Here is a 57,671-nt window from a genome sequence, read left to right on the forward strand (position 1 = left end):
GACCCTTATGCGCCATCGATTGAGCGGTTATTGAAGGCTTTTCGGGAGGACCGGAAGGGAACGATTAAGAGGTTGAAGAAAGCGGGCGTCCGATGGGATCATGCTGAGGATGCGGCAGATTTAGTTCTTTCCCAGAAGGGGCGTTATTGGCGTTGTGCGGTTATTGTAGGGGGGTTGTTGGATAATATGGGGTATGAGTGGGGAGATATTACCCATCATGTAGATGCGATAAATAAGGGGTATTATACCATTGGGGGCTATCCTAATGGTGGTGGTGGTAGTGGTGTTGGTGATGGGGTTTGTGATGTGGATAATATGAATCATGATCCGCGGGAGGGATGGTAGAGCAGGGGGTTAGGTTGCTCCGTTGTGAGATGGTTTTTGGCCGAGATTGGTGCGGATGCAATCTATGGTTGTGTGCCATTTGCCTTCTTGCATTTCTGTTGAAACTTCATGTTGGATGGCGATGGGTAGCCACAGGCCATCCCAAGGGGCTTTGCTGATAAGCTGATGGCTTTGGTTGGTGAGGCTACTTGGCTTATTTTCTGGGGGAAGCCAGTTTGCAGGAGCGTATTTGCTCTCTAATATAAGAGGTTGCCAGAAGGCGATGTCTGGGCGAAGGAGTGGTTCTTTATGATACGGCCATGGTAAACTCAGCCCTAGCTTTATCTCGCAGGCGTCTGGCCTCTGCTAGCGTTATCTTTGGATATTATTGTTCGAACTTTATTGGCTGTAACTTAGGCCCGTTGGGCCAAACCAGTTTCTGTTACCTATCCCGCCTCAACGCTATGCCTGTCAGCATACCTTCTCAAAATCATGGGATACACCGGGGCGCGTCGGAACTAATCGGGACAGCCGATACCCTGAGAAAGGCCGTTACTCAAGGGGCAGGGGGCGCACTGGAAGAGAGCGAGATAACACTGTGGAGGTCTGGGCGGGAATCGAACCCACATACGCGGATTTGCAGTCCGATGCATAGCCATTCTGCCACCAGACCTCAGCTGCGCTCTCTCTATTAAAGATTATGTCGCTCCGGTCAATAGGGAAAAAACATTCAAGATTTTTTTTACTTATTTTTCACCCTGTTCTGCCTTATACTCACGCCAATGGTTTTTTGTAACTGCAGGCCCTGACAGATTATCGCTATGACATTCCCTCTCTTGGCATTTTTGAAAAATAGACGGTCTATTCAGCTTGGACTAGGGCTTATTACAAGCTTAGGGCTGGGGGCTGGTTATGCGTCCGCGCAGACGATTGAGGGGGCAGGTCGCTCCGAGTTTATCCCTCATACATTAAAAGAAGCCCTCTCTATGGCGTATCTAACCAATCCTCAGCTGCGTGAAGCAAGGGCGCAGTTGCGTGCTGTGGATGAGCAAATGTCCGCCGCTATGGCCGGTTGGCGTCCGACCATTACTGGCAGTGCGGGTTTAACCTATTATAAAGGGAGTAGCCGTTATAGTCAGTTAACTGAGTTGATGGGGCGCAACGTAAAAATCCCGAACGAGCAGCGTTATAGCAATGGCGGTTATAATGCTAGTGTCTCTGTTACGCAGCCAATTTATCAAGGTGGTAAGACGGTTGCGGGCATTCATATGGCTAAGAACCAGATTTTTGCTCAACGTGCCCGCCTCATCGCGACTGAGCAGCAAGTTTTATATAATGCGATGGAAGCTTTTGTGAAGGTTGTTGGTAATAAGCAACTCCTTCAGGTGAGTATTAATAACGAGCGGTCCTTACAGCAACAACTTGACGCTACGAATCGCCGTTTTCGTCTTGGGGAGCTAAGCCGTACTGATGTTGCGCAGGCGCAAGGGGCTTTGGCTACCGCCACGGCGGAACGTCAGCAGGCTGAGGGAACATTCCAAGCGGCACAAGCAAGTTATTTACAGACCATTGGTGTTCCGGCTCCGCCGGATCTCGTGCCACCTCAGCCTTTGGCCCTACCTGTACGGACAGAAAAGGAAGCTGTGGATGAAGCTGTGCGGAACAATCCGAATGTGATTGCCGCACTTTTTAACGAGGCGCAGCAGAAGGATAATATCTCCGTCCAAATGGCTGCTATTTTGCCGAAGATTACAGCAGGCTTAGGGTATCAACGCTCTAGGGACCAAGCATCAGATGATTCTTTGCAAGATAACAAGTTTGCGTCTCTGACGTTGCAAGTGCCTATTTATCAGGGGGGCAGTGAATATTCGGCGGTACGTCAGGCACGGCAAACAGCTATTGCAGCACGACATGAGGTAGATGTACAGCGGCGTTTGGCTCTGCAACAAACATCATCTAGCTGGCAATATTATATAGCAACGCAAGAAACGCTAAAAAGCAATAAAGTTGCTGTCTCCTCTAATTTGGCTGCCCTTGCTGGGGTGGAGCGGCAAGCTCTGATGGGGACAGCGACAACCTTATCTGTTCTTCAGCAGCAGCAATCTTTATTGCAAGCTCAGCGTCTTTTAATTCAAAATGCAGCAGCTTTGGTGACATCATCTTACGATATTGCGCGCGCCATGGGTCGTCTCACGGCGATTGATCTGAAATTGGATGTCCCACTTTATGATGAAAAAGCCTATTATAACGCTGTGAAGACCCGTCTATGGGGCGTTGGCGATTATAAAACGAATATTCCGGGACGATAAAAGGGGTTTTTCTAAGGGCGGCCTATCGGCAAGCCTCACGGTCGATGATATGAAGGTCTTATCAATGAAGACCATGTATTAAGATGTGAGCGCATGCCTAAACAGACCTCCCACACACCCTTAGCCGCCTCTGAGTTAGAGAAGGCCTTCACCCCGGCTGATTATGAAAATACGCTTTATAAGCAATGGGAAGAGTCTGGTATTTTTGAGGCTCACCCTGAGGATAAGGGCACAGCCTATTCCATCATGTTCCCGCCGCCGAATGTGACGGGGACACTCCATCTCGGCCATGCTCTGACCTTTACCTTGCAGGATATTCTTATTCGCTGGCAGCGGGGGAAAGGGGCGAATGTTTTATGGCAACCCGGCACAGACCATGCCGGTATCGCTACCCAAATGGTGGTTGAGCGTGCTTTGGACAAAGAGGGCATAAACCGTAAAGAGCTGGGCCGCCCGCGCTTCATTGAGCGCGTCTGGGAGTGGAAGAATGAATATGGCGGCACGATTATCAAGCAATTACGCAGGTTAGGGGCCTCTGCTGATTGGACGCGTGAACGCTTTACGATGGATGCAGGCCTCTCACGCGCGGTGCGTAAGGTCTTTGTTCAGCTCCATAAAGAGGGGCTTATTTATCGGGACCGCCGTTTGGTGAATTGGGACCCGGTATTTCGTTCTGCGATTTCCGATTTAGAGGTGGATAATAAAGAGACTAAAGGCTCTATGTGGTATATCCGCTACCCGTTAGAGAGCGGAGCGCATATCACCATCGCCACGACCCGGCCAGAAACTATGCTGGGTGATGTTGCCGTAGCGGTGAATCCAGAAGATGAGCGTTACCAAGCCTTCATCGGGCAGAAGGTTATATTGCCTCTAACGGGGCGTTCTATCCCCATTGTAGCGGATGAACATTCCGATCCAGAAAAGGGAACAGGGGCTGTTAAGATTACTCCTGCTCATGATTTTAATGATTTTGAGGTCGGTAAGCGGCATAATCTCCCTGCCCCAACTATTCTTGATGAAGGGGCCTGCATTTGGCTGGATGAGGTGCGTGGAGAGTTCATCCAGCATGATGGCATTAGCGATTTAGAGTTTGTCCATTCCCTAGAAGGGCTACATCGCGATGAAGCGCGTAAAAAGATTATCGCGCGGCTTGAGGCGATGGAATGGCTGGAGAAAATCGAGCCGCATACTCTACAGGTCCCGACTGCGGAGCGTGGGGGGGCTGTTGTAGAGCCACGTCTGACACTGCAATGGTATTGCGATGCACCCAAACTCGCTCAACCTGCTGTTGATGCGGTTAAAAACGGGGCTATGAGCTTTGAGCCACGCCAGTGGGAGAACACTTTCTTCGCGTGGATGCGAGAGCTTCAACCATGGTGTATTAGCCGTCAATTATGGTGGGGGCACCAAATCCCCGCATGGTATGGCTCCGATGGCAAAACTTATGTGGCAGAGAGCGCGGAAGAAGCCCAACAACAAGCGGGCCCTTCTGTATCCTTAACGCAGGATGAGGATGTACTTGATACATGGTTCAGCTCAGCCTTATGGCCGTTTACGACCTTGGGATGGCCGGATAAGACAGAGGCATTAGAGTTCTATTACCCAACCAGCACATTGGTCACAGGGTTTGATATTATCTTCTTCTGGGTATCGCGGATGATGATGATGGGCCTTCACTTTATGGGGAAGGTGCCCTTCCAGAAGATTCTTATTCATGGGCTGGTGCGGGATGAAAAAGGGCAAAAAATGTCCAAGTCCCGCGGCAATGGGATTGATCCGCTGGATTTGATTGCCGAATATGGGGCTGATGCGACACGTCTGGCTATTGCGGCCGGGGCCGGGTTGGGGCGTGATATTAAGCTTGGGCGTGGCAAGGTGGAGGAGCATCGTGCTTTCATCACCAAGTTGTGGAATGCCTCACGCTTTTTGCAGATGAATGGTGTGAAGCCCCACTTAGAGTTTAATCCAGCTAAGGTGCAATCAACATTAGCGCGTTGGATTGTGGAGGAAGCGCGCAAGGCTGTTGTGCAAGCTGATGCCGCGCTGGAAGCATCACGCTTTGATGATTATACGCGCTGCTGTTATCAGTTCGTCTGGAACATCTTTTGTGATTGGTTTGTCGAGTTTTCCAAACCTGTTTTCCGCAGCGGTGGGGCCGAGGCGGAGGAGTTAAAAGCAGCCGCTGCCTATGTTCTGGGTGTCATCTTACAGATGATGCACCCCGTTATTCCTTTTGTCACAGCAACCTTATGGCAGAAATTGGGGTATCATGGGGCCTCCATTGTGGGGCACTGGCCGACTATTCCAGAGAGGAAAGAGGCTCACGCTGCCGCGGATGAAGTGAATTGGGTGGTTCGTCTCATTAGTGAGGTGCGAACCGTGCGGGCAGAGATGAACGTGCCGCCTTCACAAAAGGCACCACTTCTCTTGCGTGATGCTTCGGCTCAGACAATTGAGCGTGCCCAGAGCTGGAAAGCGGCGATTGATCAAATGGCGCGTGCGTCTGAAGTGACAGTTCTTACCAATGAGCCGCCGAAAATGGCCGCGCAAATCATCTTAGATGAGGCAACCATTTTCATGCCGCTTGAAGGTGTGATCGACCTCGAAGCTGAAAAGACGCGCTTGAATAAGGAAATTGCCCGTCTTGAAAGCGAGATTGGGAAGGTTGAAAAGAAGCTCTCTAACGAGAACTTTGTCGCGCGTGCTAAAGCGGAAGTTGTGCAAGAGAACCGGGAGCGGTTGGAAACCTTCCTGCATGAGTTGAAGAAACAAAAAACCGCTTTAAGCCGGATTAGCTAGGCGTTGCATCATGCTGAATCAAAAAGCCTGCCCTTTTGGAGGCAGGCTTTTTTATGGGGAATCTTAACGCTTAGACGGAGCGTTTTTTGATAATAATCTGAGATAGGTCGCGCACAGCCCCATGTGCTGCGCTGGTCGTCATGGCGGCATAAGCTTTTAGAGCAGTGGACACAATACGCTCACGCTGTGGTTGCCAGCCTGCGGCCCCTTTGGCGTCCATAGCTGCACGCCGCGCTTCAATCTCCGTTGCGGGAACGTCCAAATGTAAGACGCGTTTGGGAATATCAATGACGATGGCATCGCCTTCCTCAACAAGGCCGATTAAGCCACCCTCTGCGGCTTCTGGTGACATATGTCCAACAGAGAGGCCAGAGCTCCCCCCAGAGAAGCGGCCATCAGTAATGAGGGCACAGGCTTCTCCCAACCCCATAGATTTCAAATAGCTGGTTGGATAAAGCATTTCCTGCATGCCCGGTCCACCTTTGGGGCCTTCATAACGGATGACAACAACATCGCCGGGGATAATCTGCTTACCCAAAATGGCTGTGACGGCGGCATCTTGGCTATCAAACACTCGAGCGCGCCCTTTGAATGTCAGGATATTCTCAGCAACGCCCGCTGTTTTTACGATGGCTCCATCCGTTGCTAAATTACCATAAAGGACAGCTAACCCACCATCTTGGGAGAAAGCATGATCCTTATCCCGCAATACACCAGCCTGACGGTCTGTATCCAATGTTTTATATTGGCTTTTTTGGGAAAAGGCCTCAACAGTTCTCACACCACCCGGTGCGGCTTTAAAGAAGGCTGTTGCTTTCTCCTTACCATGGGCAATATCCCATTCTGCAAGGGCTTCTTTTAAGCTGGGCGTATGAACAGTAGCCGCACTCGTATCAATCAAACCAGCACGGTCTAACTCCCCAAGGATGGCTGGAATCCCCCCAGCGCGGTGGACATCTTCCATATGAACATTCGGTACAGAAGGCGAAACTTTGCAGAGATGTGGCACTTTGCGGGAGAGAGCATCAATATCGCTCATCTTAAAATCAACGCCTGCCTCGTGTGCGGCGGCGAGGAGATGCAGCACGGTGTTGGTGGAGCCTCCCATGGCGATATCTAACGTCATAGCATTGGTAAAGGCTGCTTTTGTCGCAATCCCACGGGGGAGCGCGCGCTCATCTTCTTGCTCATACCAACGGCGGGCAAGCTCAACGCTCAAACGGCCAGCCTCAAGAAAGAGGTTTTTCCGCTCACTATGCGTTGCCAGAAGGGACCCATTGCCCGGTAGAGACAGCCCTAAAGCCTCTGTCAAGCAGTTCATAGAATTAGCGGTGAACATCCCAGAGCAAGACCCACATGTTGGGCAGGCTGACCGCTCTACTTGGGCGGAAACATCATCACTAATGCGCTCATCTGCTGCGGCTACCATGGAGGTTACAAGGTCCACTGCGCGCTCAATGCCGTTCATATCCGCTTTGCCAGCCTCCATAGGGCCACCAGAGACAAAAACGGTCGGGATATTCAGCCGAAGCGAGGCCATTAACATGCCCGGCGTAATCTTATCACAATTACTGATGCAGACTAACGCATCGGCACAATGGGCATTGACCATATATTCCACAGAATCAGCAATCAATTCCCGCGAGGGGAGGGAATAGAGCATCCCGCCATGACCCATCGCGATGCCATCATCCACGGCGATTGTATTAAACTCCTTAGCAACACCGCCGGCTTCTTCCACAGCGGATGCGACTAATGCCCCCATATTTTTGAGGTGAACATGACCGGGAACAAATTGGGTAAAGGAATTAGCGATGGCGATAATGGGTTTATTAAAATCATCATCCTTCATGCCGGTTGCACGCCATAGAGCGCGAGCCCCCGCCATATTGCGGCCGTGAGTACTAGTATGAGAACGATAGGCGGGCATGAAGAACCTCGTTTAAAAAGAAACGCTCAAAGGCATGTTGTGGTAAGAATAGGTAACATAAAATAAGAAAAATGAAAGATGTGAAAAGCATCTCTCTCATTTCCCTTTGCTCCCCTAGCTAAATGCATTTAGCTCCCCATATGATAGGGGACTGATTTATGAGACAAAGAGGCGTTATGGCAGAGGCATCATCAATTATCCTCGGAGGCGGTTGCTTCTGGTGTGTTGAGGCGATTTTTAAGGGATTGCGTGGTGTTATAACCGCTAAACCCGGTTATGCAGGCGGGCATACGGAGCATCCACAGTACAAAGAGGTATGCACAGGCCATACAGGCCATACGGAAGTTGTAGAGCTTCGTTTTGATCCGCGCGAGATTAGCCTTGAAGATATTCTACGTGTTTTCTTCACCACGCATGACCCAACACAGCTTAATCGACAAGGCGATGATGTGGGGACGCAATATCGGTCCGTTATTTTTGGAGATGAGGCCCAGCAAGCCATAGCGCGGACAATTCGTGATGAAATTGCTGCGCAAGGGATTTGGAGTGACCCCATCGTAACAGCGATTGAAGGTCCGGCTCATTTTTGGGAGGCCGAAGCAGACCACCATGATTACTTTGCGCGCAACCCCGAAACCGCTTATTGCGCCGCCGTAGTGGCCCCTAAGGTTGCTAAGGCACGCAAGCTTTATCGCGATCGTCTAAAGCCAGCAGACTAGGATAGTCTTTCCCCAACCCCTAAAAAGGTGGCGGGCTGTTATTCTTCACTTTCTAGTAAGATGCGGTCCGTCTCCTCATCATAATCGAACAGATTGGCATAACGTGCCCATGAGATGGCCGTGTTCAATGTCTGCCGAGCAAAGCTTATCGACATAGACTCTTCCAATCGCCGCCGAAAGACGTCTGCATCAATAGCGTGGCTGTTGCGTTCATCCAATGTGCCGCGAATCAATTTTAACAGTGGAACAGCATGGAGCAGAGCGGCACGCATAATATCGCGCCGTGCATCAGCATCGGCCTCCACAAAGGTACGTCCGGTTTGGGTTAAGATAATATCGCCATCCTCAAGGTCAGCGAAGTCCAATAATTGCAATGTTTCTCCTAATGGGAAAAGGTCATCCAAGGTCATTTGGAGATGTTGGGCTAATTCTGGGAGGTCAGCACGGCCAGAATGAGGCGCATGTTCCAACGCTTCCATAAGTCCGACCAACATCTCGATAGATAAATCAGGCAAGACAAGGAACAGCTCGCTTTCATCCTGTATCTCTGCCGATGGCATGGCTTCCGCCTCCGAGACACTAGGGGCGCGCAAGGTCATCAATGTATAAATCTGGTCCACAAAATGACGGAACTGCTCATCATGCCGGTTACGTGGGTGCGGGAAGGGGACACGGATTTCATGCGTGATGCGCCCCGGCCCCGATGAAAAGAGCAATATCCGGTCACACATTAAAACGGCTTCTTCAATCGCATGGGTTGCGAGAACCATAGCTTTAAGCGGGCCTAGGCGATGTTCCTGCCATAATTCAATCAAATCGGTTCGTAGATTTTCGGCACTCAGATGGTCAATATTTAAAAAAGGCTCATCTAGTAACAAAATCTCAGGTTGGCGAGCTAGGGCACGTGTCAGAGAGGTACGCTCTGCTAACGCATCGGATAATTCTCTCGGATAAGCCCCCTCATAGCCATCCATATCCAACACCTCGATAATCGCACTGGCTATTTTTTCCCGCTCTGCCTTGGGTTGGCGTTTAGCTTCTAGGGCAAGGAGAATATTCTCCCGTACGGTCAACCACGGGAAAAGAACATCATCTTGCAAAATGATGGATACCCCCTCCAAAGCTAGGGGAGTGGCTTTATCATCCTTCCAAAAAACAGTGCCCGTTTTAGGCTGCTCAAGCCCGGCCATGATTTTTAATAAGCTTGATTTACCAGAGCCAGAACGCCCCACAAGGCCTAGAATCTCACCCTCTTGCACCTCCATATTAATCTGCTCAACAATAGGAAGGTCTTGGTTACGGGCCTTTTGAGCAACTTGTGTGCAATCAACCAGGCGTAGAAGTGTATTCATGAGTTAAATCCCATAACGGCGCGTTACGCGCTCTTGTAATGGCATACACACTCCCCAGCGTACAGATAGGGCAAGTGCGGTCATTAAGGCGAGGAAGAGCATCTCTTGACCATAAGATTGACCATGCACCATCGCATAAAGTGTAGATGTTGGAGACGATAGTGCTCCATCATGGCCCAGAAAGCTCACTAGATACACATTATCCCAAAAGAAAGGGAGGGCGAGTGCAATGGACTCAAAAAGGATGGGATATAGTAAGGGCAATCTAACCTTCTGCCATAGAGGAAAACTGGGTAAATGTAATTGCTCGCCCATAAGGAATAGTCGTTTTATATTCTCCCTCTTCGATTTATAGGCGACATTCCATCCTACAATACCTAATGATGCTAGTGCTGGTAAAGATATAGCAGGAATGATGTTCTCTAAATAAGGGAACATCACATATATAGGAAAGAGGCTCACAACAAAGCCAACATAACTTATTAGCTTTTGGAAGGGTTTAGGTAAGCCTAAAATTAGGCCTCCTATATAGCCCCAGAAAAGCCCAATAATGCAGACAGCCGCTAAAACGTAACTCAGAGGCCCTAAAAAACGGAGACTATCAACCGGCCATGGCCACATCAGATAGGTTAAAAAACCAGCGGATAGAATGAGGATAACCATTTGTGAGACAACGCTATAATCACGCCATTTCATCATCAAGCGTGATTCAGGGGGTACTTTTTTGAAGTTGTCTAGGCTGCACACAGCATAGCGTTTACCATGCCCGAGCAAGGGGGCTATTAAGCCATGCTGAACAAGGGCCATCAAACCAAGGCTCATAATAATTACAAGCCATATTGCCGCTATATGATGTTGCACTAAAGCCGTATAGGCATAGCCTCCTAAACCCGGATGCCATTCTGGATGGCAGAAGGCGAGCAGATATTCCCCCCCAAAGAGGCAAAGCCAGAAATCTGGGAGATTTAACAAGACAGACTGCACAAGCTCCGGGAAGGCAAAAGGTACATGTAATCGCCAGAACATCTGCCCATAACCCAGCCGTAATGCGCGTGCTGTCTTTAAAAACTCTGTTGGGATGTCGTGCCCTGTCTTTAAAGTTGCATATAAGCTGCGTGCAATGAGGCTAAAAGCCGCCATACATGCGATGCTCCAAAAGGAGGGAAGCACGGCAGAGAATAAGCCAAGCAAACAAAGGGAGGGAATCCCTGCCAAAATTACTGTTACTGCAGAGAGGCCCCGCCTGATAAAAGCTGAATAAGCTGCAAGGGATAATAGGGCGAACTGGCCGATAGCTGCGCCTAACAAAGCAGCGGCGACTTCGCCTAGCGTCCAAAAGGCAGCGTTCCATAATGGGGGAAGAAAGGCAAATGCCTTCAGGCCAAAGCCGAGGGAAAGCCCATATAAGGCCCCAAGCATTAACGCACAACAGGATAAGCCACTGCCGCCATGTGCGACCAACCAACGCAGACAGCTGCCCTCAATGCGCGAGATAAGAGCAAAGGAGAGGAGATGCTTCCTCATGGGCAGAAAAACTCCCATTAATGGCCCGTACTGCCAAAGCCGTTATGGCCACGCTCTGTTGTATCAAGGCTTTCACATTCCTGCCACGCTATTTTAACAACAGGCGCAAGGACGGCCTGCGCAATCCTCATCCCACGATGTATCACAAAATCCTCAGCCCCAGCATTGATGAGAATAATGCGTATCTCCCCGCGATAATCTTCATCAATCGTGCCGGGACTATTGGGAACCATAATCCCGTATTTTAGCGCAAGGCCAGAGCGTGGGCGGATTTGTAATTCGTACCCTGCTGGTAAGGCGATAGACAAGCCGGTGGGAATTAAAGCACGTTCCCCAGCTTTAATGGTGAGGGGGGCCTCCACAGCGGCTTGCATATCCACCCCCGCTGCCCCGGCTGTCCCATAAGCGGGGAGGTCTAAATCGTGGCCGTGAGGCAGCCGTACAATACGAACCGTTATAGACGCTGACATAATTTAAGGAGCCTCTTTATGAAAAAATGAAGCAATTTTATCTGCTAGGTGCTGGGCAAGGTCCTGCTTGGACATTTCAGGCCATGGTTCCACCCCAGAGCCTGTCAGGAATAGAACTTGATTCTCTGCCCCGCCAAATTGATGCTTGCTGACATCATTCGCTAACAGCCAATCACATCCCTTCTTTTGCCGCTTTTGCTGCGCATAGTCTTGTAGGTGAGTCGTCTCAGCAGCGAACCCCACGACCAAAGTAGGCCGTTGCTCTGCATGTGAGAGGGTAGCGAGAATATCGGGGTTTTCCACTAAGGAGAGGGTAGGGGCGGCTTCATCCCCCTTTTTCTTGATTTTATGGGCTTGTATCGTATCAGCGCGCCAATCACTTACAGCGGCTACGCAAATGGCAGCATCAACGGGTAAGTGAGCCAAACAAGCTTCATACATCTCTTGTGCTGTTTGGACATTAATCCGCGTAACATGAGGGGGGGTTGGTAAGGATACAGGACCACTTATAAGATGCACCTCCGCCCCACGGGCAGCGAGGGCCTCTGCAATGGCATAGCCCTGCAAACCTGATGAGCGGTTTGATATAAACCGCACCGGGTCAATCGGTTCAACTGTAGGGCCGGCTGTGACCAAAATACGCCGCCCTTTTAAATCAGCCTGCTTATGAGAGATAATGTCTCGGATGGCAGTAAGAATGACCTCAGGATCGGCTAGACGACCACGTCCCGTTTCCCCACAGGCAACATCACCATGCGCAGGGCCGATTATCTTTGCGCCTCGTTGTTGCAATAGAGCTACATTGGCTTGTGTGGCAGGATTCTCCCACATATGCGGATTCATCGCAGGGGCGAGTAAGATGGGGGCATCCGTGGCGAGTAAAAGAGTTGTTGCGAGGTCATCAGCCATACCATGCGCCATGCGTGCCATGAGATTTGCTGTTGCAGGGCATACTACAATAGCATCAGCCGAGCGCGCTAAAGAAATATGCCCGATATCACTCTCACCTCCCGGTTGAAAAAGCTCTGTATGAACAGCCTGACCGCACAGCACTTCTACCGATAAAGGGGTAATGAAATGATGAGCGGCATGCGTCATGACGGGGACAACCTCCACCCCATCACGCTTGAGCTGCCGTGCAACATCCAACGCTTTATAAGCGGCAATACCACCGCTTATGATGAGTAGAATACGGGCCATCTCTCAAAGCCGCCAACCAGAATGAATAGCGACAATCCCACCTGAGAGATTTTGGTAAGAGACACGCTCCATCCCCGCTTGGCGCATCATTCCCGCTAATGTCTCTTGGTCTGGGAACATACGAATACTCTCGGCGAGATACTGGTAGCTTTCCGCATCCCCAGCAATCATCTGGCCCATGCGTGGGAGCACCTGGAAGGACCAGAGGTCATAAAGCGCGGAGAGGGCTGCAATATCTACTTTAGAGAACTCAAGGCATAAAAAACGACCACCGGGCTTTAGGACGCGGCGTACTTCGCGCAATACAGCCTCTTTATCCGTACAATTCCGCAATCCAAATGCCATGGAGACCCTATCCATTGAGGCATCAGGGAAGGGGAGTGATTCGGCATCAATGACGCACACATCCATCTTCCCGATCAAACCGGCATTGATAGCGCGTTGCCGTCCTACCTCTAACATGGCCTCGTTAATATCTGAGAGGACAGCGCGCCCTCCACCACGGCGTAGCCAACCAAAGGTAATGTCCCCCGTCCCACCGGCTAAATCCAACAGGTGATGGTTGGGTTGAGGCGAGAGCATAGTGACGAAAATGCGCTTCCAAACGCGATGAATCCCTAGGGACATCGCATCATTCATCACGTCATATTTTCCTGCAACACTTTCAAAAACCTGCCTGACAAGGGGTTTCTTCTCGTGGCGAGGAACATCACGATAGCCGAAATCAGCGCGCTCATTATCAAAATCGGCTGACGGCGAGGAGGGAATATGGGAAGAATGGGTCTCAGTCATAAAACCATCGTTATCTCATTATGAGGATTTATGCCAGAACTCCCAGAAGTAGAAACTATCCTTCAAAATATGAAGCCTTGCCTTATGGGGCGGAGTTTTGGGAAGATTGACGTAAATCGCCCTAATTTACGCACCCCTTTTCCCGCTGGGCTGGCAACGATTCCACTTCATCACCCCATTATAGCGTTGCGGCGGCGGGCTAAATACATCTTGATCGATTTTCAACATGGGTGGAGCCTACTGATTCATCTCGGCATGTCTGGCCGTCTTTTTATCGACCCGACTATCTTCGCGCCCGCTTCGCGCAAACATGAGCATCTCGTATTTTGGACGAATGATGACCAGCGTATTGCTTTTGTTGATGCGCGCCGTTTCGGTATGGTGGCTCTATTCCGCACAGATGAGGAGAGTCAGCAGCCTCAACTTGCTCATCTTGGGATAGAACCCCTATCGCCACATTTTACAGCAGATTACCTTTACGGGCTGTGCCGTACAATACGGATGCCGTTAAAGACGGCCTTGCTAGACCAAAGGAAAATCGTAGGGCTTGGCAATATCTATGTTTGTGAGGCCCTGTTCCGTGCGGGGTTGCATCCCCAAAGGGAGGCAAAAAGCTTAACCCAGCAAGATGCTGTTAGGCTGCATCACGCTATTATTGAGATTTTAGATGCTGCTATCAAAGCGGGAGGGTCAACCTTACGGGATTATGTGCATACAGACGGTACACCGGGGGCATTTCAAAATCTTCACCTTGTTTATGGGAGGGAAGGAGAGCCTTGCCCATCCTGCACGCAGGCTGCTCGGCAGAGGCTTATTGAACGTATAACCCAAAATGGGCGTTCAACCTTCTTTTGCCCTCATTGTCAGAAAAATAAAGAGAATGCTTGACGAGACTTAAACAGAAGGGTAGATGGCAAGCATCATTTTTAGCGAACTATCCGCAGGAAACTTGAAGCTCATGGCAAATAACGCATCCGCCCGTAAACGCATCCGTCAGAATGAACGCCGTCGTCTGCGCAATGCGTCTCGCCTGTCTCGTATGCGGACTTTCATTAAGTCTGTCGAAAAAGCGATTCTTTCTGGCGACAAGGCAGCAGCGGCCGAGGCTCTCCGTGCTGCTCAGCCTGAGATGCAACGCGCTGCTGGTAAGGGTGTGATTGCACGCAATACGGTTAGCCGTAAGCTTTCCCGCCTTTCTGCTCGCATTAAGGCTCTGTCTGCGGCCTGAGGTTAGGTTTGTAACCTACTGCTCCGCTAATATTATGGCGGAGCATTTTGGGGCGCGCCTATGGGCGCGTTCTTTTTTCCTGTCAACAGTGATATGCTGTCCGTTCCTCTTTATGGGAAAATGGCCTATATCCTGTTTGCATAGGCAAAAAAGCTTGATTGCGCCTTCCAGCGGGCATTACTCTGGCTGGTGACTTATAAATTATAATGGAGAATAGAAGTGGAAAAAGCTCAGGATGCTGCTATGGCCTCTGCTGATGCCGCTTCTCTCCACGCCGCATGGCTCCGTATTTGTGACCGTTTAAAAGCCGAGGTTGGAGACGTAGAGTACCAATCATGGATTCAGCGCATCACGCTTGGGCCGTTGGATGATGATGAGATTACGCTCTATCTCCCAGAACGTTTTTTGAGGGATTGGGTCCGTACGCAATATGGCCAGCGACTGCAAACTTTGTGGCGGGAGGAAACGCCGCATGTGCAGCATGTTGAGTTAAAGATTGATAAAAAAGCACAGCGCGCCCCTATGTCGAATGGGAGCCATGCGCCGTCTTCTAAGTCCTCCCATGACATAGCGGCTTTTGCTCGCGAAGATGCTGCGGCTTTGGATGCCGAAAAAGAGACCTCCCCGACTGCGGCTAGTCCCTCCGTGGATGTGCGTAATGACCTCGCTGTGCCGTTGGATCGCCGTTTTACCTTTGATAATTTTGTTGTCGGTAAGCCGAATGAATTCGCTTATGCGTGTGCAGGGCGGGTAGCAGACCAGCCAGCAAGCCCCGGCTTTAACCCTCTTTTCCTTTATGGTGGCGTTGGGCTTGGCAAAACCCATCTCATGCATGCTATCGGCCTAAAGCTTATGAGCCGGGGTAATATTTCGGTCGCTTATATGTCGGCCGAAAAGTTCATGTATCGTTTTATTGCGTCCATGCAGTCTAAATCTCAAATGGAGTTTAAGGAACAATTAAGGTCTGTTGATGTTTTGATGATTGATGACCTCCAGTTCCTCATCGGTAAGAATAGTACACAAGAAGAGTTCTTCCATACATTTAATGCGCTTGTTGATGCAGGGCGACAAATTATTGTCAGTGCAGATAAAAGCCCCTCAGACTTATCAGGGTTGGAAGACCGACTACGAACTCGCCTAGGTTGCGGGATGGTCGCGGATATTCATGCGACAACCTTTGAGTTGCGTATTTCCATCCTTGAGGCAAAAGCGAAGGCATCGGGCACTCCTGTTCCACCAAAGGTTTTGGAATATTTAGCGCATAAAATCACCACTAATGTGCGTGAGCTGGAAGGCGCGTTAAATCGCCTCATCGCTCATGCAGATTTGGTTGGCCGTCCTGTTACGCTGGAATCAACGCAGGATGTTCTCAAAGACATGCTCAAGGCGCATGAACGGCGCGTTACGATTGATGAGATTCAGCGGAAAGTTGTGGAGCACTTTAATATCCGCCTAACGGATATGTCCTCCGCGCGTAGGGCACGTGCTGTTGCACGGCCACGACAGATTGCTATGTATCTTGCCAAGCAACTCACAAGCCGGAGCCTGCCAGAAATTGGCCGTAAATTTGGTAATCGGGACCACACGACCGTTATGCACGCCGTCAACCGTGTAGCAGAGCTTATGGAGCAAGACCCCGGTTTGGCAGAAAGTGTGGAGCTGTTAAAGCACATGCTAGAAAGCTAAAATCGCTTTCAAAATATTCTTTTCCTTGCTAGAAGGCCATACTACACGCATTCGGTAAGATTTGGGGTTATCATGAAGTTTAAGGTTGATCGCGCGCCGCTTCTGCGTGCTTTGTCCCATGTTAATGGTGTTGCCGAAAAGCGAAATACCATCCCCATTCTTGCTAATGTTTTGCTAGAACATGATGGCGAGACTCTCCGCTTAACCGCTACGGATATGGAAATTGCTGTTGTGGAGGAGATTCCTTCCACAGCGACACGCGCAGGTGCGGTAACCATTCCCGCTGCTGTTCTTTTCGAGATTGTCCGTAAATTGCCCGATGGTGCAGAGATTGAGTTCAATCAGGAGAGCGCAGAAGAGCCACTTCACCTGCGGGCTGGGCGGTATGCTACGAGCTTGAATGTCCTGCCGGTGGATGATTTCCCTGCTATGGTTGCAGGGGACCTTCCTCATCATTTCACCATCCAGGCAGGGGAGTTGCGTACTCTCATTGACCGTACGCGCTTTGCTATGTCCAATGAGGAAACACGCTATTACCTCAATGGGATTTACCTCCATGTCGTGCTGGAGGGTAAGAAGAACTATCTTCGTGCCGTTGCGACAGATGGGCATCGTCTGGCCAAAGTGGATACAGAGGCCCCACTCGGTGTTAAGTCCATGCCCGGCATTATTGTTCCGCGCAAAACGGTTACAGAAGTGCGAAAGCTACTGGATAATGATGGCGCAGATGTTGAGGTGGCCCTTTCTGAAACGCGCATCCAGTTCCGTATTGGCTCCATCTTGCTGACCTCTAAACTTGTAGATGGGACTTTTCCTGAATATTCACGCGTTATCCCGCAGAATAACAGCCGTATCTTGCGCGTTAGCAAGCAGGATCTTGCCGCGGCCGTTGGGCGTGTGGCAGCGATTAGCCAAGAGCGTTCTCGCCCTATCAAGCTGACGGTAACAAAGAATCATCTTACGCTTTCAGCGATCAGCCCTGACCAAGGGATTGCCCAAGAAGAGTTGGATGAAAATAGCGTTAGTTACGATAGTGATGACGTGGAGATTGGCTTCCAAGCGCGCTATTTGACGGATATTACCGACCAAATTGATGCGGAGGCGGAGTTCGCTTTAGCGGATAGCTCCTCACCGACATTGATTCGCGATACGGAGCAGCCTGCTGTTCTTTACGTTCTTATGCCTATCCGGGTTTAAGTGCCGCCTTGCGGTTACACCGTCTTACCTTAACGGATTTCCGTAATTATCGCCGTCGTGTTTGGGAGCCCGCTGCCAGTATCTCTGTCCTCACCGGAGAAAATGGCAGCGGGAAGACTAATCTTTTAGAGGCCCTGTCTCTCCTTGCCCCGGGGCAGGGCTTGTTAAGCTCCCCAGCGTCTCTTTTGCCACGACATGGGACAACAGATTGGGGTGTCGCTGCACATTTGGAGAGGGGGGGACATGATTTTCAGCTCGCTACCGGGGTTGCAGCGGGGAAGGGTCGCCGTGTTTTTCTACTAGATGGGGAAAAACCACGCACCCACGCAGAGATTGCTCAGCTTTATTCTTGTGTGTGGCTTACCCCGCAAATGGATCGTTTGTTTTTAGACGGAGCCTCTGGGCGCAGGCGTTTCTTAGACCGTCTTACTGTAGCTCTTATCCCAGACCATACCCAGCAGCTTATCGCACATGAACGCTCCGTGACGAGCCGTAACCGTGTCTTACAAGAACATCCTCAAGAAACCGCTTGGCTTGATTCGCTCGAAACATCCATAAGTCGTCACGCTGTAGCGGCAACTGTCGCCCGGATGAATCTGATAGACACTCTTGGGGCAACTCCCTTTGGGAATAAGGCCTTTCCTCATACGATGATAGAGCTGCATTGCCCCATTGCAGAGGCTCTTAGAACAAAACCAGCTATAGAGGTTGAGGACTGGTTGCGTCAGGCTCTCCAGCAAGCACGCCAGCAAGACCAAGTCCGCAAAAGCACCTCCCTCGGCGCACATCGGGCCGATATGAGTTTAAAAGACCAAGCAACAGGGCGGGACGCTATACAATCTAGCAGTGGGCAGAAAAAAATCATGCTACTAAGCATTATTCTGTCCCATGCAGAAGCTATAACGCATCTTTTAGGATATGCTCCGCTCATTTTGCTTGATGAACCACTAGTTCATCTTGATGAAAAGCGGCGTATTAATTTGATGGAAAGTTTGCGTGCCTTAAAAACAACCATACTCTTAACCGGTACAGAAGCCGCATTATTTTCCCCCCTGCGAGGTCATGCAAATTTTATAACCATTCGTAACGGAACACTCCTGCCAGAAAGGGGGAGGGAATAGCTCTGGTCATAAGCGGGTTCTCGCAGTATATTCATGGAAAATCCGTCTCTTTCAAACCGGAGTAATGCGTAGGCATGTCAGAATCCCAAAACCAACCGGAGACTCCCTCTTCCAACCATGAGGAATATGACGCATCGTCTATCTCCGTCTTGCGTGGGCTGGATGCTGTCCGCAAACGTCCCGGCATGTATATCGGTGATACGGATGATGGCTCTGGCCTGCATCATATGGTGTTTGAAATTATTGATAATGCCGTGGATGAGGTGCAAGCAGGCTTTGCGTCCTACTGCATATTAACCCTAAATGGGGATGGCTCTGTCACGGTGCGTGATAATGGCCGTGGCATCCCAACAGATATGCATGAGGAAGAAGGAATCAGTGCAGCCGAGGTTGTGTTGACTAAGCTGCATGCAGGAGGGAAGTTTAACCAAAACTCCTATAAAGTCTCTGGCGGGTTGCACGGGGTGGGGGCTGCTGTTGTTAATGCTCTCTCAGAGACGATGGATGTACGCATTTGGCGACAAGGGAAAGAGCATCTTATCCGCTTCCGCCACGGGGAGCCTGTAGCACCGCTCGAAGTTGTCGGGGAGTCCTCTGAGGAAAGTGGCACAGAGGTCACGTTCAAACCAAGTGCTGAGACATTCTCCAAAACGGAGTTCGATTTTAGTATCTTAGAGCGGCGTGTGCGTGAGCTAGCGTTCCTTAATTCCGGTATGCGGATTATTTTGCGGGATGAACGCCATAGCGAACCACGCGAAGTTATCTTCCATTATGAGGGCGGGCTGACAGCCTTTGTTCAATGGCTCAATAGCTCCAAGACAGCCTTAATTGATCCTCCCATCACAGGAGAGTTGCAAGATGAGGCCTCCGGTATTCGTGTAGAGTTTGCGTTATGCTGGAATGATAGCTTCCACGAGACGATGTTGTGCTTTACCAACAACATTCCTCAACGTGATGGGGGCACGCATCTTGCGGGGTTCCGTCAAGCTTTGACGCGCGCCGTTGGGAAATACGCGACTCGATTAAGTAGTCGAAAAGAGACAAATAACCTTACAGGTGAGGATATGCGGGAGGGTCTCTCTGCTGTTCTCTCCGTTAAGGTGCCGGACCCAAAGTTCTCCTCCCAAACTAAAGATAAGTTAGTTTCCTCCGAGGTTCAGCCCGTTGTCCATACTATTGCTGCTGATATGATTAGCCATTGGTTTGAGACCCACCCGAAGGAAGGCCGCACCGTTATTGCGAAAATTGCCGATGCTGCTAATGCCCGTGAGGCCGCTCGCCGTGCTCGTGAGTTGACACGCCGTAAGGGTATTTTGGATGTGTCCTCCCTACCGGGAAAGCTGGCCGATTGTCAGGAGCGTAACCCAGAGGGCGCAGAATTATTTATCGTTGAGGGGGATTCCGCTGGGGGAACGGCCAAGCAAGGGCGGGATAGACGTTTCCAAGCGATTTTGCCGTTACGTGGTAAAATCCTCAATATCGAGCGCGCCCGCTTTGACCGCATGTTAAGCTCTGCGGAGATTGGTACACTTATTACAGCCCTTGGGACAGGGATTGGCCATGGCCCTGTAGAGCAGGGAGGCTTTAATATTGAGAAGCTTCGCTACCATAAGATAGTCATTATGACTGATGCGGATGTGGATGGCTCCCATATTCGGACTTTGTTATTGACCTTCTTTTTCCGTCAAATGCCGCAACTTATTGAGAATGGGCATCTTTATATCGCGCAACCACCGCTTTTCCGCGCTAAACGCGGGCAAGAGGAGCGGTATCTTAAAGATGAGCCGGCTCTTGATGCTTATCTGCTCGATAAAGCCCTCCATAACGCTGCTCTTACGCAGCATGATGGTCAATCCTTAACAGGAGAGGCGTTGCGTGTCGTTATTGACCGGTTGAGTAATATTGCTCAAGATTTGCGCGCGCTTTCTGCTCGGATTCCGCTGTGGATTATGGACCAAGCTGCTGTGAGTGGCATTATTGATGCTGAGGCTTCAGCGCGTGAACAAGCCCTTGATCGCTTTCGTACACGGCTTGAAGAAGTCTCGCCTGAGAATGAACGAGGCTGGCAGGTTCAATGTGAGGGCGATGCCATCATATGTCGCCGCTTCTTGCGTGGTGTGGGGGAGCGTTATGTGTTCGAGCCTACGCTTCTGCGTTCTAGTGAGGCACGGCGTCTCCGTATGCAGCAAGAATGGTTAGCGCAGATTTTTGCCCAGCCCGTCACATTGCAATTAGACCAGAAAGAACATCATTTCTCTGGTCCGGGGCTGTTGATGGAGCAAGTCCTCACACAAGGGCGGCGCGGGTTGGCTATCAACCGCTTTAAAGGCCTTGGTGAGATGAATGATGAGCAGCTTTGGCACACAACGCTCGACCCGGCTACTCGTACCCTTCTGCAAGTACAGGTTGGTGATAGTGAGGATGCTGACCAAGTATTTTCTACATTAATGGGGGATGTTGTGGAGCCTCGGCGTGAGTTTATCGTCGATAATGCTCTAAAGGTCGCTAATCTTGATGTATAATCGCCTTATAAAACGTCTTTATCGCATCGCATGGCTCTCCGCCCTTTTAATAGGGGGGAGCTGCTTTTGGGGGGCGGGGGTTGGGATGGCTCAGTCATCTCCCTTACCTCCTGCAATGGTGGCTAAAGAAAAACCTATAGGGCAGAATATTCATCTCCATTATAATATATATGTACGTGGCTATCATTTTGTAAATGTTGATGCTGATTATGTGCTTCACCCCTGGGGTTATGGCATACAGACGCATCTTTATAGCGTTGGCTTAGCGAGTTGGTTTTTTACAGTTAATTTACTCAGCACCGCGCAAGGTCATTTTAATGAAGCGGGCACACGGCCCTTGTCTTATGATAATCGCGGCTTCTCTCGCGGAGAAGAGCTGCATACACACATTGAGTTCGACCATGCAGGCCCTCATGTCACGGTGCTTCAACCGCCGGAAACAGGGCGAGAGGCTATGCCAGAAGTAGAGTTCCGGCAGTCTGTGGATATGCTCAGCTATCTCATTGGGTTAGTCCATCACATGGATGTCCATCAGAGCTGTACTACGGGGCAATCCGTTTTTGATGGGATTCGTCTTTCTTACATGGATATGCACGGCCCCTTTAAAACAACACTCCCTAAAGACCATCACCCTTTCTATACCGGGGATGCGATGCGATGCGACTTTACGGGAAAGCAGATTGGCGGTTTTTCCATTGGGTCTCCCTTTAAGGATGCAAAAGCAACACCTCATCCCGGGTCTGTATGGTTTGTTCGGGACCCAAAAGCGGGGCTAATCCCAGTACGATTGCAATTCTCGCACCCTAAGATAGGGATGCTCTTGGTCGTCTTACAAACGCCCCCTTATTTATCGGCTGTTCCTGCTCAAGCAGCTCCAAAATAATGTTACGAGGTCATTTATGAGTTCCATCACCACTGCCATTATTTTGGCCGCCGGGATGGGGTCGCGTATGAAGTCCCGCTACCCTAAAGCAATGCAACGCTTGGGAAACCGCCCTATGATTGGCCATTTACTAGAGACGGCCCAACATAGTGTTGACCAAATTATCGTTGTGGTCGGCCCGGGGATGGAGGAACTTACCCATTATGTTCAGCCGCATCAAACTATTATTCAAGCCGAGCGGTTAGGGACGGGACATGCAGCGAAAATAGGCGTCTCTTCGCTGACAGAGGGGAAAGCTGTTATCCTCTATGCAGATAATCCCCTTCTCACAGAAGATACAATGCAACGTCTGTTAGAGGCTCATACGCACGATAACAAATTATCCCTTTTAGGTATGCGTCCGCACAATCCGGGGTATTATGGACGTATTATTGTGGACCAAAAGGGCATGGTCGAACGTATTGTTGAGTATAAAGATGCCACCGAGGCAGAAAAACAGACGACCCTTTGTAATGCTGGGATGATGTGTGCCGATGTAAGTGACCTCAAGCGGTGGTTGGCGGAAATTACCCCTAATAATGCGCAAAATGAATATTATCTAACAGATATTGTCGCCCTTGCTGCGCGTGAAGGCCATGTGACATGCGTTGAAGGTGGGGAGGAGGAGCTTGCGGGTATTAATTCCCGCGCGGAATTAGCGCAAGCTGAAGCACGGCTCCAAGATAGATTGCGTTTTCGCGCTATGGAGCAGGGGGTTACGCTGATTGACCCTGCTAGTACTTTCCTCAGTATAGATACAAAGCTCGCCCCTGATGTCATCATTGAGCCACATGTTTTCATCGGCCCCGGCGTTACGCTGGAGGAAGGCTGTCTTATTCGTGCTTTTTCACATCTGGAGGGCTGTCACGTTAAAGCAAATGCAGTGATAGGGCCTTATGCACGCCTACGACCGGGGACGCTTTGCCATGAAGAAACGCATGTTGGTAATTTTGTAGAGCTTAAAAATACGACTCTTGGAGCAGGCAGTAAGGTTAACCATCTCAGCTATTTGGGGGATAGTGAGGTCGGCACGCACAGCAATATCGGGGCCGGAAGCATTAGCTGTAATTATGATGGCGTCTTTAAACATAAAACGATGATTGGTGATGATTGTTTTATAGGCTCCAACAGCGTTATGGTGGCTCCTGTAAAGATAGAAGATGAGGCCATGACAGCTGCAGGCAGTATCATCACTCATGATGTCCCAGCGGGGGCTCTTGCCTTTGGGCGCGCACGTCAGGCAAATAAGCTGGAGCAAGGACGTGCCCTTCAGGCAGCGTTGAGGAAAAAGAAGGAGCGGGGCTGATGTGTGGTATCTGTGGTGTTGTTGGGCATCGTCCCGCTACCCCTATTGTTTTTGAAGGGCTACGCCGGCTGGAATATCGTGGTTATGATTCGGCTGGTATCGCAACGGTGGAACATGGGAAGCTCTCGCGGTGTCGTGCAGCAGGGAAGCTAGATAATTTAAAGCATGCGTTGGAGAAAACACCGCTCTCTGGCACAACAGGGATTGGCCATACCCGTTGGGCAACGCATGGTGCCCCTACAACACAGAATGCTCACCCTCATCATGCTGGACAAGTCACTATTGTCCATAATGGCATCATTGAGAACTTTGCAGCCCTTAAACAACGCTTAGAAACTAAGGGACGGAGCTTTGAGACAGAGACGGACTCAGAGGCTGTAGCGCATCTCTTAGATGATTATATTCAACAAGGATTATCCCCTAAAGATGCCGCCTTTGCGACCATCAAGCAGTTGCAGGGGGCTTACGCTATTGCCATGATTTTTGAGGGGCATGATAATTTGCTCATCGGTGCGCGGCATGGTGCTCCTTTAGCCGTTGGGTATGGGGAAGGAGAGATGTTCCTCGGCTCAGATAGTCTGGCCTTAGCTCCTTTATCCAATCAAATCAGCTATCTTGAAGATGGTGATTGGTGCGTCCTAACGCGTGATCATGTTGAAATCTTTGATGCACATGGCGATGTAGTTCATCGCCCTATCCAAACCACCTCCCTTACAACAGGGCAGATTGGCAAAGACGGTTATCGTCATTTTATGGAGAAGGAGCTGCATGAGCATCCAGTAGCGATTGGCCAGACCCTTCAGAGAATTACGGATTCTGTAACGCGGCGCATTGCTCTGCCGCCTATGCCTTTTGATGTTGCCACTTTGCCACGAGTAACTATTACTGCGTGTGGGTCTGCTTTTTACGCCGGTATGGTAGGGCGTTATTGGCTAGAGGAATTGGCACGCCTTCCCATTGATATTGATGTCGCCTCAGAGCTTCGCTACCGCAATCCGCCACAACCTAATCATGGTCTTGCATTGCTTATCTCGCAATCTGGCGAAACGGCCGATACGCTTGGGGTCTTGCGGGAGTTAAAAGCAGCGGGGCAGCATGTTGTCTCGGTTTTAAATGTAGAACATTCTACAATGGGACGCGAGAGCGATTTGGTTCTTGGCATGGTCGCTGGGCCGGAGATTTCTGTGGCCTCTACAAAGGCCTTCACAGCACAACTTTCCGTTCTTGCTGCTTTAACCATCGATTTTGCTCGTCAACGAGGCCTTATTGATGAGGCAAAAGAGCGTGAACTCACCGATAGTCTTTTAGACCTTCCTTCCCATGCGATGGAGGTTTTGGGGCTTTTTGACCAAATCCGTGGTATGGCGCGTGTTATTGCACAAGCGCGCGATATTTTATATTTGGGGCGCGGTATTTGTATGCCTATCGCGCAAGAAGGGGCGTTAAAGCTTAAAGAAATCAGCTATATCCATGCGGAGGCCTATGCGGCAGGGGAGTTAAAGCATGGGCCTATCAGCTTGATAGACCCTAGCGTCCCTGTGGTTGCGATTGCCCCCTCAACAATATTGTTTGAGAAGACACTCTCCAACCTGCAAGAAGCCCGTGCCCGTGGGGGGCGCATCCTTGTCTTTACGGATGCCAAAGGAGCGGAGCAATTAAAGGATATTGCAGAGCATATTATTATCCTACCGGATGTTAATGCCTTTGTAGCTCCCATCCTTTATACAATCCCCGTGCAGATTTTGGCATATGAGGTTGCTTTATTGAAAGGGACGGATGTGGACCAACCGCGCAATCTAGCCAAATCTGTGACGGTGGAATAAAAGACACTCCCTTCTACCTTCTTTCATTAGAGAAGTGGGTAAGGGGAGGCGGGTTGCTTAATGATGATTTTCTGCGTAACCTTACCGGGGTATTACGCTAGAGGAAGTAAGAGGGGATAAGTTATGGAAGTGGGGCTTGCTGAGGTTCTGCTGACGCTTGCCTTCCTGTTGGGTCTAATTAGCTTCATCCCCCCTCTTGCTAAGAAGATCAACTTACCGGAAACCGTTATTATCGCCTTATTGGGGATTGTCCTTGGCGGTGTTTCATCCCTTATCAATAGCTCAATGGGGTTGGACCTTTTAGAAGGCCCTGCAAGTGCTCTCTTATCTTTTCCTATAGATAGTGAAGGTTTTCTCCTCATATTTCTTCCCTTATTGGTCTTTAAGGGAGCAATGGGGATTAATGTCCGTAGCTTAACACATGAGATCGCGACAGTGTTGCTGCTCGCGATTGTCGCTGTGATTGTGTCTACAGCAACAATCGGTTTTGCACTTTATCCTTTTGCACAACAAACATTAGTAGCCTGCCTATTATTAGGTGCCATTGTCGCCACGACCGACCCTTCTGCCGTGGCAAGTATTTTCCGCGAGATTGGGGCCGCTGCACGGTTAAGCCGTTTGGTGGAGGGAGAAGCCCTTTTAAATGATGCCGCAGCTATTGCCATCTTTACCATTCTTGCAGGGGCCATTACGGCGCACCATGAAATAAGCTTTCGTGAAGCCGTTACTGACTTTTTAACCAATTTTGCTGGGGCTGTAATTATTGGCGTGGCCGTTGCCCGCTTAGCTTTGCTTATCATCACCGCGATTAGTGGTTTCCCAGCAGCAGAAATTACCCTTTCGGTCGTACTGCCTTACGGTGTTTATATTCTATGCGATAATATTTTGGGATTTTCGGGCGTGGTGGCCACCGCATCTGCTGGGCTAACCGTATCTGCGCTAGGGCCGTCCACATTCCGCCCTTTGACATGGAACTTTCTTAAAGAATTATGGGAACAGCTAGAGTTTTGGGCAAGTACGCTTGTCTTTATGCTAGCGGCATTGCTCGTTCCCCGTATGATGATTGGTATCACACGCTGGGACCTTGTCCTCATCCTTATTGCAAGTCTAGCAGGGCTGTTAGCACGATCGGTTGTGATTTTCGGGATGCTTCCGATTTTGACAGTCACGCGTTTATCTCCGCCTGTTCCTACGCGCTTTAAGGTGACAATGGCATGGGGGGGACTACGCGGGGCCATTACGCTTGCCCTCGCGCTCGCTGTGAATGAAAACCCACATATCAATGATTCCATCACCCATTTTGTAGGGATTGTCGCTACGGGTTTCGTGCTTGTCACGCTGCTTGTAAATGGCACCACCCTGCGCTCTTTGGTGTTATTTCTCAAACTAGATCGTCTCTCACCGATTGATGAAGCTCTTAGAAATCAAATCATCGGGATTGGTCTTAGTCATGTTGCCCAACGGGTCTCTCATGTTTCTGATGAGCTAAGCTTTAGCTTCCGTACCCGCAGCGGGGTGATTAGCCGTCTGGAGCAACGTGCTGAAAAAGAAAAAGCCAGCAATAATTTTGAGACTGCTTTAAGTGATAGAGAGCGTGTGAATCTCGCCCTTTTGACTATTGCCAACCAAGAACGGTCCTTATTGTTGGATCTTTTTTGTGTCCAAGGCATGTCGAGCCGCCGTGTCATTGAGACGCTTTTGCGCGGGATAGAAGCCATTATCGATGCTACTCAATTAGAGGGACGATATGGGTATGTTAAAAGTCGGCGCAAAAGTCTCCAGCCTTCTTTACGCCTGCGCTTAGCACAGATGTTGCATAGGCGGTTTCATATTGACCGCCCTTTAACACTTTGCATGATGGAGCGTTTTGAGACGCTCATCATCTCGCATCTGGTTTCTACCTCTTTAATCCGCTTTGTGCGTGAGAGGATGGAGCCAACTTTGGGACGCCGTATTACGGAAATCGTCTCCGAAGTACTAGGCCGTCAACGTAAATTGCTGGAGGATGCGCTCGCAACCTTACGCCTGCATTATTCGGGTTATTCCGAAGCGTTGGAAAGCCGTCTATTACGGCAAATCGCCCTCCGTTTGGAGGATGAAGAATATGCAACACTTGCGAAAGATAATCTCATCTCAGAGGAGCTTCATCGTGAACTTCGCCGCTCGATTGAACGGCAAAGAACGCGCCTAGATACACCGTTGCGCTTTAACCTTCGCAGTGGGATTGAGCAGCGGTTAAGGATGTTCCAAGCTTTTAATGGCGTGCCAGATGGGGCTTTGCATGAGCTAGCTGCACGCGTCTTTATTTGCTTTCTATCCCCCGGTGAGGTGTTGATTCATAAAGGTGAGCGTATTCATACCATTTACGCACAAGTAGCAGGGCTTGTAGAATCAGCAACAAGTGTAGGAGATGCCCAAGAGGTCATGCTTGGGGCAGGAGACCTCATTGGGGCTAATAGCCATATCCAAGGGCTGCGGGCGCAAAATACTGTACGCTCCTTGCAATTCTCGCATTTACTGGCCATTCCTCAGGCTGATTTTGATAAGCTTTTACGCGCTTTCCCCATCGTGAAGCGGCAAATCATTAGGCGTCATGGGATGCGCCTAGACGGTACATTAGAGGCCAATGTCGTTATCACAAAAGAGGGGGAGACAATCTCCCCAGCGCATGAGGCGGGTTTCATCATTTCCCCTTCTGTAGAGAAGTCATAATCTCTGCGCTTTGGGGGAATCAGTAGGGAAGAGCCTTTGTGAAAGACGATTGGATGCTAATAGACCGAGTGTCGATAATAAGGCGGCACCGGAATGTAGCAGCCAGAAAAGGCTGTCAGGGATTTGATGCAACATAGCCGCCAATTTACCGACAAGCAGATTGCCTATGAAGATATGTAACGTAAAGCAGGAAATAAGCGTTGTATTATGTTGTGGGGGCGCGTACCGCGAGAAAAGGGCCATACCAATAGGAAAGGTCATCCCACAACCGATGTCATTAATGGTATGAAATGCCACACCCCACCAGAGGCTCACCTGATGCGCTCCCGGGTGGAGCCACTCTCCACAAATTAAAAAGAGAGGGCCTAATGTCGCGATAGCACTCCCGATGATAATCTTCATCATGTCGCGCACAATGCCATAGCGGTGGTCGTACCACTGCCAAAACCACAGAACAATAAACCCTGTTATCATGCTAATAACGCTATCTAAAGACACTAATGAGCTAACAGGGCATGTAACGCCCAATACTGTGAGCTGATAATGTTCTCCTCCCCATAGTAGATAGCCGTCCATGATCTCTTGGTTAGGAAGCACACCAAGAGCAAAAACCACTACAAGCCACATAAGGAAAAAGATGCGTTGTTTTTCTATTTTAGAGCAACGTGATTTTATAGGTATATGAGGAAAAGATACATTTTTTTGCTCATCTAAAGGCAGATAATGATGCCCCATAATATAGCATAGCAAGCCAATTATCATCGCACATGCTGTTGAAAGAAACGCCCAGTACCATGCAATCGTACCCAAAAAAGCACAGAGGAGGGGGGAGATTATCGCCATGATTTGGATACTTTGGCTATAGATTTGGTAAGCATCCGACCGGCGGCGGTCATCTAACTTATAGAGCGCGCCGACTTGGGCTTTCAAACTTCCTGAAAACCCAACCCCAATTAAAAACAGCCATAACGCGATGACAAAGAACGATTCTACTGCCATGAGGCAAAAGCTGAGGGTTAGTATAGTAATGCCAATCACCCCGGAGCGTGTACGGCCTAAGCCGCGATCGGCAATAAAACTTCCTAAAAAGGGAGCAGCAAAAATAACGGCCATGATAAGCCCGGAGAGGCTTCCTGCCGTAGCGTCTACACCGTTTGGGTTATAAAAAGCTTGGTTAATGACTAAAAGAGAGCGCAGCCCAACAACATACTGCGTGCGCTCTGGATGTTGGAGCAGGTCTTTAAGATATAAGACCAATATAGAGAGCATGCCATATTGGGCAAAGGATAACCAACCTTCTGTCCCAAATAAAACCCATAACCCTTTAGGATGCCCCCATATTTCTGTCGAGGCAGGAGTGTGAGCATGAGAAGGAGGCGTAGATGTAGGGTTAGTCGTCATCCAACGCTTATAACAAGACTTTACCCAAAACGCACCTGGAGGCATGATCGAGCGGATGGAGAAAAATCACATAATATATATTATGCCAACTTATCTATGTTTCAATCTCTTTCCCATAGTCATGCAGGCCTTCATAAAGCTGAAACTTTTCACGGCTCAAATATCATCATCGTCATCATGATAAAAACGAGCGAAACGATGCCCCAAAGATGTTAATATCTCATACCCAATTGTCCCAGACTGCGCGGCAACTGTGGCTATATCCTGTTCTGGGCCAATTATGCTCAGCCAGCTGCCTTCTGCCAACTGCTCCTCTGGCACGGCTGTAACATCCACAGTTAGGCTATCCATAGAGACCCGGCCAATAATTGGTAATCGTATCCCTTTATACCATAAATGGCCTCCTCCCTCCGAGAAAGCACGGAACACACCATCAGCATAACCAATCCCTACAGTAGCAAGACGCATAGAATGAGTGGCGTGATAACTTAGCCCGTAGCCAACACCGGCTCCTTTTGATATTTTTCTTAATTGTAAGATTTGTGCTTCTAACTCTAAAACAGGATGAAGTGATGTATCCATTTCATTCGGTGGTAAACCATACAAAGCAACACCCGGGCGAACCAAATCAAAATGATAATCTGTTCCTAAGAAAATCCCTGATGAAGCCGCTAGAGAGCGTGGCACATGCGGGAAAGCAGCACTCATTTTTATAAAACGCTTACGTTGCTCCTCATTTGCTGGATGATCAAGATGATCGGCACAGGCCAGGTGGCTCATCACCAATATGGGCTTAAAGCCTTTTAAGGCCTCATTCTGTATATCCTCTTCTGCGAGGCCAAAACGAGACATTCCGGTATCGAACTGTAAAGCGGCTGGGTAATCCCTTTCTTTTCGTGAGCAGAAAGCACGCCACCCCCTCACCTGCTCCAGACTATTGAGAACCGGAATGAGGTTATAATCCGCCATAAGACCCGGACCATCAGGCAGGAAGCCATGTAACACAAAGATGCGCTTATTCGGTAGAATCTTCCTAAGAAGGCACCCTTCCTCTGGCTGGGCTACAAAAAAGCTTTTCACCTGCCCTGCTAAGGCCGTTGCAATTTTGTCCATACCCAGCCCATAGGCATCCGCCTTCACAACAGCTGCACAATCTGCCCCCACTGCGTAGCGTGAGAGCCTTGCATAATTCTTCCTAATGGCAGAAAGATCCACCTTTAGCCGTGCGCTTTTATGTTCGCAGAGCCCCCTCACACGCGGCCTCCTCATTCCCCATAGTGATGCTGAGATGATGCACAATCTTACAGAAAATGAAGCTGTTAGATATTATTTTCTCAAAAAATCGCCTCCATCATCACCTAAAATGTGTCCTCTTTGCAATTTTGTCGCTGAAAATTGTGACAGAAGCTTGAGGAGAAGCCCCTTTTTGTATTAGAGAGCAGGGCACAGATGCTGTTTGGCTATTTCGCTAAACGGCTTTGCCCTGTTTTATGGGTAAGATTTTTTGATTTCGCAGGGGCCTAAGATAGTTCAATCTGAAGGTCCAAACGGAGCTAGTCTAGGTTTGACCGAGGCCAACCAAAACACCAATCCCGCGCTCTCCATCACGCCGAGCCGTTCAGGAATCGAACGCCGCTATGGAGACTTCCCCAGCTTCCCTGCTGCTCTGGACTATGCAGCCCAGGGTAAGAGTGGCTTTAACATTTATTCTGGTCGCGGCACCCTGCTGGAGGTTTTGCCTTACAGTAAGCTACGCCAGCAAGCCCATGCTACAGCACGACGCTTGCTTGGTGCAGGACTGAAAGCGGGTGATAGAGTCGCTATTGTGGCTGAGAGCGATGGGGATTTTGCCCGTATCTTCTTCGGTTGCCAATATGCGGGCCTTGTTCCAGCACCGTTGCCTTTACCGGTCGCCTTCGGCGGAAAGGAAGGCTATATTGAGACCCTGCGCGGGATGATTACTAGCGCAGATGCGCGCGCTGTTATTGTTCCTGATGTGATTGGAGGCTGGACAGCTGATATTATTGAGGGCTTCCCTCTTGTTTTTGGTGGTTCCCCTGCTGAATTAATGACCCTTGAGGAAAGAGACATCCCTCTGCCGGAAATATCAGGTGATGGGTTGTCTTATCTTCAATTTTCCTCAGGAAGTACGCGCTTCCCTATGGGGATAAGTGTGACCCAAAAAGCTGGTATGGCTAATGCTCATGCTATCGCAAAATATGGGTTACAAGTTTACCCAAGTGATGATGTGCGTGATGACCGTTGCGTCTCGTGGTTGCCTCTCTATCATGATATGGGGCTTGTTGGCTTCTTTCTCACCCCGATGACATGCCAACTTTCGGTCGATTTACTGCCTACTCGTGAGTTTGCACGCCGCCCGAATGTTTGGTTGGAGTTGATTGCCCGTAACAAGGGTACGATGTCCTATAGCCCGTCTTTCGGTTATGAATTATGCGCACGCCGTGGCGCACGTGAGGATATAGACCTCTCCTCATGGCGTGTTGCGGGGATTGGCGGCGATATGATTCGCCCGCACATCATCCATAGCTTTGCAGAGACGTTTGAGAAAAGTGGCTTCGATAAGCGTGCTTTTGTTGCGAGCTACGGTATGGCTGAGACAACTCTCGCCATTAGCTTTGCTCCGCTCAATACGGGTCTTCGTGTTGATACGATTGACCTTGCCGCTATGGAGCGTGAGGATTTTGCTCGCCCCGCTCATGAAAGAACAGACACGGCGCGGGATTTCGTCTTATGTGGCGTTTGCTTGCCTGAGCATCAAATTGAGGTGCGTGACCCTGCCGGTAAGCCGCTCAAAGAACGTGAGGTTGGGACTGTCTTCGTCCGTGGGCCAAGTCTAATGTCCGGTTATTTCAACCGTCCTGAAGAGACAGAGGCCGTGCTTTCCCCAGATGGTTGGCTCAATACCGGTGATATTGGCTACATGCTGGATAGGCAGATTGTTATTACCGGCCGGGCGAAAGACCTCATCATCATCAATGCACGCAATATCTGGCCCCAAGATTTGGAATGGGCGGCTGAGCATGAGGTGAACTCCCTCCGCTCGCGTGATGTCGCAGTTTTCTCCGTTGATTCTGGTGAAGGCGAACAAGTTGTTGCATTGGTGCAATGTCGTTTCACGGATGAGGAGCCACGCACAACGCTGCGCAATGAGCTGGTCGGCCTTTTCCGCCGTATGCATGGCATTGATGTTAATGTTGTTCTCGTACCGCCGCGGTCTCTCCCACAGACCTCCTCTGGGAAGTTGACACGGGCACGGGCGCGGGCAATGTACCTCAACAAAGAATTTGAATAACCCTGCAAGGGCTATCTCCTCGCGAAGGAAGCTTCTATAATCGTCTTATCCTTCGCAGGCTATAAAGGGACAAAACATGACCGACAATGTTGCTGATATTTCTCAGATGATTCTCCAAAAATTGCTGGAGAACCCTAAAGTCCCGCGCGATATCACCGGGGATAGTCGCATTGTGGAGGATTTAGCCTTTGATAGCCTTGCTGTAATGAACTTCGTGATGGAAATTGAAGACACGCTTGATGTTTCCGTCCCGCTTGATAAATTGGCCGATATCCGCACGATTAACGATCTTGCTGGCTGCTTGCAGGCCATTAAGGCAGAACAAGCATGAGTGCAGGGTTATTTGATAAATACGCGACCTTACGGGGGAATTATGAATCCCTTATGGCCGCTAGCCCACGCAACCCTTTTGGGGTTGTTATTGAGCGTCCCCTCTCAGCAACAGTTGGCATTATAGAGGGGCGTGAAACCCTTTTATTTGGCACAAATAACTATCTTGGTCTCAGCCAGTCTAACGCAGCACGGGATGCGGCTATCCATGCCGCTCAGACAATGGGGGTCGGAACGACTGGTTCCCGTATTGCCAATGGGACTTTCGGCCTGCATCAAAAGCTAGAGCATGCTCTTGCCAAAGTCTTCCAGAGAAAACATGCTATGATTTTCTCGACGGGCTATCAGGCAAATTTGGGCACGATTTCGGCTCTTGTAAATAAAGATGATACGCTTTTCCTAGATGCAGATAGCCATGCCTCCATTTATGATGGGGCGCGTCTCTCTGGGGCGCAAATTATCCGTTTCCGCCATAATGACCCTGCTGACCTTGAGAAGCGCATCGCTCGGACAAGCAATAGCACAGGGGCTCGCCTCATCATTGCTGAGGGCATTTACTCCATGACGGGGAATATCGCCCCTTTAAAGGAGTTTGTTGAGGTCAAAAAACGCCACAACGTCCCCCTCCTCGTAGATGAGGCTCACTCCTTTGGTGTGCTTGGTGCGCATGGCCGTGGTGTTGCAGAGATGCAAAATTGCGAAGCGGACATAGACTTCATCGTGGGGACCTTCTCCAAATCTTTGGGAACGGTAGGCGGTTATTGCGTTACAAATCATGATGAGATTGACCTCATCCGGCTTTGCTCGCGGCCTTATATGTTTACAGCCTCCCTCCCCCCGGAGATTATTGCTGCCACCCTCGCCGCTTTAGAGGAAATCGAAACAAAACCTGAGTTGCGTGAGAAGCTGCAAAAGAACGCTGCACGGTTGCATGAGGGCTTTAAGTCTGTTGGGTTGAATACCAGCAACTTCATCTCTCCTGTCATCGCTGTGACGTTGGAGGATATACCGCAAGCTCTAGCCTTCTGGAATGCGCTGCTGGCTGCGGGTGTTTATGTAAACCTCTCACTTCCCCCAGCAACGCCTGATAATCGTCCATTGTTGCGTTGCTCTGTCATGGCAGCACATTCTTTTGATGAAATTGACCGCGCTGTAGAGACATTTGGTACAATCGCTAAAGAACTACAGGTCGCTTAAAATATTCCCCCCTCTTTAATTAAGAGGGGGGATTTTTATACTTACTTTGTCGTTTTCCGAAAATGTCTAGCACGCCATAAGAAGAAAGGCAGAGTTAAGATAGGGTGCTTGCGCTCAAAAGTGGAAACATGCACCTGCTTACCGGTATGACGTTGTATCTTCCATAGTAGATAAGAAACGCCGTCCTTAAAGGTAAAAGCCGCTTTAATAAGGCGACTGAGATTAAGAGGGCGACCATAAGCAGCAATTTTTTGCCAGTTTTTGGCAGCTTTCTTCCGAGATGACGCTGTCAGATAAGGGCGCAGTGTTTCATTATTCGTTTGATAACTCAAACCTGCCTGTTGCCACGACGCCTTTAAAAGAGCTTCATATCGCTCCTCGCGCCCTTTAAGCAACTTATGACCACGCCCTTTTTTCTCTACTCGCAGCTCTGCGGCATAAGTATGAGCAAAGAGAGTACGCCAATAATCTATTGCTTCCCCTTCTTTTGGCCCAAGGAGAGCCGCCCAGCATGATGCGGTTATCAAGCATTGCCGCAATGCGTGCAAAATGCGATCAGCCGCACGGCCATTGCGTACCCAAACTAAACGCACAGGCTGACAAAAGCGCGCCCAAATGGTCGTATCAAGGCTAAAAAGCGTCCCTCTCCTTAAAAATTGCTCTTGAGAGAGAACAGCAACCTTAGCACGCAAGGTTGCGGCTTCTGTTTGATGCTCCATATAATAAACATTAGGCGGTAGAACTCGATTAGCGAACCGAGCGAAGGGATTGCCGCTTAAACTTGCTGGTTTCTCCGTAATAACATAAAAATCTAAAATCCCTGTCGGGTCCACTTCCCGCAGGAGAGAGCCGTAAAATAATATCCCTAAAGGAGGCTCCCCCATTTTATATGCGATGGCCTCAGCAAATTGTGCAATCTCGTGCGGGACAGGCGTTGTTAACTCTTGGATGAGGGTTTTATCAATAAAATCAGACATGTAAAAACCGGAAACTCGGCCCCTCTTCTAACATGATTTGCTTATTGGAGGACGCAGGAAATACCTCTCCATCTAAGACAAAATCACTATCTGTCTCCAAGATCATCTTCTGAGCAATCATGCTACTATAATCTTCATGCGACCATAACCAGTTAGGAACATGCCCTCTCAAAAGGTGAAAAAACGCCGCAGGAAGACGCTTGGGAAAGGCATGAACATCTAGAAAATGAAAGCCTTTCCGATTGGAACCAGTATTCCAAAACGGCCAAATACCATAGGATAACTTTTCTAAGGCGGTTGCCATATAAAGAAAACTATAACCTTCTCTTTGCTCCTTTAAATCATCCCCCTCGGCATGCCATGACAAAACATTCCCACTCAGCCATGACTGACGGCTACTCCGCCATAAAAGGCTCGCCACACTGCTAAATAATGTGAAAAATACGGCTAAATCATGAGGAGCAAATCTCAATACCGTTGGAGAATGGGCAATACGCACAGCGCGTGCATAACCAGTACAGCCACCAAACATCCCCAATACGGAGGGCATATCCTGCCCCGGCCAAGATAATTTTATGGGAGCGCGCACGCTACTTTTTAAGCTTTCAGGCTGTAAAATACGATCAACGGCCGCCTCACCACGCAGCCCAAAACCAACATCACCAGCAATGAGGTTCGTATTACCAGAGGGCAGCACTGCGACAGCCGGCAAAGGTGAGCCGCGATATGTGTTAGCGATGGCCGTAAGGGAGGCACTCACAGTGCCATCCCCACCATCAATAGCAATAAAATTAACGCCTTTCTTCTTCAACACTGCCAAATGGGCAGGGAGATGACTATCATTAAGTGTGGCAATGCAAAACTCTCCCATCTTCTGGCGCGCCATGCGCATAAAGCGACCGTTATCTTGTATATTTCTACGGCTATTGGGATTGTGAATGAGGGCAGCTTGTACGTTTTTCATGAATCTCTACATTTTATCCATCACATACCCGCCCAGAAACAAGAAGCCATGTTGTTTCCCAAGCTGGTCGAAATCCTTTAACATGGCTATGCTATAGGAACCAGAAGGGAGTTCCCCTGTAAAGACTGTTCTCTATCGCAATCTATGGTGCCGCCATGTTTTTCGACTCCTTAGCCTCTTTCCCCAACCGGCGCGCTCCCGCTATTCATCTGGCACATATGTCAGACCCGCATCTTCCACCTCCGCACATTCCTTGGACTTCTTTTTTTAATAAGCGATTGCTGAGCCGTGCGTTATGGCGCAGCAAAAGACGCCATATTTTGCGCCCTGATATTACGCATCAATTGGTTGAAGATATTGCCTCTCATAAAGAAATACGCGCTGTTCTTATCAGCGGAGACATTACCAATTTTGGCACGAAGGAGGAGTATAAACAGGCCGCAACATGGCTGAAAGGGCTGCCTGTTTCCCCCGTTATTGTGCCTGGTAATCATGATTTTATGGCACCGATTGCCTATAAGCACAGCCTCGCGCAATGGGAAGAATGGTCCGATAAAACATTTCCCTTTGTGCGTTTTTTCGGCAAGGTGGCTGTTATCGGTTTAAACTCCGCGCTCCCGACCTTACCTTTTACGGCCTATGGCCTCATTAACAAAAAACAACGTAATAATCTGGCCAGATTGCTTGCGGAATTAGGCAAAGAGGGATACTGCCGGGTTGTTATGCTTCATCACCCCCCGCGGAAGGGGCTTCTACCCTACAGGAAGTCCCTCATCAATACATCACGCTTGAGTAAGATATTACGTACTTACGGGGCGGAGCTTGTGCTGCATGGTCATTCCCACGATGCCACGCTAACTACAGTGGAAGGCACGGATATTCCCCTCCTTGGGGTGAGTGCCGCGGCAATGGATAGCCACATTATAAGCCGTAAAGCGAGCTGGAATCATCTCAGCTTCACACCCCATACAAAAGGATGGCACATCGCTGTGCAACGCATAGATGCCACAGGGCATGTTTTCGCACAGATGGAATGGGACAGCAGTTCTTCTTTAAGGCCGGTAAATGTTCATTCGTAAGTCTTCTCTACCGACACTAGATCGTTATTTATTACGCCAATTAGTCCCACCTTTTACGATTGCTCTTGGGACAATGCTGGTCGCCTTGTTGCTTGATAGGTTATTGGCCCTTTTTAATCGGCTCGCCAGTAGTGGTAGCTCTATTGCCACCTTATTAACATTGCTAAGCGACCTGCTGCCTCATTATATGGGCTTAGCCCTACCAGCGGCTTTATGCATTGCTGTCTTTATGACCATTAACCGCATGAGCGAGCATAATGAGATTGACGTGCTCTATGCGGGCCATATCTCACTCCTCCGCATTAGCCAGCCTTATATTAAAGTGGGTGCGGTTCTCGCTGTTTTAAGCGTCCTTCTCTATGGTTATTTGCAGCCAATCGCGCGCTATGATTACCGTGAGGGCTTTTATTTTGCACGCCATACAGGCTGGGCCCCTCACCTACAATCCGATATGTTCGCAACTACCTCCACCACAACGCTTCTAACAGCAGATTACGTGGACCATGGAGGCTCTCGTTTACGCCGTATTTTCATCCGCGATGTGAAAGATGATGGGACAACGGAGCTTATTACAGCCCCTAAAGGTCTACTCACCCTCTCTGAACGTGATAAATCTACACAGCTTGATCTTTGGAATGGTCAGATCATACGCGCTAAATCGCCTAACCTTCCTGATAGCCATGTTTCAGTTACCCATTTTGAACATATTGCCCGCTTAATTGAACGCTCTGGCAACCAAGAAGCTTTTCGCTCCCGTGGGAATGATGAGAGAGAGATGACAACATTGGAGATTCTTTCTGCGATTCGGCATAATTCATCGCATATTTCTCCTAAAACGCTGCGAGCGGAAATAGATTTTCGCTTAGCCCGCGCGATTAGTATTATGTTTATACCGTTTCTCTCCATCGCCTTTGCCGTCCGAAAAAAGCGTAAACGCTCTGCCCTCGGGCAAATTATGCTAGCCATTATCCTTGTAGGGTTTGATGAAGTTTTGCTCTTTGGTGATAGCCTCGCCGCTAATGGGACAGCACCTGTGTGGCTAAGCCTTTGGGTGCCAGAAGCTATTTTCTGCCTCGGATGTACATTTGCGCTACTTGCACGCTCCAAAGTAAGTTGGCGGCATAGAGAGCAAAAAAGCTCAAGGACTGCGTGATATTATGAGATTTCCCCTACTCCACGCTACGTTGTTAAAAGTCTTTTTGCGCCCTCTTATCACTAAAATCCTCATTTGCTGCTGTGTGTTGACGGCACTCTTAGAGATATTGGCCCTTCTTGATGATGCTTCCACGATTTTGGACCGTCATCTTGGGTTCCACGGTATCCTAAAATATGTCGGGCTGCATTTGCCTACCCTGCTTGTCGAGATTATGCCTCTTTCGGTCATGATTGGGGGGTTGTTCACATTGCTGCAAATGGCACTCTCTAGTGAGATTGCTGTGCTGCGTGCTGCGGGCCTTTCTACCCTAAATATGTTCCGTTATCTTTTGCCCGGCCCGTTAATCTTGAGCGTCATCTGCATCGCGCTAAAGTTATGGGTCGTCCCTCCTTTTGAGCAAGAACTTAACCGTTGGTGGAATGAAGGGGCGACACAGGCTAACGCTACAAATGACCTCCACAGCCTTTGGTTTCGTGATGGGTCAGATATTGTACGGGTGGAAATGATTAGCCATGGCGGTAATACGCTTTCACAAGTTACGCTCTATCATCGCAACCCCAGTAACGGTGCCCTAACCTCCACTCAACATTATGAGCAGCTAAATTACGAACATAATCAATGGGTGGCGCATGGCACTTTCGATCGTACCGACCTCTACCAAGATAGTACAAAAGCTAGAATTACCTCGGAGTTTATTGTCCCTCTCCTATCTGCCACCCCGATGGATATCATCAATATGACTTTGCCGGGTGTCTATTATACGCCACACCAATTTCGGCAAATTTTTTCCAAAAAAGCACCCTCAAATTTACCTAGATCAAATTATTTGATGACCTTATATGCTATCTTATTCCTACCGTTGCAGATGGCCGTGATGCTTCTCGTTACGCTGCCTATTACATATATCCCGCCGCGGGCAGGGTTACGAACCCCCTTGCCTGTATATGTTATGGCAGCTGGGTTAGGGATTGTTATCCTCCAAGGTATGATTTCGGCCTTGGGGAATGCGGGTTCCTTGCCTATATTACTCGCTACATGTTCTGGTCAGGTTGTGGCGGCCCTGTTCAGCTTGGCTTGGATATTGCGAATGGAGGAAAAATGAGTACATTTAAAAACTTTTTTCAGGGCACGACTCTTATGCATAAGGGCCGAAGCTATGATCTAGGGAAGATGAACCTGTCTCAATTATGGGCAGCCTATCTCACCTACCCCACGATTCTACTTTATTTCGCCCTTATTATAGGGACAGCTGTACTCAGCGTGTATCTACGCCATAGCTGGTGGGGGGTATTGATCCCCGTTCCTGTTATCATCGCTGTTTATCCTACGGCATGGTATATTATTCATCGTTACATCCTTCATGGGCGTTGGTTTTATCGCAATCCAATCACCGCCGCGATGTGGAAGCGTATTCATTTTGACCATCACCAAGACCCGCATCTTTTGGAGGTGTTGTTCGGCTCCCCTCTAAATACTGTGCCAACCATGATGGCAATTACCATGCCTATTGGTGCACTTATTGGCGGATGGGGTGGTGCTTTTTCTGCTCTTGCCACCGCACTGGTGATGACCTGCATTTATGAGTTCTTTCACTGCATTCAGCATTTGGCCTATAAGCCTCGCTGGCAGTGGGTGGTGTATATTAAGCAGCTTCATGTTCTACACCATTTCCATGATGAAGACGGCAATTACGGCATTACAAACTATCTGCCAGACCGGATTATGGGGACATTCTACCGCGCAGCGAAGGATCGCCCTCGTAGCCCTTATGTCTTTAACTTGGGATATACGGTGGAAGAAGCTGAGCGTTATCCTTGGGTGATGCGCCGTACGGGGGCTCCGCCGCGTGACCGGCCCGACCCAGCACGCGCTCCTAAAAAAGAAGAACTCGCCAAGAGCGCATGACAGTTCCTGTTTTAATTCTGGCGGGTTCACGCGATGGAGAGCGTGACCCGCTAGCGCAGATGGGCAAGGTTACGCATAAGGCCCTCCTCCCTATTGGAGGAACCCCGATGATTGACCGTGTTGTCCACTCTTTAGAGCAAACATCGGGCATCGGGCGTATTTGGGTAAGTATAGAGCACCCCGAATATTTAGCGCATTTGGGGGATCGCGTTGCTCTTATAAAGGCGTCCCCTTCACCTAGCGAGAGCGTTCTCAATGCTGTGCGCATGATAGGGACGCCTTGCCTCGTTACCACGGCTGATCACGCCCTTTTACAACCTCAATGGGTCGAGGAGTTCCTAGAAAAAAGTTGTGCAGCGCAAGTGGACCTTACAGCCGGGATTGCTCTTAGGGAGACCATCCAACGGGATGTCCCGCAAACAGAAAGAACGTATATTCATCTCTCTGATATAAGCTTTTCAGGTTGTAATTTATTTTGGCTAGGTAATGAGACCTCACTTGAGGTTATCGCCCTCTGGCGTCAACTTCAGCGTTATCGTAAGCGGCCATGGCGTATGGCTCTTACCCTTGGACTCTCCACTATTCTGCGCGTCTTAACTAAGACGCTCACCTCTTGGCGGTTGGAGGAGCGAATCCATACTCTCACCGGGGCGTCTGTCCGTCTTATCCCCCTCTCTGATGGTCGCGCTGCTGTGGATGTAGATAAGCCATCTGATGCCCATCTTGTTGCACAACTTTTAGAGACGTGGTGAGGGGAATACATCCCCTCACGAGCTTCCTCTCATTTTTTCAACAGTTCTTTTTTGAGTTTGAAAAAGGCCGGGCGCAGACCGTGTCGAATCTTTTTAAAATCAACCAGAGTGACTTTGCCCGCAGCAGAGAGCGTGTGCATACCATCAGGATAATCCTTCAAGGTAGGCGTATGTAACGGAACAGCCTCTCCCCCGCACAGCACGGGACGTCCTTTTTCAAAGCCTGATAAATGGAGAAAACGTAAGCCACCTCCATAAGTTACGCTACAATCTTGCACAGGGAGAAACACGTCGCCCCCCTCCACAAATGGGGTCCCTCCCGGGCGCGCACCACTTTTATCAATAAGGAACCGGCCTAAATCACACCAAGGCCCGGTTAATTCTTCAGCTAACGCAATATGTAACGTACTCTGTCGGCATGTCTTTGGCTCTGGCGGCGTCCAGAATAACCACCACCGCCCAGCATGATAAAGTGGCGTTGCATCAATCGCCCCAATAGGAAATACAAAACTTGAAACTTTCTCCCATTCATAAGGGAAAGAACGTGCTTTATATAAAGTCAAACGGTCAGATTTATAACCCTCTGGCAGCATATAAGTAACCCCTTCATGCTGGAATACATAAGGGTAAGAGAGGTGCCAATCTTCTTTTAAAACGGTGCGATGTTCTAATAAAGTAAAGGTCTCATCATAAATAAGGACATCTATGACGCCTTTACTTTGGTGATAGTCATAATATTCCGCGAAGACATATAGCTTACCATCCCGCCAAAGCCCGAAAGGATCCGCCAAAAAACCATCATTTCCACAAGATGGCAGAAAGGTCATCTCAATATCATCGAGACCATTTTGCCGGATAATCTGCTCAAAAGGGGCGTGCAAGATTGCTGACCGCCAGTAATCCATTTTAAACAGTTTCATAACCTTGCATCCTACGGATTTATTTATGCGATGCTGTATCATACATCGCCCTTTCCTCAGACGAAAGGGCAGCATGCATAACAGACCTAAAATTGTACCATATCCTTTGTAAGCTTATTGTGATTATTATACCTCATTCTGCTTATTCATAACGAGACTCTATCATGCCAAATACCTCCGCTATTAATGAACGCTTTCATGCGGCACAAAAAATCATCAAAGATGCTGCACAGCTTGCCAAAAATATGCAACCTGCGCCGGGAAAACCTACAGCCGAGCTAAAAGGCCATCAAGATTATGTCACTGAGGCTGATAGAGCTGTTGAGACTTTCCTTGTAAAGGAATTATCTGCCCTCTTTCCTGATGATGCTTTTTTAGGAGAGGAATATGGAGCCACGCAGTCGGGGGCGTTTCGTTGGGTTATTGACCCTATTGATGGCACCTCCAATTATGCACGAGGGCGTAATCGTTGGTGTATTTCTATAGGTCTTATGCACCATGACACACCCGTTGCAGGGATTATTGAAGCCCCAACTTTACGGGAAAGCTTTACCGCTCGCATAGGCCAAGGTGCCTTTCTTAACGGGACCCCTATCCAAGCCTCCAAAACAGATAAATTAAGGGAGGCTATGGTGGAAATCGGCTGGTCCCCTTATGTCCCAGAGGGATGGTATCCCCAAAAAATGGGCGCACTCCTCACCGAAGGAAGCATGCCACGCTCTCTTGGCTCTGGCGCATTAGCCCTTGCGGATGTCGCTTGCGGTCGCTCGGATGGTTATCATGAATATGTCATATTCTTATGGGACGTTGCCGCCGCACTTGTCTTGCTACAAGAGGCGGGAGCTTGTGTATCTCCCTTCCTAAAGAATGGGGGCCTAACACAACGTACGCCTATCCTCGCTTGCGCCCCGCTCATAGCACCCTCGCTTTCCAAAACTCTAGGCGTCTCACTAGATTAAGTTTATATTACTGAAGTTCACCTTTATTTCCCTTGTTAGGAGAGATTCGTGTTTAAGCCTTTTGCGTTTGTCTCACGTTCCGTTGCCATTGCGGCAAGCTTACTTGCTGTCAATGCGTGTGCCGCTAATATTTCCACACCGCGGAAGCAGCAAGCTCTTGTTGATAAAGCCGCTTTTGCTGTGCATTCCGCCTTTATCAATTCAAAAACTAACCCTCATACTGCACAGATTCTGCGTGAAGCGAAAGCTATGGTCATTTGCCCAGATGTGACCAAGATGTCTCTCGTTTTCGGTGGTACAGGCGGGGCATGTGTTCTTGTTGGACGTGGTGCTAATAACTCTTGGTCTGACCCGGCTTTCTATACCCTTAGTGCAGGCTCCTTTGGGTTGCAGGCCGGTTATCAGCATAGCCAGCTCTTCCTCATCATCACATCCAAGAATGCTGTTCTCTCCATGATGGACCGTGAATACACTTTTGATGCAAGTGCTGATGCTGCCTTTGGGTCTCATGGAACCAGCGCAAGCAATGACCATCGTGAAGTTTATGCTCTGCAAAAGACTAACGGCGTCTTCGCTGGGGTTTCTTTAGGGAGCAGCAAGCTCAAAGCTAACAATGCTGCAAACCGTGATTATTACGGCCAAGTTGTTGGGGCTGAGGATATTGTTATCAATATGCGTGTTAATAACAAAGCCGCCGACCCACTACGCCGTAGCGTTATGAAGGCTGTGTCTCGCTAAGAGCTTATACTTTTATAGCAAGGAGGCCATTCCTTATTAGGAATGGCCTTTTTTATAATTACTGAACGTCTGCTTTAGTTCGGCGATATGTCCGAACATGCTCTATGTGCTCAGCTAATGTATGTGAAAAATGATGCCCACCATGACCCGTAGCCACAAAATAAAGCGCATCCCCATCAGCTGGATGGGCTACGGCCTCTAAAGCACTTTTCCCCGGTGAACATATAGGCCCCGGTGGTAGGCCCTCATGTTGGTAACTATTATAAGGGCTATCAAATTGCAGGTCGTCTTTTGTCAAAGGGCGTGTTAGCAGCCCTTCCCCATTGCTAACAGCATAAATGACGGTTGGGTCTGTCTGTAACTTCATCCCCTGTTTTAAACGATTTAGAAAGACACGCGCTATTTGTGGTCGTTCCTCTGGTAGGGAGGTCTCACGTTCAACTATAGAGGCAAGGATCAATAATTGCTCTGGTGTGGTGATGATACCTACTAACGCCTCTTGGTCTCGCCCCGCCCAAACCTCTTTGAGGAGAGTATTCATTAAGGTTTCCATATGGGTTAGTAGGGTTTGACGCTCCATCCCCCATACATAAAAGAAAGTTTGCGGTGCAACGCGGCCTTCTTGAATCTCCCCTATTGTGCCCTGTAAGGCGGGAGCCTGCATCAGTAGAGCTTGAATACGCCGTGCTGTTAGCCCTTCAGCGATTGTAAGGCTATGAGAAACAGGCTGCCCATGCCGCAAAATAGCTAAACTATGAGCGATGGAGACGCGATCGGGAAACTTGAGCTCTGCTGCATGGAGCGGCCCTTGCGATTTTGTAAGGAACAAGGCCAGTTTAAAGAAAAGAGAAGATACACTCCCACGCGCTAGCACACCGTTCTCTTGCAACACATGCACAACGCGATCCGTTCCCCCATGAGGAATGATAACCACGCGCTCTGCTTGTAACGGGCCGGGGTCTGTGTAATGGCCGTATCCTGCAAAGACAGTTCCACCCGCTCCGGCAAGTAAAAGGGCCAACACACGCCCTTTTGTAATGAGGCGAAAGTGTTTTGACGTTTTTATTTGTTTATCTTGCACCTCGGGGACGGGGGATTCTGGCATGTTATACTCTCCTCACCATGTAACGAGTATTACCAAGCCATCCCTCCCCCGGCAAATCAAGCTTTAAAGCGTTTCAATACAAGACTTGCATTCGTTCCGCCAAAGCCAAAGCTGTTGGAGAGAGCGATATCGACATGCTTCTCCTTAGCTGTATGAGGAATACGATCCATCACACTCTCGCGCGATGGCTTATCAAGATTAAGCGTTGGCGGCAGAACACCATCACGCATAGCTTGCAAACAGAAAATAGCTTCTACAGCCCCAGCCGCACCGAGCAAATGCCCGATAGCAGACTTGGTGGAGGACATACTCGCCCCAGCCGCAGCATCGCCAAAGAGACGCTCTACAGCACCAAGCTCTAAATCGTCAGCCATGGTGGATGTACCATGAGCATTAACATAGCCAATCTCGGAAGGCGTTACGCGCGCATCTTTTAAGGCTGCTTGCATAGCCCGGAAGGCACCTTCATGATTCTCGGCGGGAGCAGTGATGTGATAAGCATCGCCAGAGAGGCCATATCCTGCAATCTCACCGTAAATCTTGGCACCGCGGCGTTTGGCATGTTCGTATTCTTCCAATACGACAACACCGGCCCCCTCACCCATAATGAAGCCATCACGCGCTTCATCCCACGGGCGAGACGCTGTCGTTGGGCTATCATTAAAGCTGGTAGAAAGCGCACGCGCAGAGCAGAAACCGGCAATCCCCAACTCGCAGATAGCAGCCTCAGCACCACCAGCAATCATCACATCAGCATCGCCATGCTGAATCAACCGTGAGGCATCGCCAATCGCATGGGTCCCAGAGGCACAAGCCGTTACAACGGCATGATTCGGACCTTTAAAGCCATAACGGATGGACAGGTGTCCCGCCGTCAAATTGATTAAGGAAGATGGGATGAAGAAAGGCGACAGGCGGCGTGCCTTCCCAGAGGAGACCAGAACAGAATTGTCATAGATCGTCTTCAATCCGCCAATGCCGGAGCCAATCATGACACCTGTTGCGCAACGGTCTTCCTCAGACTCTGGCTTCCATCCAGAATCCTCTACGGCTTGAATTCCCGCTGCCAAACCAAGATGGATAAAACGATCCATCTTCTTTTGCTCTTTAACAGGAACCCAATCAGAGAGGGTCAAACCACCCTCTGCCGTTGGTCCTTCTGGCACTTCCCCGGCAATTTGTGCCGGCAAACCGGAAGCATCAAACTGCGTGATGCGCCCAATACCAGATTGTGACTCGATAAGGCGTTTCCACGTCAGTTCTGCACCAACAGCCAACGGGCTTACTACGCCTATTCCCGTAACGACCACACGTTTTCTGCTCGTTCCAGAACCGCTCATCGCCGCCTTACCTCATAATTCCTAATATGCATAAAGCGAAACGGAACTATTCCGCTTCGCTCTTATGATGGCGGGGCGCGCTTTTGCACGCCCGTCCATCATTTTCCGTCACCTAGCTAGATCAGGCAGCTTTCTGCTTGCTGATATACTCAATCGCATCATTCACTGTTGCGATCTTCTCGGCGGCATCCTCAGGAATCTCAACGGAAAATGCTTCCTCAAAAGCCATCACAAGCTCAACTGTATCCAAGCTGTCAGCACCGAGATCATCGATGAAGGAAGCATCTGGCTTTACCTTATCTTCCTCAACACCCAAATGCTCGACAACAATCTTCTTCACCTTGTCAGCGATTTCGTTGCTCATCTGTCTTAAATCCTTACTACCCTAGTGGGTTTGTTTAAGCAAAAACCTGCCCGATTAGAAGCCATACTCTGAACCTTGTCAGGCAAAGCAGGGCGCGCTTAGCACGTTTTTTAGCAAACGCCAAACTTTTCAAACCATGGCCATCCCACCATTAACATGAAGTGTCGTACCCGTCACCCATCCAGCCTCATCAGAAGCGAGATAAACAACAGCGGCAGCTACATCTTCTGGCTTGCCCATACGCCCAAGTGGAATACTACCCAAGAGCTTCTCACGCACGGAGTCTGGCAAAGCATCTGTCATAGCGGTCTCGACAAAGCCCGGGGCTACAACATTAATCGTTACCCCACGACGCCCAGCCTCTTGGGCAAGAGATTTGCTCATCCCGACAAGGCCAGCCTTAGCCGCTGCGTAATTGGCCTGACCGGGATTACCAGTTGTCCCTACAATGGAGGAAATAGAAATAATCCGCCCGCTCCGCCGCCGTTGCATGCCCCTTAAGGCTGCACGGGCGAGGCGAAATGGACTCTCCAAATCCACCTTGAGTACCTGCGCCCAATCTTCATCTTTCATCCGTACTGCCAAAGTATCCCGCGTCAGACCGGCATTATTGACGAGAATATCCAAGGGCTGCCCCGCTGCCTCCTCTGCACGGCTGACAAGCTCATCTGCGGCTGTGGCATCAGAGAGGTTGGCTGTCACGATATGAACACGCCCTTGCCCTAGAGTCGCAGCGACCTCCTGCAAGGCCCCCTCACGCGTGCCACTAAGGACTACAATAGCACCGCGCTCATGTAGCTGGCGTGCAATGGCGGCACCAATCCCGCCAGATGCCCCCGTAATCAATGCCATTTTACCTGATAAAGAAAACATCACTTATTCCTCTTAAAACGTCTTCAACATCGCTTCAATTTCTGCCGGGGTCCCGGCATGGTCGGCTGATAAATCCGGTACGATGCGGCGTGCAAGCCCTGTCAGCACCTTACCAGCCCCTAGCTCATGCTGGTTTGTAATAGCTTTATCAGCCATAGCGAGAACCGTCTCCCGCCACCGTACACGTCCAGTTACTTGTTGCACTAATAAAGACCGAATCTCATCCGGTTGGGAGACGATCGCAGCAGTCACATTAGCGATGACCGGAATCTCTGCTGGATGAAGTTCTGCCTCTGCCAACGCTTCCTTCATCTCCTGCGCGGCTGGAGCCATCAGGGAAGAATGGAAGGGAGCGGATACCGGCAATTTGACAACGCGGCGGATACCCTGCGCTTTTGCTGCCTCCATAGCGCGCTCTATTGCCGCTATATGGCCAGAAAGAACAATCTGACCACCGCCATTGTCATTAGCAATTTCTAACACGTCCCCTTTGGCACATTCGGCACAAATATTTTGTGCTACATCTGGCTCTACACCTAGGAGAGCAGCCATACCGCCTTGCCCAACAGGGACTGCGCGTTGCATAGCTTGCCCACGCAACCGTAAAAGACGTGCGCCCTCGCTAATCCCCATAACACCAGCGGCGGTTAAAGCGGCATATTCCCCTAAAGAATGGCCTGCTAGCACTGCAGCTTTCTCTTTAAGGACAAACCCACCCTCATGTTCCAAAACACGCACAACGGCCATAGAGACGGCAAATAACGCGGGTTGGGTATTTTCTGTTGCTGTAAGCTCTGCAGCATCCCCCTCGAACATCAACCGAGACAGATTGAAGCTAAGAGCCTCGTCCACTTCCTCAAAAACAGCGCGGGCAACGGGGAAGGCCTTATGAAGCTCCGCCCCCATCCCGACAGATTGACTCCCCTGACCGGGGAAAACAAATGCCTGACCTGTCATATTCACTCTCTCCAAACTACTAGATTATTACCGAGGAATCAGCCGGCCACGCTGCCATGATTCAGCGGCCTCCTCCGGCCCCATACCATCAACGCTCACTGCATAATCCAAAGCACTCATTACCTTATTACTGAGCATCATGATGGATAATTCATCCAACATATCCTCATCCACCTCATCGCGCAGTCCTTTACGCAAAACCAGCCGTGCAGTTTGCTCCTGCCCCGCTAAGAGGTCTCCCCCCGGTAGCTCGACCAACATATCGGTATGGAAGATAGCGTGAGGCTGCCATAGAGCAATCAATGGGCATTCCCCCGCTTCTTCTGCCTGCTTTACACGCTCTAAAACAGCCTCCGGGGCTAGAACCTCTAGGGGCAATTCTTTAAGCTCCGGCCGGGTTTCCATAACTTTTTCAAGATAAGGCTGCGCTGCTGCGGTGGTCAGCAAGGAGGTAAACTCCCCTACTGTCCAATTCGCCCCTTTCCCTGCTTTTTTAAGAGCAGAAAGCTTGAGTTCTGGATGATATAAACTGCCGAGAATCTCATGACCATGAGCTAACAAAGCCTCATCCTGCGGGAACCATGCTGAGACAAGAATATCAACACGCCCCTCATCCAACGCAGCTAAGCGTTCATCTACGCTTAAATCCGCATAGGCGACATCCTCACCATTCGCCTCGATAACACGGGCCACGCCACTAGCACAGGCAGCATGTAACGCCGTGTAGAGATGACCAATAGTGAGATATGACATAGAAAACTGCCTTACGTTTATAAAAGATGCCTTGGGATAGCTATAGCCTACCCCTTTGTGAAGCCCTTAGCTCTGTTTTCCCACCCGCTAAAGGCCTCTATAAAAGATTTGCTCCTAGGAGCTACCAGATTTTAACGCGCTCTTGCGGTGGTAGGTAAAGCGCATCTCCCGCATGAACTGCAAAAGCTTTATACCAGAGGTCGATATTATGAGCGGGCATATTCACCCGGCTACGCGCTGGTGCATGCTCGTTCGATAAGACCTGACGCCGCAGCGCATCGGGGCGGTCCTTCTCGCGCCATACCTGCGCCCAGCCTAGGAACACACGCTGGTCCCCTGTCCAGCCATGCAATGGTTGGTCATCCTTACCGTGAAGGCTATTATGATAGGCTTGGAGGGCAAGATTCAGCCCGCCAAGGTCTGCAATATTCTCCCCCATGGTCATCGTGCCATTTACATGCAGCCCCGGTAGAACCTCTTGGGCGTCATATTGCGCCCCGAGCCGTTTTGCTCGTGCCTCAAAAGCCCGTGAAGATGCTTGGCTCCACCAATCATGCAAACGGCCATGCTCATCATAATGGCGGCCTTGGTCATCAAAACCATGGCTCATCTCATGGCCAATAACGCCGCCAATCCCACCATAATTCACCGCCATATCGCCTTTAGGGTCAAAAAAGGGCGGTTGAAGAATGGCTGCGGGGAAGACAATTTCGTTCTTTACCGGGTCATTATAGGCATTGACGGTTTGTGGCGTCATATCCCATTCGTCCCGGTCCACGGGGCGGTCAAGCTGATGAAGGCGATGCTGCCAATTAAACGCCGTTGCGCGTGAAGCATTGCCATACACATCCCCCGCTCGGACCTCCAAAGCGGAATAATCCCACCATTTCCGCGGGTAGCCAACCTGCATAGCGAAATGATCCAACTTTACCAACGCAGCTTTACGCGTGGGGCTGTCCATCCAGTCATTATGCTCTAGTCGCCAGCGGAAGGCGGTTTTTAGCTCATTAACAAGGTTGGTGATGCGCTCTTTGGCTTCTGGAGGGAAATAATGCTGCACATAAAGCCGTCCTAAAGCCCAACCCATTGCCGTGTTTGTGACACGCACAGCCCGCTTCCAACGGACTGGCTGTTGCGTAATACCGCTTAGCGTACGACCATTAAAAGCAAAGGACGCATCGGAGATATCATGGGACAGATAGGGGGCAGCATTATCGGCGAGATGAAATGCCAGCCATGCCCGCAATGTTGTGCTCTCTGTCCCTGCAATAATCTGCGCCATCGCCGCAATTGAGTGAGGCTCCCGCACATCAATCACACGCTCTGCTAAACCACGCTCCGGCAGCCCCATAGAGCGTAAGTAGGTCATCCAATCTATAGAGGGTGCGAGAGTGATGAGATCTTTCACCTTCATCGGGTTGAACATTTTTAACGGGTCACGCGTTTGATCCCGTGGTGTCTCAACCTTCGCGAGGGCTGTCTCTAACTCTATAATAGCAGCGGCGTTATGCTCTGGCTCCGGCCATTGAATAAGCTTGAGCATTTGCAAGATATAAGCCTGATATGCTTGCTTTTGCGGGGCTAATTTAGGATTTGTATAATAGCTAATGTCAGGCAAGCCCAAGCCACCGCTAATGCCAATACTCATCCCTTGGTCCAGCATTAACATATACCGGGTTGGGTCTGCTTGGTCTTGCTCAATATCCAATGCAAAAGGACTAAACGATAAGGAGCCTGCCGCTGCTCCAAAGAGATGAGCAAAGGAAGGCGCATCTTTTGCAGCTTGGATTTGTGCTAACTCATCATGCAAAGGGGTTATCCCTTGTGCATCCACAGCGGCTTGGTCCAAATAGCTATGGTAAAAGATAGCAAGCTTATTTTGCTCATCATTCTTCCCTGAAGGCGATAAAGACTCCAATAAGCTCCGCTGCCGCGCTTGGGATAACTCAAATAGAATATGAAACGGCCCATAGCTACTCATATCATCGGGGATATGCAGCTGCTTGATGTAACGCCCATTAGCGTAGGTGAAGAAATCTTGCCCCGGTGGGGTGGTTGGGTCCATGCCCTCTTGGTCAAACCCCCAGCCATTTTGATAAGGCTGAATAGATGATGCAGGCTCTTGAGCAAGGCTAGGCGTTACAACCCCACCCATAAATCCAGCCCCCATCACCATGAGGATGCTGCCCTGCTTTAATAATTTACGCAATGATAGAGCGTTAACTTTCATCATACCCTCAAGCCTGTTGTGCTAAATAGCGCGCGTAGGATTTCTGCTTCCATGCAATAATTTTATGGAACAGCTTTGCTAACCATGCCTGCATCTTGGAATGTGGTGTCAAACCAGAAGTTTTGAGAATCATTGCCATTACACGGTCCAGATGCTTCTGCTGATAAAAAGACAAAGCACGCGCCATATAAGCCGCGATGAAGTCTTTATGATTATAATGTGCGTCACCGCGCGTATTTGTGATGTAATAAGCTGTGGCTAATTCATCATCTTCACTTTCCATCACGCGGCTAAGGGCAATCCGCAACCGGAACCAACGGCCTAATTTTTCACGGTCTAAATAACGGTGCATATTGTCATAAAAGAGCTTGAAATGCCGGTATTCGTCGGCGGCTATTTGTTTGCAGACGGCCTTTAAAACGGGTTCATCTGTCGCATCGGCTAACGCGGTGTAAAAGGAGGATGTCCCCGTCTCCACCATACAACGCGCAATCAACTCGCCCGTGCGTGAGCCACGGATGGAGGATGAAACATCCGTATCGATTTTATAAGCTTCACGGTAGTGGTTAAAAGCCTCAACATAATCCCAACTAGGATCTGCCAGCATGGCCCATTTACCTAATGCATCGCCATGTTGGACTTCTTCTTCAGCCCAATTCTCTGCAGCATCACGAAAACCTGAATCATCATGAAAGACATTGCGGAGGTAAATTGTGTAATCCCGTGCGTTACGCTCCACAACGGAGGCAGCCTTTACCAAGGCCAGAACGTCTGGGTTCACTTTTGTGGCATCAAAAGCATCCCAATCCATTTGGTCGATCTGCCAATGTTTCATACAACCACACTCCTTATAGCCGTGATGATGCCGTAACCTTCATACATTTAGCACACTTTTCAGATGGCATAGCGCGCTCGTTTTGGATAGGTGTAGACAGCTAACTAGGAGAGAAAAGCTTAATGACTGAACAACCCTGCCCTGTGCCGCACGCCCCTCGCCTTCGGCATGATTGGACACGAGAGGAGGCAGAAGCCCTATTAGCCCTGCCCTTCCCCGAGTTAATCTTCCAAGCGCAACAGGCACATCGTCAGTTTTTTGACCCTACCAAAGTGCAGATATCGACTCTACTCTCCATCAAGAGTGGGGGCTGCCCAGAGGATTGCGCCTACTGCCCACAAAGTGCCCATCACGAGAAGCGCATGGAGGCAGAAAAACTCATGCCGTTAGAGCGCGTTATCGCTGATGCCAAACGCTCTAAAGAGGCTGGGGCAGGCCGGTTTTGTATGGGAGCCGCCTGGCGCGCACCTAAAGACCGCGACCTTGATGCCGTTTGCCGCATGGTAGAGGAGGTAAAAGCTTTGGGCCTTGAGACATGCCTAACCATTGGGATGCTCACCCCTAGCCAGTCTGCACGGTTAAAGGATGCCGGGTTGGATTATTACAACCATAACCTTGATACGTCCGAGGATTTTTACGGCAAGATTATCACCACACGCACCTACCAAGAGCGTTTGGATACGCTGGCGAATGTGCGTGATGCGGGGATTAAAATCTGTTGTGGCGGGATTATCGGCATGGGCGAAGATAGCCAAGACCGTGCCGGTTTGCTCACCACCTTAGCGAATCTTCCCACTCACCCTGAAAGTGTGCCGATTAATCTCCTAGTCCGTGTGGAAGGCACCCCTTTAGCGGATGAGACCACAGTGGACCCGATTACTTTTGCTCGCGTCATTGCAACAGCACGCATTATGATGCCTGCAAGCCATGTTCGCCTTGCCGCAGGGCGTGAGTCCATGTCCGAATCCACACATGCACTCTGTTTCCTCGCGGGGGCCAACTCTATCTTCTGGGGTGAGAAACTGCTCACGACACCCAACCCCGCCCAAAACCGTGATACCGAACTCTTGGCCATGCTAGGCATGACGCCTATGGTTCATGCCTAATAGTTTCAAACAGGCTCCCATTCTTACGCGGGAGCCTGTTTTCTAACGCATTTACGGGGTGGAGTGTGTTTTCTGACTATCCACTGCTTGCTGAAGGAGGTCACGCGCGGCGTCATCCTGCCCCATCGCGCGCAAAGCTTGGGCCTGCATCCTAAGAGCGCGCCGCATCGACTCGTAATGCAATGCCTCCTCCTGGATTTGGGCAAGATTATGGGCATCATCCGCAGCGCGCTGCCATTGTTGGTCCATCAATTCACGATGAATGAGCAGCTCTTTCATGTTGGCTTGGTCACGCCCATCATGGCTTTTAGAAAGGAAGGCGATAGCGTCATCCATATGTGAGGGATCACGTAATTCAGCCGCATCTAATCCTGCAAGAGCATAGGCTTCCGCTTGGGTAGCACCCTCTAGGCTTTGTTTAGCGCGTTCCGCCTCTGCGAAAGAGGCCTGCCATTGTTTTTGCTCATAAAACACACTGGCACGAATGAGATGTAAATCTGCTTGCTGCGCGTCTGTCCATCCTCGCACAGTAAGAGCTTGCGTGATATGTTGCAGCGTTGCAAGGCAATCTTGAAACAACTTCAAACGCAGTTCGCTCAACGCAAGGTTAAAGCCTGCATCATGAATAGCCTGTGCATTATTAGCCATAAAAGCACGGTCCAGCGCGGCCCTATATTGCTGTCGTGCAGGCTTTAGATGCTCTAGGTCGAATACACTATTACCGACATCCATCAAACTTTCATAACGCGGGTCATGCCAGCCCTTTGGGTTTCCTCCACCAAAGCAGCCTGAGAGCATCCCCGCTATGCATATAAGGGAACATGCAAGAACCCCCACCTTCATGGCTTCACCTCCCGCGCGGGAAGCCGGCGTGTATGATGTTTTTTACTGCTCCCGTGCCCCCCAAGGAACCACAAGCCACGCAGCTGCTCACTCAACTGTCGCAAACTCTCTGCGGTAGCTTCTGCCTCAGCCAAAACGGCGGGGAGTTGCTCTGTAGCCTCTGCCACATTACGCACTGTCCGATTAACATCGGGAACGGAGGTTTTTAAGCCGTTTGTCATATTGTTCACATTCTTCATCGTCCCATTAGCTTCATCTAATGTGATCTGAAGTTTACGCTCTAACGGCTGCACATTCTCGATCGCTTGGTTTAGGCTAATAAGAATGGCATTAATATGATTCGCTGTTTCCTCCCTTGTAAGGAGAGCACCGGCTGTACCCTTCCCTGCATGTAGGTCTGTCATAATATCGCGCGCTTGCTTCGTAATATCCTGAACATTGCTCATCGCAGGGAGGAGACTTGCCCGTAAATCCGTTAAGGTTTGGATGATCATATCCGCTGGGTTAGGATCAATATTGGTGTTAAGGACCGCGTACCCCCAATTTAACGGCTGGCCCTGCCCGCGTGTAATCTCAATATATCCAGCACCGGTTACAACAAGGCGTCTCTTAATAGTGGCAATGCTATCACTACGAATATAACGCTCAAAATGCGGCTCAATCGTCCCTTCAGCATACATCCGGCCAGACTCATTGAGGTCTAGCTTGCGTATTTCCCCAACACGAACCCCCATGACTTCAATATCATTATTAACGGCCAGACCTGCAACGCCACCTTCAGGCAAGACAAAATGAATCCGCCCAGCAGGGGTTAGCCATTGTTTAAGCAAACCAGCCTCTACCAAGGTTGCTGTTAAAATAACAATCGCAATTAAAACCAGCAGCCCTACCCACTCATCCACAAAAGTGCTTCGGAATAACGGAGCTGATAAACCTGTCTGGCGGCGCAAACGCAGGGAACGCATCATTTATCTCTCACTTTAAGAGTCCATTATCACCAAGACGAAAGCGTTGCATACCCTGCTGAAGATAGCCAGACCATGCAGAACGCTCCGCCCCCACCCATATGACGGCACAGCCTCGCTCTCTTGCGGCTGTCAACTCGGTAAAAAACGCATTATAAAGCTCAACCGGTGCGGTAAGACTGACGGGATTTTCCAATAAAAGCAAGGAGGGGTTATTCATAAAAGCCCGCACATATTCTGCCCTTTTTCTATCAAGAGCAGAAAGCTTCTCGGGGAGCTGTGTTGGCAAACCCGGCAAACCAAATGATTGACATAATTTAACAGCCTCCCCCACTAATCTATCATAAGGGGCACGGCTATGATGCAAGCTCGGCCATAAGATATTGAGGTGCATTTCATAAAGGTCAATCCAGCCACTCTCAACTGTGATGCGCCCTATACGACCGCGCAAGGCATTGGCTCGCCGCTCATCCAGCTCCGCCCAATCTAACCCCATACAGCTGACAGCACCACGCCTTTTCCCTGTTGCAGGGTCCTCTTTAACAGGCAAAATGCCAGCACAGAAATCTGCAAATTGGGCTGAACGGAACTCATCACGACATTCTACAAAGACACATTCGCCCGGCTCGACAAAGAGATTATATTTTACCGGTGGAAGGCCTGTTGAATCTGATGAAGGGACGGCTTCATCCAATTTTAAGATGAAGTCATAATCTCGCCCCATTCCGGTAAGGGTATTATCCATCAAAGACTCCCCAAAATAACGTCAATGAGGACATTAATCACCAAAATGGACATAATCCCCCGTGAGAAGCCGCGTGGCATTAATGTCGCCAAATTATCCTCTGCAGTCACATCAATACCTGACAGGCAACAACATAGCCCAACAGTGGAACCACTAAGTAAAAACTTTAAAGGGATACCAATATAATCCACCAACTGCATGCTATTTACGACTTCAAAAAGGAAAGACCAAATAGATACGGTGACAATTCCCTTCGCCCAGCATGCCACATAGCCAGTGGCCAGGGCCATTGCTCCAAACAAAGTCCCTAATGTCACCCCCCCAACAGTCATGGCGATTGTGCGCGGTACAACAAAGATAAGGAACGGGTCCATCCCCATACCGCTGAGGGTATTAAGCCGCCCTCCTTTTGTTAAATTACCCATTTCCGTCAGCATCAACATGCCAGAGCGACCTAGCAGAATGACCCCCACTAAAATGGGAGCTATTTCCCGCAGCAAGATACTGGACAAAAGGCCGCCTGTCATCTGAGACATACCGGCAAAACCTAGCCAATAAACAGCTTGGGAAACCAAGCCAAACCCGGTCAAACACGCCACAACAACAACGCTAAAAAATCCACCGCCTATTAACTGGCGCAAGCTTCGGCGGAACTCAATCATTACAGTTCGCCGCCACGCGCTAGGGCGGAGAACCGTATAAAGCACCCCCCATCCTCCCCCAATTACAATGAGGAAAAAGCGTGGGAGGGAACGAGAAAAACGCCCTAAAAAAGCAAGGCCAATATGTAAGATGGAAAAGCGTTCAGAAAAGTTCATGTTTTATCTGTCGCTCCTATATCCCCCTTACCGGCGAGGATATAGCTATTGGCAATGCCACTCCCCGGTAAGAAGAACTCCCCTCTCAAGCGGAATAGGAAGACCCCTTGCAGCACTTGATAGGCACGGTCCGACACTTGAATCTGCCCGCCATCTGGCACGTTATGGGCCAAAGCCCCGGCCATGGTTAGCCCTTCCCCCCAGAGGTTGAAGACGTCACGTTTCTGCCCTAACCGCGCTACAAGGACTGCGCCAACATCAATCCCGATACGGAACATAAGCCGCGTATTAGTTTGTGAAATCGTCATCAAGCATGCTTCGCGAATACCAATCGCTGCATCAGCTATATTAGCTGCCCCCTCGGAATCCGCAGTTTGAGAACAACTCCCTAGAAAAATAAATCGATTCCCCGCCACTTGTACTGAGAACAACTTATGTTCACGCGCAATAGCTTGGATCTTATCGGTCAACTCACTGACCAAATCCAACATCACACGCGCCGCATCATGATTGGCGGAATACGCCTCGGAGAACTCCAAGACCATAATAGGTACACTTGGATATAACCCTGATTCTGGGAGATCATTTGGATGATGTTCCTCCTCCCCAGAACGCAGGAGGAAGCCTTCGATAATCCGCATTGGCGGCCTAGATTGCGGTGCTGATGCTTGCTGTGCCACAGAAGGCGGCAGGGGAGACGCTTCTTGCGTGTGTTTATCTTCCTCTTGAGCCTGACCAAAACGCACCGCCAAAATAGAGGCTACTAACGTCATCACTCGCTCGGATTCCGTAATCTGGTTTGGGTCCTCCACCATAATAGCCCCAACGAGGTGATGTTCCTCTAAGATAGGAAGCAAAACAAGATGGTGCGTATCAATCATACGCATCACAACACGTTGCACACTCTGAAGACGAGGATCATCTTCTGCATTTGGCACATCGATGAGATGTCCGTCCTCTAAGCACTCAAACAAGCCGGGATGACCCGTCTTTGTTAGCTCCATACCGAGACGATGGGCGTTGCGTTCCCGGTCGAACATATCTTCACAAAGAAGGCGATTACCATCAGATAAAAGCCGCCAAATACTAACACGCCGCGCCACAGACCTG

General features: G+C 49.7%; 49 protein-coding genes and 1 tRNA gene (1 of these 50 running past the window's edge). 25 read left to right on the forward strand and 25 right to left on the reverse strand.

Annotation, left to right across the window (positions count from 1 at the left end; all coding sequences use genetic code 11):
• Positions 1-345 (forward strand): hypothetical protein (locus NQF89_RS01995; RefSeq protein ID WP_266137387.1); only part of this gene is annotated, 345 nt, incomplete at its 5' end.
• A 578-nt stretch (positions 346-923) separates the two neighbouring features.
• Here the strand turns inward: NQF89_RS01995 and NQF89_RS02000 are convergent.
• Positions 924-997, reverse strand: a tRNA-Cys gene (locus NQF89_RS02000).
• A gap of 148 nt (positions 998-1,145) precedes the next feature.
• Here NQF89_RS02000 and NQF89_RS02005 point away from each other — a divergent pair.
• A complete protein-coding gene (locus tag NQF89_RS02005) occupies positions 1,146-2,633 on the forward strand; it encodes a TolC family outer membrane protein (protein WP_155579322.1) in 1,488 nt (495 codons plus the stop codon).
• Positions 2,634-2,726: 93 nt separating this feature from the next.
• Positions 2,727-5,432 (forward strand): valine--tRNA ligase, encoded by a 2,706-nt coding sequence (locus NQF89_RS02010; protein WP_266137388.1) that lies wholly within the window; start codon positions 2,727-2,729, stop codon positions 5,430-5,432.
• 70 nt (positions 5,433-5,502) lie between these two features.
• Here the strand turns inward: NQF89_RS02010 and ilvD are convergent, their stop codons facing one another.
• Positions 5,503-7,362: a dihydroxy-acid dehydratase gene (ilvD, locus tag NQF89_RS02015; protein WP_266137389.1), complete on the reverse strand. Its 1,860-nt coding sequence runs from the start codon at positions 7,360-7,362 to the stop codon at positions 5,503-5,505.
• 176 nt (positions 7,363-7,538) lie between these two features.
• Between ilvD and msrA the strand changes: the two genes are divergently transcribed.
• Positions 7,539-8,081: a peptide-methionine (S)-S-oxide reductase MsrA gene (gene msrA / locus NQF89_RS02020; RefSeq protein WP_155579325.1), complete on the forward strand. Its 543-nt coding sequence runs from the start codon at positions 7,539-7,541 to the stop codon at positions 8,079-8,081.
• A gap of 38 nt (positions 8,082-8,119) precedes the next feature.
• Here the strand turns inward: msrA and NQF89_RS02025 are convergent, their stop codons facing one another.
• From NQF89_RS02025 to NQF89_RS02045, 5 genes are read right to left on the reverse strand one after another with little or no spacing between them, the layout of a single operon-like run.
• Positions 8,120-9,433 carry an ABC transporter ATP-binding protein gene (locus tag NQF89_RS02025; RefSeq protein ID WP_099027329.1) on the reverse strand — a complete coding sequence of 438 codons (1,314 nt, stop codon included), beginning with the start codon at positions 9,431-9,433 and terminating at the stop codon, positions 8,120-8,122.
• Positions 9,434-9,436: 3 nt separating this feature from the next.
• Positions 9,437-10,957 carry an ABC transporter permease subunit gene (locus NQF89_RS02030; RefSeq protein WP_266137390.1) on the reverse strand — a complete coding sequence of 507 codons (1,521 nt, stop codon included), beginning with the start codon at positions 10,955-10,957 and terminating at the stop codon, positions 9,437-9,439.
• A gap of 17 nt (positions 10,958-10,974) precedes the next feature.
• Positions 10,975-11,427 carry a dUTP diphosphatase gene (gene dut / locus NQF89_RS02035; RefSeq protein ID WP_266137391.1) on the reverse strand — a complete coding sequence of 151 codons (453 nt, stop codon included), beginning with the start codon at positions 11,425-11,427 and terminating at the stop codon, positions 10,975-10,977.
• A 3-nt stretch (positions 11,428-11,430) separates the two neighbouring features.
• Positions 11,431-12,627: a bifunctional phosphopantothenoylcysteine decarboxylase/phosphopantothenate--cysteine ligase CoaBC gene (gene coaBC, locus NQF89_RS02040; protein WP_266137392.1), complete on the reverse strand. Its 1,197-nt coding sequence runs from the start codon at positions 12,625-12,627 to the stop codon at positions 11,431-11,433.
• Between the two features lie 3 nt (positions 12,628-12,630).
• Positions 12,631-13,419: a class I SAM-dependent methyltransferase gene (locus tag NQF89_RS02045; protein ID WP_099027325.1), complete on the reverse strand. Its 789-nt coding sequence runs from the start codon at positions 13,417-13,419 to the stop codon at positions 12,631-12,633.
• 30 nt (positions 13,420-13,449) lie between these two features.
• Between NQF89_RS02045 and mutM the strand changes: the two genes are divergently transcribed.
• From mutM to NQF89_RS02095, 10 genes are all read left to right on the forward strand, one after another.
• A complete protein-coding gene (mutM, locus tag NQF89_RS02050) occupies positions 13,450-14,307 on the forward strand; it encodes a bifunctional DNA-formamidopyrimidine glycosylase/DNA-(apurinic or apyrimidinic site) lyase (protein ID WP_266137393.1) in 858 nt (285 codons plus the stop codon).
• A 70-nt stretch (positions 14,308-14,377) separates the two neighbouring features.
• The gene (rpsT, locus tag NQF89_RS02055; protein ID WP_155573191.1) at positions 14,378-14,647 is read left to right on the forward strand and encodes a 30S ribosomal protein S20; all 270 of its coding nucleotides are present in this window, start codon (positions 14,378-14,380) and stop codon (positions 14,645-14,647) included.
• Positions 14,648-14,890: 243 nt separating this feature from the next.
• Positions 14,891-16,333 carry a chromosomal replication initiator protein DnaA gene (gene dnaA / locus NQF89_RS02060; RefSeq protein WP_155579462.1) on the forward strand — a complete coding sequence of 481 codons (1,443 nt, stop codon included), beginning with the start codon at positions 14,891-14,893 and terminating at the stop codon, positions 16,331-16,333.
• 72 nt (positions 16,334-16,405) lie between these two features.
• Positions 16,406-17,530 (forward strand): DNA polymerase III subunit beta, encoded by a 1,125-nt coding sequence (gene dnaN / locus NQF89_RS02065; RefSeq protein WP_155573192.1) that lies wholly within the window; start codon positions 16,406-16,408, stop codon positions 17,528-17,530.
• Between the two features lie 8 nt (positions 17,531-17,538).
• Complete coding sequence (gene recF / locus NQF89_RS02070; RefSeq protein ID WP_266137394.1) at positions 17,539-18,651, forward strand: DNA replication/repair protein RecF; 1,113 nt, start codon at positions 17,539-17,541, stop codon at positions 18,649-18,651.
• Between the two features lie 74 nt (positions 18,652-18,725).
• Positions 18,726-21,173, forward strand: a complete 2,448-nt coding sequence (gyrB, locus tag NQF89_RS02075) for a DNA topoisomerase (ATP-hydrolyzing) subunit B (protein ID WP_266137395.1) — start codon at positions 18,726-18,728, stop codon at positions 21,171-21,173.
• Between the two features lie 85 nt (positions 21,174-21,258).
• Positions 21,259-22,056, forward strand: a complete 798-nt coding sequence (locus NQF89_RS02080; protein ID WP_266137396.1) for a DUF3108 domain-containing protein — start codon at positions 21,259-21,261, stop codon at positions 22,054-22,056.
• Between the two features lie 16 nt (positions 22,057-22,072).
• Positions 22,073-23,401 (forward strand): bifunctional UDP-N-acetylglucosamine diphosphorylase/glucosamine-1-phosphate N-acetyltransferase GlmU, encoded by a 1,329-nt coding sequence (gene glmU / locus NQF89_RS02085; protein ID WP_266137397.1) that lies wholly within the window; start codon positions 22,073-22,075, stop codon positions 23,399-23,401.
• Positions 23,401-25,224, forward strand: a complete 1,824-nt coding sequence (gene glmS / locus NQF89_RS02090) for a glutamine--fructose-6-phosphate transaminase (isomerizing) (protein WP_266137398.1) — start codon at positions 23,401-23,403, stop codon at positions 25,222-25,224. Before glmU ends, glmS begins: the two co-directional genes overlap by 1 nt.
• A 123-nt stretch (positions 25,225-25,347) precedes the next feature.
• On the forward strand, positions 25,348-27,936 hold the full coding sequence (locus NQF89_RS02095) for a cation:proton antiporter (protein ID WP_155573198.1): 2,589 nt from the start codon (positions 25,348-25,350) through the stop codon (positions 27,934-27,936).
• Here the strand turns inward: NQF89_RS02095 and NQF89_RS02100 are convergent.
• Positions 27,931-29,337: a peptide MFS transporter gene (locus tag NQF89_RS02100; RefSeq protein ID WP_196424769.1), complete on the reverse strand. Its 1,407-nt coding sequence runs from the start codon at positions 29,335-29,337 to the stop codon at positions 27,931-27,933. The genes NQF89_RS02095 and NQF89_RS02100 overlap by 6 nt on opposite strands.
• A 156-nt stretch (positions 29,338-29,493) precedes the next feature.
• Entirely contained in the window at positions 29,494-30,591 is a 1,098-nt protein-coding gene (gene alr / locus NQF89_RS02105; RefSeq protein ID WP_266137399.1) for an alanine racemase, read from the reverse strand.
• A gap of 310 nt (positions 30,592-30,901) precedes the next feature.
• Between alr and NQF89_RS02110 the strand changes: the two genes are divergently transcribed.
• The 3 genes from NQF89_RS02110 to spt all read left to right on the forward strand — a co-directional run bounded on the left by NQF89_RS02110 (position 30,902) and on the right by spt (position 34,177).
• Positions 30,902-32,650: a fatty acyl-AMP ligase gene (locus NQF89_RS02110; RefSeq protein WP_266137400.1), complete on the forward strand. Its 1,749-nt coding sequence runs from the start codon at positions 30,902-30,904 to the stop codon at positions 32,648-32,650.
• Positions 32,651-32,726: 76 nt separating this feature from the next.
• Positions 32,727-32,981 (forward strand): acyl carrier protein, encoded by a 255-nt coding sequence (locus NQF89_RS02115; protein ID WP_155573202.1) that lies wholly within the window; start codon positions 32,727-32,729, stop codon positions 32,979-32,981.
• Complete coding sequence (spt, locus tag NQF89_RS02120; RefSeq protein WP_155573203.1) at positions 32,978-34,177, forward strand: serine palmitoyltransferase; 1,200 nt, start codon at positions 32,978-32,980, stop codon at positions 34,175-34,177. The genes NQF89_RS02115 and spt overlap by 4 nt, the downstream gene beginning before the upstream one ends.
• Before the next feature lie 41 nt (positions 34,178-34,218).
• Here the strand turns inward: spt and NQF89_RS02125 are convergent, their stop codons facing one another.
• Positions 34,219-35,154, reverse strand: coding sequence for a hypothetical protein (locus tag NQF89_RS02125; protein WP_266137401.1), 936 nt, complete (start codon positions 35,152-35,154; stop codon positions 34,219-34,221).
• Positions 35,147-36,118 carry a diacylglycerol kinase family protein gene (locus NQF89_RS02130; protein WP_155573205.1) on the reverse strand — a complete coding sequence of 324 codons (972 nt, stop codon included), beginning with the start codon at positions 36,116-36,118 and terminating at the stop codon, positions 35,147-35,149. The genes NQF89_RS02125 and NQF89_RS02130 overlap by 8 nt, the downstream gene beginning before the upstream one ends.
• Before the next feature lie 155 nt (positions 36,119-36,273).
• Here NQF89_RS02130 and NQF89_RS02135 point away from each other — a divergent pair, with 155 nt between their 5' ends.
• The 5 genes from NQF89_RS02135 to NQF89_RS02155 are packed head-to-tail and all read left to right on the forward strand — an operon-like array spanning position 36,274 to position 41,010.
• Positions 36,274-37,197 (forward strand): metallophosphoesterase family protein, encoded by a 924-nt coding sequence (locus NQF89_RS02135; RefSeq protein WP_266137402.1) that lies wholly within the window; start codon positions 36,274-36,276, stop codon positions 37,195-37,197.
• On the forward strand, positions 37,184-38,350 hold the full coding sequence (locus tag NQF89_RS02140) for an LptF/LptG family permease (RefSeq protein ID WP_155573207.1): 1,167 nt from the start codon (positions 37,184-37,186) through the stop codon (positions 38,348-38,350). Before NQF89_RS02135 ends, NQF89_RS02140 begins: the two co-directional genes overlap by 14 nt.
• 4 nt (positions 38,351-38,354) lie before the next feature.
• Positions 38,355-39,455, forward strand: a complete 1,101-nt coding sequence (locus NQF89_RS02145; RefSeq protein WP_155573208.1) for an LptF/LptG family permease — start codon at positions 38,355-38,357, stop codon at positions 39,453-39,455.
• The gene (locus NQF89_RS02150; RefSeq protein WP_155573209.1) at positions 39,452-40,258 is read left to right on the forward strand and encodes a sterol desaturase family protein; all 807 of its coding nucleotides are present in this window, start codon (positions 39,452-39,454) and stop codon (positions 40,256-40,258) included. The genes NQF89_RS02145 and NQF89_RS02150 overlap by 4 nt, the downstream gene beginning before the upstream one ends.
• On the forward strand, positions 40,255-41,010 hold the full coding sequence (locus tag NQF89_RS02155) for a nucleotidyltransferase family protein (RefSeq protein WP_266137403.1): 756 nt from the start codon (positions 40,255-40,257) through the stop codon (positions 41,008-41,010). The genes NQF89_RS02150 and NQF89_RS02155 overlap by 4 nt, the downstream gene beginning before the upstream one ends.
• 29 nt (positions 41,011-41,039) lie before the next feature.
• Here the strand turns inward: NQF89_RS02155 and NQF89_RS02160 are convergent, their stop codons facing one another.
• Entirely contained in the window at positions 41,040-41,930 is an 891-nt protein-coding gene (locus tag NQF89_RS02160; protein ID WP_266137404.1) for a glucosamine inositolphosphorylceramide transferase family protein, read from the reverse strand.
• Positions 41,931-42,094: 164 nt separating this feature from the next.
• Here NQF89_RS02160 and NQF89_RS02165 point away from each other — a divergent pair, with 164 nt between their 5' ends.
• Positions 42,095-42,889: an inositol monophosphatase family protein gene (locus NQF89_RS02165; protein ID WP_155579343.1), complete on the forward strand. Its 795-nt coding sequence runs from the start codon at positions 42,095-42,097 to the stop codon at positions 42,887-42,889.
• 48 nt (positions 42,890-42,937) lie between these two features.
• Positions 42,938-43,627 carry a lipid-binding SYLF domain-containing protein gene (locus NQF89_RS02170; RefSeq protein WP_266137405.1) on the forward strand — a complete coding sequence of 230 codons (690 nt, stop codon included), beginning with the start codon at positions 42,938-42,940 and terminating at the stop codon, positions 43,625-43,627.
• A gap of 58 nt (positions 43,628-43,685) precedes the next feature.
• On the opposite strand, the gene mltG is transcribed toward NQF89_RS02170, so the two are convergent.
• The 8 genes from mltG to NQF89_RS02210 all read right to left on the reverse strand — a co-directional run bounded on the left by mltG (position 43,686) and on the right by NQF89_RS02210 (position 52,084).
• Positions 43,686-44,732, reverse strand: coding sequence for an endolytic transglycosylase MltG (gene mltG / locus NQF89_RS02175; protein ID WP_266137406.1), 1,047 nt, complete (start codon positions 44,730-44,732; stop codon positions 43,686-43,688).
• Between the two features lie 56 nt (positions 44,733-44,788).
• A complete protein-coding gene (gene fabF / locus NQF89_RS02180) occupies positions 44,789-46,072 on the reverse strand; it encodes a beta-ketoacyl-ACP synthase II (RefSeq protein ID WP_155573214.1) in 1,284 nt (427 codons plus the stop codon).
• A 121-nt stretch (positions 46,073-46,193) separates the two neighbouring features.
• Positions 46,194-46,436 carry an acyl carrier protein gene (locus tag NQF89_RS02185; protein ID WP_099027300.1) on the reverse strand — a complete coding sequence of 81 codons (243 nt, stop codon included), beginning with the start codon at positions 46,434-46,436 and terminating at the stop codon, positions 46,194-46,196.
• 129 nt (positions 46,437-46,565) lie between these two features.
• A complete protein-coding gene (gene fabG, locus NQF89_RS02190) occupies positions 46,566-47,309 on the reverse strand; it encodes a 3-oxoacyl-[acyl-carrier-protein] reductase (RefSeq protein ID WP_155573215.1) in 744 nt (247 codons plus the stop codon).
• Positions 47,310-47,321: 12 nt separating this feature from the next.
• A complete protein-coding gene (gene fabD, locus NQF89_RS02195; RefSeq protein WP_155573216.1) occupies positions 47,322-48,266 on the reverse strand; it encodes an ACP S-malonyltransferase in 945 nt (314 codons plus the stop codon).
• A gap of 27 nt (positions 48,267-48,293) precedes the next feature.
• Positions 48,294-49,019 (reverse strand): glycine betaine ABC transporter substrate-binding protein, encoded by a 726-nt coding sequence (locus NQF89_RS02200; RefSeq protein ID WP_266137407.1) that lies wholly within the window; start codon positions 49,017-49,019, stop codon positions 48,294-48,296.
• A gap of 121 nt (positions 49,020-49,140) precedes the next feature.
• Complete coding sequence (locus tag NQF89_RS02205; RefSeq protein ID WP_407652344.1) at positions 49,141-51,252, reverse strand: M13 family metallopeptidase; 2,112 nt, start codon at positions 51,250-51,252, stop codon at positions 49,141-49,143.
• Positions 51,253-51,256: 4 nt separating this feature from the next.
• Positions 51,257-52,084: a ferritin-like domain-containing protein gene (locus NQF89_RS02210; protein WP_266137408.1), complete on the reverse strand. Its 828-nt coding sequence runs from the start codon at positions 52,082-52,084 to the stop codon at positions 51,257-51,259.
• 122 nt (positions 52,085-52,206) lie between these two features.
• Between NQF89_RS02210 and bioB the strand changes: the two genes are divergently transcribed.
• On the forward strand, positions 52,207-53,190 hold the full coding sequence (bioB, locus tag NQF89_RS02215) for a biotin synthase BioB (RefSeq protein WP_155573219.1): 984 nt from the start codon (positions 52,207-52,209) through the stop codon (positions 53,188-53,190).
• Between the two features lie 51 nt (positions 53,191-53,241).
• Here bioB and NQF89_RS02220 read toward each other — a convergent pair whose 3' ends face one another.
• The 5 genes in view from NQF89_RS02220 to NQF89_RS02240 are tightly spaced (at most 7 nt apart) and all read right to left on the reverse strand, a layout consistent with a single transcriptional unit that may run on beyond the window.
• Positions 53,242-54,033, reverse strand: a complete 792-nt coding sequence (locus tag NQF89_RS02220) for a tetratricopeptide repeat protein (RefSeq protein WP_266137409.1) — start codon at positions 54,031-54,033, stop codon at positions 53,242-53,244.
• Entirely contained in the window at positions 54,030-55,001 is a 972-nt protein-coding gene (locus NQF89_RS02225; RefSeq protein WP_230873279.1) for an MlaD family protein, read from the reverse strand. Before NQF89_RS02225 ends, NQF89_RS02220 begins: the two co-directional genes overlap by 4 nt.
• A 7-nt stretch (positions 55,002-55,008) precedes the next feature.
• Positions 55,009-55,743 (reverse strand): P-loop NTPase family protein, encoded by a 735-nt coding sequence (locus tag NQF89_RS02230; RefSeq protein ID WP_230873280.1) that lies wholly within the window; start codon positions 55,741-55,743, stop codon positions 55,009-55,011.
• Complete coding sequence (locus NQF89_RS02235) at positions 55,743-56,561, reverse strand: MlaE family ABC transporter permease (RefSeq protein ID WP_155573221.1); 819 nt, start codon at positions 56,559-56,561, stop codon at positions 55,743-55,745. Before NQF89_RS02235 ends, NQF89_RS02230 begins: the two co-directional genes overlap by 1 nt.
• Positions 56,558-57,671, reverse strand: partial view of an adenylate/guanylate cyclase domain-containing protein gene (locus tag NQF89_RS02240; RefSeq protein ID WP_266137410.1) — the final stretch only. The gene runs 1,262 nt beyond the window's last position; only the last 1,114 of its 2,376 coding nucleotides appear in the window; the start codon falls outside the window, past its right edge — the gene reads right to left on this strand; it ends in the stop codon at positions 56,558-56,560. The genes NQF89_RS02235 and NQF89_RS02240 overlap by 4 nt, the downstream gene beginning before the upstream one ends.

The organism is Bombella pollinis (assembly GCF_026385485.1).
Taxonomy (GTDB): Bacteria; Pseudomonadota; Alphaproteobacteria; order Acetobacterales; family Acetobacteraceae; genus Bombella; species Bombella pollinis.

Excerpts from the sequence above, each read along its gene's own strand:
- NQF89_RS02135 (WP_266137402.1), top strand. The coding sequence starts at position 36,274 with ATGTTTTTCGACTCCTTAGCCTCTTTCCCCAACCGGCGCGCTCCCGCT.
- NQF89_RS02025 (WP_099027329.1), bottom strand. The coding sequence starts at position 9,433 with ATGAATACACTTCTACGCCTGGTTGATTGCACACAAGTTGCTCAAAAG.
- mutM (WP_266137393.1), top strand. The coding sequence starts at position 13,450 with ATGCCAGAACTCCCAGAAGTAGAAACTATCCTTCAAAATATGAAGCCT.
- NQF89_RS02185 (WP_099027300.1), bottom strand. The coding sequence starts at position 46,436 with ATGAGCAACGAAATCGCTGACAAGGTGAAGAAGATTGTTGTCGAGCAT.
- NQF89_RS02140 (WP_155573207.1), top strand. The coding sequence starts at position 37,184 with ATGTTCATTCGTAAGTCTTCTCTACCGACACTAGATCGTTATTTATTA.
- NQF89_RS02010 (WP_266137388.1), top strand. The coding sequence starts at position 2,727 with ATGCCTAAACAGACCTCCCACACACCCTTAGCCGCCTCTGAGTTAGAG.
- NQF89_RS02230 (WP_230873280.1), bottom strand. The coding sequence starts at position 55,743 with ATGGATAATACCCTTACCGGAATGGGGCGAGATTATGACTTCATCTTA.
- dnaN (WP_155573192.1), top strand. The coding sequence starts at position 16,406 with ATGAAGTTTAAGGTTGATCGCGCGCCGCTTCTGCGTGCTTTGTCCCAT.
- fabD (WP_155573216.1), bottom strand. The coding sequence starts at position 48,266 with ATGACAGGTCAGGCATTTGTTTTCCCCGGTCAGGGGAGTCAATCTGTC.
- bioB (WP_155573219.1), top strand. The coding sequence starts at position 52,207 with ATGACTGAACAACCCTGCCCTGTGCCGCACGCCCCTCGCCTTCGGCAT.
- glmU (WP_266137397.1), top strand. The coding sequence starts at position 22,073 with ATGAGTTCCATCACCACTGCCATTATTTTGGCCGCCGGGATGGGGTCG.
- NQF89_RS02030 (WP_266137390.1), bottom strand. The coding sequence starts at position 10,957 with ATGAGGAAGCATCTCCTCTCCTTTGCTCTTATCTCGCGCATTGAGGGC.
- NQF89_RS02225 (WP_230873279.1), bottom strand. The coding sequence starts at position 55,001 with ATGATGCGTTCCCTGCGTTTGCGCCGCCAGACAGGTTTATCAGCTCCG.
- NQF89_RS02080 (WP_266137396.1), top strand. The coding sequence starts at position 21,259 with ATGGCTCAGTCATCTCCCTTACCTCCTGCAATGGTGGCTAAAGAAAAA.
- msrA (WP_155579325.1), top strand. The coding sequence starts at position 7,539 with ATGGCAGAGGCATCATCAATTATCCTCGGAGGCGGTTGCTTCTGGTGT.
- NQF89_RS02095 (WP_155573198.1), top strand. The coding sequence starts at position 25,348 with ATGGAAGTGGGGCTTGCTGAGGTTCTGCTGACGCTTGCCTTCCTGTTG.
- NQF89_RS02205 (WP_407652344.1), bottom strand. The coding sequence starts at position 51,252 with ATGATGAAAGTTAACGCTCTATCATTGCGTAAATTATTAAAGCAGGGC.
- spt (WP_155573203.1), top strand. The coding sequence starts at position 32,978 with ATGAGTGCAGGGTTATTTGATAAATACGCGACCTTACGGGGGAATTAT.
- mltG (WP_266137406.1), bottom strand. The coding sequence starts at position 44,732 with ATGCCAGAATCCCCCGTCCCCGAGGTGCAAGATAAACAAATAAAAACG.
- gyrB (WP_266137395.1), top strand. The coding sequence starts at position 18,726 with ATGTCAGAATCCCAAAACCAACCGGAGACTCCCTCTTCCAACCATGAG.
- NQF89_RS02045 (WP_099027325.1), bottom strand. The coding sequence starts at position 13,419 with ATGACTGAGACCCATTCTTCCCATATTCCCTCCTCGCCGTCAGCCGAT.
- NQF89_RS02220 (WP_266137409.1), bottom strand. The coding sequence starts at position 54,033 with ATGAAGGTGGGGGTTCTTGCATGTTCCCTTATATGCATAGCGGGGATG.
- NQF89_RS02235 (WP_155573221.1), bottom strand. The coding sequence starts at position 56,561 with ATGAACTTTTCTGAACGCTTTTCCATCTTACATATTGGCCTTGCTTTT.
- glmS (WP_266137398.1), top strand. The coding sequence starts at position 23,401 with ATGTGTGGTATCTGTGGTGTTGTTGGGCATCGTCCCGCTACCCCTATT.
- NQF89_RS02115 (WP_155573202.1), top strand. The coding sequence starts at position 32,727 with ATGACCGACAATGTTGCTGATATTTCTCAGATGATTCTCCAAAAATTG.
- rpsT (WP_155573191.1), top strand. The coding sequence starts at position 14,378 with ATGGCAAATAACGCATCCGCCCGTAAACGCATCCGTCAGAATGAACGC.
- dnaA (WP_155579462.1), top strand. The coding sequence starts at position 14,891 with ATGGCCTCTGCTGATGCCGCTTCTCTCCACGCCGCATGGCTCCGTATT.
- NQF89_RS02005 (WP_155579322.1), top strand. The coding sequence starts at position 1,146 with ATGACATTCCCTCTCTTGGCATTTTTGAAAAATAGACGGTCTATTCAG.
- NQF89_RS02155 (WP_266137403.1), top strand. The coding sequence starts at position 40,255 with ATGACAGTTCCTGTTTTAATTCTGGCGGGTTCACGCGATGGAGAGCGT.
- fabF (WP_155573214.1), bottom strand. The coding sequence starts at position 46,072 with ATGAGCGGTTCTGGAACGAGCAGAAAACGTGTGGTCGTTACGGGAATA.
- NQF89_RS02200 (WP_266137407.1), bottom strand. The coding sequence starts at position 49,019 with ATGTCATATCTCACTATTGGTCATCTCTACACGGCGTTACATGCTGCC.
- NQF89_RS02210 (WP_266137408.1), bottom strand. The coding sequence starts at position 52,084 with ATGAAACATTGGCAGATCGACCAAATGGATTGGGATGCTTTTGATGCC.
- NQF89_RS02150 (WP_155573209.1), top strand. The coding sequence starts at position 39,452 with ATGAGTACATTTAAAAACTTTTTTCAGGGCACGACTCTTATGCATAAG.
- ilvD (WP_266137389.1), bottom strand. The coding sequence starts at position 7,362 with ATGCCCGCCTATCGTTCTCATACTAGTACTCACGGCCGCAATATGGCG.
- fabG (WP_155573215.1), bottom strand. The coding sequence starts at position 47,309 with ATGTTTTCTTTATCAGGTAAAATGGCATTGATTACGGGGGCATCTGGC.
- NQF89_RS02130 (WP_155573205.1), bottom strand. The coding sequence starts at position 36,118 with ATGAAAAACGTACAAGCTGCCCTCATTCACAATCCCAATAGCCGTAGA.
- NQF89_RS02165 (WP_155579343.1), top strand. The coding sequence starts at position 42,095 with ATGCCAAATACCTCCGCTATTAATGAACGCTTTCATGCGGCACAAAAA.
- coaBC (WP_266137392.1), bottom strand. The coding sequence starts at position 12,627 with ATGGCCCGTATTCTACTCATCATAAGCGGTGGTATTGCCGCTTATAAA.
- NQF89_RS02100 (WP_196424769.1), bottom strand. The coding sequence starts at position 29,337 with ATGACGACTAACCCTACATCTACGCCTCCTTCTCATGCTCACACTCCT.
- NQF89_RS02160 (WP_266137404.1), bottom strand. The coding sequence starts at position 41,930 with ATGAAACTGTTTAAAATGGATTACTGGCGGTCAGCAATCTTGCACGCC.
- NQF89_RS02125 (WP_266137401.1), bottom strand. The coding sequence starts at position 35,154 with ATGTCTGATTTTATTGATAAAACCCTCATCCAAGAGTTAACAACGCCT.
- dut (WP_266137391.1), bottom strand. The coding sequence starts at position 11,427 with ATGTCAGCGTCTATAACGGTTCGTATTGTACGGCTGCCTCACGGCCAC.
- NQF89_RS02145 (WP_155573208.1), top strand. The coding sequence starts at position 38,355 with ATGAGATTTCCCCTACTCCACGCTACGTTGTTAAAAGTCTTTTTGCGC.